The sequence below is a fragment of the Rhizobium sp. BK379 genome, assembly GCF_014193955.1.
Taxonomy (GTDB): domain Bacteria; phylum Pseudomonadota; class Alphaproteobacteria; order Rhizobiales; family Rhizobiaceae; genus Rhizobium.
Window position 1 is genome coordinate 1 of sequence record NZ_JACIAD010000012.1, and the last position, 56,485, is coordinate 56,485.

The 56,485-nt window shown below is 61.1% G+C and carries 47 protein-coding genes and 1 pseudogene; 16 read left to right on the forward strand and 32 right to left on the reverse strand.

What is annotated here, in order from left to right:
- Positions 1-214: 214 nt before the first annotated feature.
- Positions 215-988: a DeoR/GlpR family DNA-binding transcription regulator gene (locus FHT93_RS34350; RefSeq protein WP_112547463.1), complete on the reverse strand. Its 774-nt coding sequence runs from the start codon at positions 986-988 to the stop codon at positions 215-217.
- Positions 989-1,231: 243 nt separating this feature from the next.
- Between FHT93_RS34350 and ftsZ the strand changes: the two genes are divergently transcribed.
- On the forward strand, positions 1,232-2,254 hold the full coding sequence (gene ftsZ / locus FHT93_RS34355; RefSeq protein ID WP_029868774.1) for a cell division protein FtsZ: 1,023 nt from the start codon (positions 1,232-1,234) through the stop codon (positions 2,252-2,254).
- A gap of 131 nt (positions 2,255-2,385) precedes the next feature.
- Here ftsZ and FHT93_RS34360 read toward each other — a convergent pair whose 3' ends face one another.
- From FHT93_RS34360 to FHT93_RS34405, 10 genes are all read right to left on the reverse strand, one after another.
- Positions 2,386-4,005 carry a GMC family oxidoreductase gene (locus FHT93_RS34360; RefSeq protein WP_183851347.1) on the reverse strand — a complete coding sequence of 540 codons (1,620 nt, stop codon included), beginning with the start codon at positions 4,003-4,005 and terminating at the stop codon, positions 2,386-2,388.
- Entirely contained in the window at positions 4,002-5,531 is a 1,530-nt protein-coding gene (locus tag FHT93_RS34365; protein ID WP_183851348.1) for an FGGY-family carbohydrate kinase, read from the reverse strand. The genes FHT93_RS34360 and FHT93_RS34365 overlap by 4 nt, the downstream gene beginning before the upstream one ends.
- Positions 5,532-5,563: 32 nt before the next feature.
- On the reverse strand, positions 5,564-6,382 hold the full coding sequence (locus FHT93_RS34370) for a class I fructose-bisphosphate aldolase (RefSeq protein WP_113016284.1): 819 nt from the start codon (positions 6,380-6,382) through the stop codon (positions 5,564-5,566).
- A gap of 8 nt (positions 6,383-6,390) precedes the next feature.
- Positions 6,391-8,127: a glycerol-3-phosphate dehydrogenase/oxidase gene (locus FHT93_RS34375; RefSeq protein WP_183851349.1), complete on the reverse strand. Its 1,737-nt coding sequence runs from the start codon at positions 8,125-8,127 to the stop codon at positions 6,391-6,393.
- Between the two features lie 11 nt (positions 8,128-8,138).
- A complete protein-coding gene (locus tag FHT93_RS34380) occupies positions 8,139-9,134 on the reverse strand; it encodes an aldo/keto reductase (protein WP_029868769.1) in 996 nt (331 codons plus the stop codon).
- Positions 9,131-10,135, reverse strand: coding sequence for a sugar-binding transcriptional regulator (locus tag FHT93_RS34385; RefSeq protein ID WP_029868768.1), 1,005 nt, complete (start codon positions 10,133-10,135; stop codon positions 9,131-9,133). Before FHT93_RS34385 ends, FHT93_RS34380 begins: the two co-directional genes overlap by 4 nt.
- Before the next feature lies 1 nt (position 10,136).
- Positions 10,137-11,126 (reverse strand): ABC transporter permease, encoded by a 990-nt coding sequence (locus FHT93_RS34390; protein ID WP_112972294.1) that lies wholly within the window; start codon positions 11,124-11,126, stop codon positions 10,137-10,139.
- A gap of 28 nt (positions 11,127-11,154) precedes the next feature.
- Entirely contained in the window at positions 11,155-12,699 is a 1,545-nt protein-coding gene (locus FHT93_RS34395) for a sugar ABC transporter ATP-binding protein (RefSeq protein WP_183851350.1), read from the reverse strand.
- A gap of 67 nt (positions 12,700-12,766) precedes the next feature.
- The gene (locus FHT93_RS34400; RefSeq protein WP_029869183.1) at positions 12,767-13,798 is read right to left on the reverse strand and encodes a substrate-binding domain-containing protein; all 1,032 of its coding nucleotides are present in this window, start codon (positions 13,796-13,798) and stop codon (positions 12,767-12,769) included.
- Positions 13,799-14,042: 244 nt separating this feature from the next.
- The gene (locus tag FHT93_RS34405) at positions 14,043-15,266 is read right to left on the reverse strand and encodes an NAD(P)/FAD-dependent oxidoreductase (protein ID WP_113016279.1); all 1,224 of its coding nucleotides are present in this window, start codon (positions 15,264-15,266) and stop codon (positions 14,043-14,045) included.
- A 103-nt stretch (positions 15,267-15,369) separates the two neighbouring features.
- Between FHT93_RS34405 and FHT93_RS34410 the strand changes: the two genes are divergently transcribed.
- Positions 15,370-16,911: a cation:proton antiporter gene (locus FHT93_RS34410; protein WP_113016278.1), complete on the forward strand. Its 1,542-nt coding sequence runs from the start codon at positions 15,370-15,372 to the stop codon at positions 16,909-16,911.
- A gap of 25 nt (positions 16,912-16,936) precedes the next feature.
- Here FHT93_RS34410 and FHT93_RS34415 read toward each other — a convergent pair whose 3' ends face one another.
- Positions 16,937-17,665, reverse strand: a complete 729-nt coding sequence (locus FHT93_RS34415) for a transporter substrate-binding domain-containing protein (RefSeq protein WP_246781791.1) — start codon at positions 17,663-17,665, stop codon at positions 16,937-16,939.
- Between the two features lie 326 nt (positions 17,666-17,991).
- On the opposite strand from FHT93_RS34415, the gene FHT93_RS34420 reads away from it, so the two are divergent.
- Positions 17,992-20,229 (forward strand): EAL domain-containing protein, encoded by a 2,238-nt coding sequence (locus FHT93_RS34420; protein WP_348649817.1) that lies wholly within the window; start codon positions 17,992-17,994, stop codon positions 20,227-20,229.
- A gap of 30 nt (positions 20,230-20,259) precedes the next feature.
- On the opposite strand, the gene fhuB is transcribed toward FHT93_RS34420, so the two are convergent.
- The 3 genes from fhuB to FHT93_RS34435 are packed head-to-tail and all read right to left on the reverse strand — an operon-like array spanning position 20,260 to position 25,264.
- Positions 20,260-22,227: a Fe(3+)-hydroxamate ABC transporter permease FhuB gene (fhuB, locus tag FHT93_RS34425; protein WP_183851351.1), complete on the reverse strand. Its 1,968-nt coding sequence runs from the start codon at positions 22,225-22,227 to the stop codon at positions 20,260-20,262.
- Entirely contained in the window at positions 22,224-23,129 is a 906-nt protein-coding gene (locus tag FHT93_RS34430; RefSeq protein ID WP_183851352.1) for an iron-siderophore ABC transporter substrate-binding protein, read from the reverse strand. Before FHT93_RS34430 ends, fhuB begins: the two co-directional genes overlap by 4 nt.
- The gene (locus FHT93_RS34435; protein WP_183851353.1) at positions 23,123-25,264 is read right to left on the reverse strand and encodes a TonB-dependent siderophore receptor; all 2,142 of its coding nucleotides are present in this window, start codon (positions 25,262-25,264) and stop codon (positions 23,123-23,125) included. Before FHT93_RS34435 ends, FHT93_RS34430 begins: the two co-directional genes overlap by 7 nt.
- A gap of 145 nt (positions 25,265-25,409) precedes the next feature.
- Here FHT93_RS34435 and FHT93_RS34440 point away from each other — a divergent pair, with 145 nt between their 5' ends.
- Positions 25,410-26,330 carry a LysR substrate-binding domain-containing protein gene (locus tag FHT93_RS34440; RefSeq protein ID WP_183851354.1) on the forward strand — a complete coding sequence of 307 codons (921 nt, stop codon included), beginning with the start codon at positions 25,410-25,412 and terminating at the stop codon, positions 26,328-26,330.
- Between the two features lie 14 nt (positions 26,331-26,344).
- Here FHT93_RS34440 and FHT93_RS34445 read toward each other — a convergent pair whose 3' ends face one another.
- Positions 26,345-27,079, reverse strand: a complete 735-nt coding sequence (locus tag FHT93_RS34445; RefSeq protein ID WP_183851355.1) for a hypothetical protein — start codon at positions 27,077-27,079, stop codon at positions 26,345-26,347.
- 476 nt (positions 27,080-27,555) lie between these two features.
- Here FHT93_RS34445 and FHT93_RS34450 point away from each other — a divergent pair, with 476 nt between their 5' ends.
- From FHT93_RS34450 to FHT93_RS34470, 5 genes are read left to right on the forward strand one after another with little or no spacing between them, the layout of a single operon-like run.
- Positions 27,556-28,392: a metallophosphoesterase gene (locus FHT93_RS34450; protein WP_183851356.1), complete on the forward strand. Its 837-nt coding sequence runs from the start codon at positions 27,556-27,558 to the stop codon at positions 28,390-28,392.
- On the forward strand, positions 28,389-29,552 hold the full coding sequence (locus FHT93_RS34455; protein ID WP_183851357.1) for an ABC transporter ATP-binding protein: 1,164 nt from the start codon (positions 28,389-28,391) through the stop codon (positions 29,550-29,552). Before FHT93_RS34450 ends, FHT93_RS34455 begins: the two co-directional genes overlap by 4 nt.
- The gene (locus tag FHT93_RS34460; protein ID WP_183851358.1) at positions 29,545-30,471 is read left to right on the forward strand and encodes a sugar ABC transporter permease; all 927 of its coding nucleotides are present in this window, start codon (positions 29,545-29,547) and stop codon (positions 30,469-30,471) included. The genes FHT93_RS34455 and FHT93_RS34460 overlap by 8 nt, the downstream gene beginning before the upstream one ends.
- Positions 30,468-31,307: a carbohydrate ABC transporter permease gene (locus tag FHT93_RS34465; protein ID WP_183851359.1), complete on the forward strand. Its 840-nt coding sequence runs from the start codon at positions 30,468-30,470 to the stop codon at positions 31,305-31,307. Before FHT93_RS34460 ends, FHT93_RS34465 begins: the two co-directional genes overlap by 4 nt.
- Positions 31,308-31,332: 25 nt before the next feature.
- Positions 31,333-32,598 (forward strand): ABC transporter substrate-binding protein, encoded by a 1,266-nt coding sequence (locus tag FHT93_RS34470; protein WP_112547485.1) that lies wholly within the window; start codon positions 31,333-31,335, stop codon positions 32,596-32,598.
- A 21-nt stretch (positions 32,599-32,619) separates the two neighbouring features.
- Here FHT93_RS34470 and FHT93_RS34475 read toward each other — a convergent pair whose 3' ends face one another.
- A complete protein-coding gene (locus FHT93_RS34475; RefSeq protein WP_112547486.1) occupies positions 32,620-33,663 on the reverse strand; it encodes a substrate-binding domain-containing protein in 1,044 nt (347 codons plus the stop codon).
- An 82-nt stretch (positions 33,664-33,745) separates the two neighbouring features.
- Positions 33,746-34,663, reverse strand: coding sequence for a sterol desaturase family protein (locus FHT93_RS34480; protein ID WP_183851360.1), 918 nt, complete (start codon positions 34,661-34,663; stop codon positions 33,746-33,748).
- 408 nt (positions 34,664-35,071) lie between these two features.
- Here FHT93_RS34480 and FHT93_RS34485 point away from each other — a divergent pair, with 408 nt between their 5' ends.
- The 3 genes from FHT93_RS34485 (at position 35,072) to FHT93_RS34495 (ending at position 37,494) form a co-directional block, all read left to right on the forward strand.
- Positions 35,072-35,809, forward strand: a complete 738-nt coding sequence (locus FHT93_RS34485) for a dienelactone hydrolase family protein (protein WP_113016267.1) — start codon at positions 35,072-35,074, stop codon at positions 35,807-35,809.
- 248 nt (positions 35,810-36,057) lie between these two features.
- Positions 36,058-36,408, forward strand: coding sequence for a hypothetical protein (locus FHT93_RS34490; protein ID WP_112547489.1), 351 nt, complete (start codon positions 36,058-36,060; stop codon positions 36,406-36,408).
- Between the two features lie 120 nt (positions 36,409-36,528).
- A complete protein-coding gene (locus FHT93_RS34495; RefSeq protein WP_246715537.1) occupies positions 36,529-37,494 on the forward strand; it encodes a L,D-transpeptidase in 966 nt (321 codons plus the stop codon).
- Between the two features lie 117 nt (positions 37,495-37,611).
- Here FHT93_RS34495 and FHT93_RS34500 read toward each other — a convergent pair whose 3' ends face one another.
- The gene (locus FHT93_RS34500; RefSeq protein WP_183851361.1) at positions 37,612-38,229 is read right to left on the reverse strand and encodes a TetR/AcrR family transcriptional regulator; all 618 of its coding nucleotides are present in this window, start codon (positions 38,227-38,229) and stop codon (positions 37,612-37,614) included.
- 119 nt (positions 38,230-38,348) lie between these two features.
- Between FHT93_RS34500 and FHT93_RS34505 the strand changes: the two are divergent.
- Positions 38,349-39,092, forward strand: a pseudogene (locus FHT93_RS34505) (SDR family oxidoreductase).
- Positions 39,093-39,131: 39 nt separating this feature from the next.
- Here FHT93_RS34505 and FHT93_RS34510 read toward each other — a convergent pair.
- From FHT93_RS34510 to FHT93_RS34540, 7 genes are all read right to left on the reverse strand, one after another.
- A complete protein-coding gene (locus tag FHT93_RS34510; protein WP_113016287.1) occupies positions 39,132-41,075 on the reverse strand; it encodes a nucleoside-diphosphate sugar epimerase/dehydratase in 1,944 nt (647 codons plus the stop codon).
- Between the two features lie 164 nt (positions 41,076-41,239).
- Positions 41,240-41,800 carry a sugar transferase gene (locus FHT93_RS34515; protein ID WP_112972275.1) on the reverse strand — a complete coding sequence of 187 codons (561 nt, stop codon included), beginning with the start codon at positions 41,798-41,800 and terminating at the stop codon, positions 41,240-41,242.
- A 372-nt stretch (positions 41,801-42,172) separates the two neighbouring features.
- On the reverse strand, positions 42,173-43,384 hold the full coding sequence (gene repC / locus FHT93_RS34520) for a plasmid replication protein RepC (RefSeq protein WP_183851362.1): 1,212 nt from the start codon (positions 43,382-43,384) through the stop codon (positions 42,173-42,175).
- A gap of 207 nt (positions 43,385-43,591) precedes the next feature.
- On the reverse strand, positions 43,592-44,584 hold the full coding sequence (repB, locus tag FHT93_RS34525) for a plasmid partitioning protein RepB (RefSeq protein WP_183851363.1): 993 nt from the start codon (positions 44,582-44,584) through the stop codon (positions 43,592-43,594).
- Positions 44,585-44,777: 193 nt separating this feature from the next.
- Positions 44,778-45,998: a plasmid partitioning protein RepA gene (gene repA / locus FHT93_RS34530; RefSeq protein ID WP_112547497.1), complete on the reverse strand. Its 1,221-nt coding sequence runs from the start codon at positions 45,996-45,998 to the stop codon at positions 44,778-44,780.
- A 727-nt stretch (positions 45,999-46,725) separates the two neighbouring features.
- On the reverse strand, positions 46,726-48,003 hold the full coding sequence (locus FHT93_RS34535; protein WP_112547498.1) for an L-fuconate dehydratase: 1,278 nt from the start codon (positions 48,001-48,003) through the stop codon (positions 46,726-46,728).
- A gap of 60 nt (positions 48,004-48,063) precedes the next feature.
- A complete protein-coding gene (locus FHT93_RS34540; RefSeq protein ID WP_113016262.1) occupies positions 48,064-48,798 on the reverse strand; it encodes an SDR family oxidoreductase in 735 nt (244 codons plus the stop codon).
- A gap of 368 nt (positions 48,799-49,166) precedes the next feature.
- Here FHT93_RS34540 and FHT93_RS34545 point away from each other — a divergent pair, with 368 nt between their 5' ends.
- The 3 genes from FHT93_RS34545 to FHT93_RS34555 all read left to right on the forward strand — a co-directional run bounded on the left by FHT93_RS34545 (position 49,167) and on the right by FHT93_RS34555 (position 51,482).
- Positions 49,167-49,952 (forward strand): IclR family transcriptional regulator, encoded by a 786-nt coding sequence (locus FHT93_RS34545; RefSeq protein ID WP_183851364.1) that lies wholly within the window; start codon positions 49,167-49,169, stop codon positions 49,950-49,952.
- A 77-nt stretch (positions 49,953-50,029) separates the two neighbouring features.
- Entirely contained in the window at positions 50,030-50,854 is an 825-nt protein-coding gene (locus FHT93_RS34550) for an amidohydrolase (RefSeq protein ID WP_183851365.1), read from the forward strand.
- Between the two features lie 220 nt (positions 50,855-51,074).
- Positions 51,075-51,482: a helix-turn-helix transcriptional regulator gene (locus FHT93_RS34555; protein WP_112547502.1), complete on the forward strand. Its 408-nt coding sequence runs from the start codon at positions 51,075-51,077 to the stop codon at positions 51,480-51,482.
- A 46-nt stretch (positions 51,483-51,528) separates the two neighbouring features.
- On the opposite strand, the gene FHT93_RS34560 is transcribed toward FHT93_RS34555, so the two are convergent.
- The 6 genes from FHT93_RS34560 to FHT93_RS34585 all read right to left on the reverse strand — a co-directional run.
- Positions 51,529-51,795, reverse strand: coding sequence for a hypothetical protein (locus tag FHT93_RS34560; protein WP_112547503.1), 267 nt, complete (start codon positions 51,793-51,795; stop codon positions 51,529-51,531).
- Positions 51,796-51,853: 58 nt separating this feature from the next.
- Entirely contained in the window at positions 51,854-52,600 is a 747-nt protein-coding gene (locus FHT93_RS34565; protein WP_183851366.1) for a TfuA-like protein, read from the reverse strand.
- Positions 52,597-53,859: a YcaO-like family protein gene (locus FHT93_RS34570; RefSeq protein ID WP_183851367.1), complete on the reverse strand. Its 1,263-nt coding sequence runs from the start codon at positions 53,857-53,859 to the stop codon at positions 52,597-52,599. Before FHT93_RS34570 ends, FHT93_RS34565 begins: the two co-directional genes overlap by 4 nt.
- A gap of 13 nt (positions 53,860-53,872) precedes the next feature.
- The gene (locus FHT93_RS34575) at positions 53,873-54,016 is read right to left on the reverse strand and encodes a hypothetical protein (protein WP_183851368.1); all 144 of its coding nucleotides are present in this window, start codon (positions 54,014-54,016) and stop codon (positions 53,873-53,875) included.
- Positions 54,017-54,118: 102 nt separating this feature from the next.
- Positions 54,119-56,074: a BTAD domain-containing putative transcriptional regulator gene (locus FHT93_RS34580; protein ID WP_112972268.1), complete on the reverse strand. Its 1,956-nt coding sequence runs from the start codon at positions 56,072-56,074 to the stop codon at positions 54,119-54,121.
- A 204-nt stretch (positions 56,075-56,278) separates the two neighbouring features.
- The coding region (locus FHT93_RS34585; RefSeq protein WP_281413621.1) for a glycerol-3-phosphate dehydrogenase C-terminal domain-containing protein at positions 56,279-56,485 on the reverse strand (207 nt) is incomplete at its 5' end.

The following is a 56,485-nucleotide window of genomic DNA, read 5'->3' on the forward strand; positions in this document are numbered from 1 at the left end:
TCCGCAAGCGCCACCGTATAACCACGACCCACGGCATCGCGCGCTATCCCGCAGCCGTTGATCCCGCCACCAATGACGAAAATATCGTGGATTCGGCCCATATTCCCCCCGTTCGAGCCAAGACAGCGCAACAGTTCCCCCAACCGTTGCGAAAGTGAGGGTGATTAAATCGAAAATTTTCCGAATGTCAAACGAATGTTATTGGCCGTAAAAATCAGCGGTTAGCTTTCGCTGCTTCGATCAGCACGACACCGCTCTGCTGACAGATATTGCGGATGGAGGGCGAATCGCATTGGTCGGTAATGAAGGTATGGACCTGCGAAATCTGGCCGATCCGGACAGGCGCAGTGCGCTCGAACTTGGTTGAATCAGCAACCAGGATAACGTGTCGCGCATTGGCGATGATAGCCTGCGCCACCTTCACCTCACGGAAATCGTAGTCGAGAAGCGCGCCATCCGGATCGATCGCCGACGCTCCGATCACGGCATAATCGACCTTGAACTGGCGGATGAAGTCGACCGCCGCCTCGCCGACGATGCCGCCGTCGGACTGGCGCACCACGCCGCCGGCGATCACCACCTCGATATTGTCGATCAGTCGCAATCTATTGGCAACATTGATGTTATTGGTGATCACCATCAATTCGTGATGATCCGAGAGCGCTTCTCCGACAGCTTCCGTGGTCGTGCCGATATTGATAAAAAGCGAACTGTTGTTGGGAATGAGATCAGCGGCAGCCACACCGATCGCCTGTTTCTCCATCGCGGCGATCTGGCGCCGTGCATCGTAGCGGACATTTTCCGTCCCGCGCGGAAAGGTTGCGCCTCCGTGAATGCGGGTCAGGAGCTGTGCATCGCAGAGATCGTTCAGATCCTTGCGGATCGTCTGCGGTGTCACGGCAAACTGCGCCGCCAGATCATCGACCAGCACCCTGCCCGACGATCTCGCAAGTGCGATGATCTTCTCCTGGCGATCCGACAGAAACATGCGCCCTCCCTTCGTTTCGCTTTCATCTTTAGCGAAACTTCGCCTCAAGGCAAAGCGATCGATACTGGTGCGATCCTCCGGATCAATCCCACCGTTCGGTACTTTCGAACATCAACGAGTGCTGAAATCCCTTTGGATATTGCAAAGCCCGCCCCGCCTCTGCCTTGTTGCGCGCTTAACGTATTATGCGATTCGCTATCCGCGACGGGGCGGAGCATGCACGAGGGACAAAAGGAGAGTTCGATGACAGACGCCAAGAGCGGCATTACGGGACTACGGCCGCAGATCACGGTGATTGGCGTCGGCGGAGGCGGCGGAAACGCGATCAATAACATGATCGCCGAAAAACTGGCGGGCGTCGATTTCATCGCCGCAAATACCGATGCCCAGGTGCTGGCGACCTCCAAGGCGACGCGCCGCATCCAGCTCGGCGCGCATGTCACCGAAGGTCTCGGCGCCGGCTCCCTGCCGGAAGTCGGCCGCGCGGCTGCCGAAGAATCGCTCGACGAGATCATGGATCACCTGAGCGGATCGCATATGTGCTTCGTCACGGCCGGCATGGGCGGCGGCACCGGCACGGGTGCGGCACCGGTCATTGCGCATGCCGCCCGTGCGGCCGGCATCCTGACGGTCGGCGTCGTCACCAAGCCCTTCACCTTCGAGGGCAATCGCCGCATGAAGATGGCCGAAGCCGGCATCGAGGCGCTGCGCCAGGCAGCCGACACCGTCATCGTCATTCCCAACCAGAACCTCTTCCGCATCGCGGACGCCAAGACCACCTTCGCCGATGCCTTCATGACCGCGGACCGCGTGCTTTATGCCGGCGTGGGCTGCATCACCGATCTCATCGTCAAGGAAGGCCTGATCAATCTCGACTTCGCCGATGTGAAGTCGGTCATGCGCGGCATGGGCCGGGCCATGATGGGCACGGGCGAGGCTGAAGGCGAAGCACGGGCGATGAAGGCGGCGGAAGCTGCAATCGCCAACCCACTGCTCGACGATATCTCGATGAAGGGCGCCAAGGGTGTGCTGATCTCGATATCAGGCGGTTCCGACATGACCCTCTTCGAGGTCGACGAGGCCGCAAGCCGCATTCGCGATGAAGTCCAGGACGACGCCGAAATCGTCGTCGGCGCAATCTTCGACCGCGGCCTCGACGGCAAGTTCCGCGTCTCCGTCGTTGCGACCGGACTCGAAGGCGCCGGCCCCGTCGCAGCCGTGCCGAACTTGGCCGCAGGGCAGGTCTCGAACCGCACGCTGCAGTAGATCGATAAGATCGCCTGACCGCCACGCAGATCCTCGCAGCGGTGACGAACAACTGAGAGAGATAGGATTGACCGCCACCGGTGCGGCATCCTGGCTCTCTCAGCACCAACGTGATGAAGTTCTAAGCGCCGTTAGCGCAGAATCATGTCGGACGCCTTCTCGGCAATCATGATCACCGGGGAGTTGGTGTTACCGGAGACGATCGTCGGCATGACCGAAGCGTCGACAATGCGCAAAGCGCCCACGCCATGCACTCTCAACTGTTCGTCGACGACAGCCATGCTGTCACGCCCCATCTTGCAGGTTCCAACCGGGTGGAAGATCGTGGTGGCAATGTCTCCCGCGCGGCTGATCAATTCATCATCGCTTTGAAATTTCTTGCCTGGAAGCATCTCCTGCGGCCGGAACTTCGAGATGGCGCTCGTCTGCATGAGACTGCGGGCGTGGCGGATGGATTTTGCAGCAAGGATGCGATCTTTGCTGGTCGAGAGGTAGTTGGGCTTGATCTCGGGAGCTGCGGACGCATCCGACCCGGCAATGTGGACCGTCCCCCGGCTCTCCGGTCTCAGGTTGCAGACCGATACAGTGACCGCGGGATAGCTGTGCAACGGTTCGCCGAGCCTGTCGGTGCTGAGCGGCTGCACATGATATTCGAGATCGGCGGTCGCGACTGCCGGGTCGCTCCTTGCGAAAATACCGAGCTGACTTGGCGCCATCGAGAGCGGGCCGGAGCGGCGTAGCGCATATTGCAAGCCCATGCCCGCACGGGCGAAAAGATTGTGGTAGAGCTGGTTCAACGTCTTTGCCCCCTCGATCCGGAAAACCGTCCGGATCTGAAGGTGGTCCTGCAGGTTCTCGCCGACGCCGTGAAGCGCGTGAGCCACGTCGATATTGACGGCGGACAACAAATCCGGGCGGCCAATCCCGGAAAGTTCCAGGATTTTCGGCGAGTTGATGGCACCGGCCGAAAGGATGACTTCACGACCGGCATGCGCGACATGAATCTGCCCGTTCAAACGGAAGCGGACTCCGGTTACGCGACGTCCGCCGAGCAGCAGCCGCTCCGTTTCCGCTCCGGTCAGCACGCGAAGGTTGGGGCGCCGCATTGCGGGGCGCAGAAAGGCCTTGGTGGTATTCCAGCGAACGCCGCCGCGCTGATTGACCTCGAAATAGCCCGATCCCTCGTTGTCACCGCCGTTGAAATCATCGGTCTTGGGAATGCCGAGCTCCTCGGCTGCGTCGCGAAAGGCATCCAGGATCGGCCAGGAAAGTCGCTGCCGTTCCACGCGCCATTCGCCGCCTGCCCCGTGCATGGCAGAATTGCCGCGGTAGTTATCCTCGGATTTGAGGAAATAGGGAAGCACGTCATCCCATCCCCAACCTTCGTTGCCCGCCTGACGCCAGCCATCATAGTCGGCGGCCTGCCCCCGCATGTAGATCATGCCATTGATCGACGAACAGCCGCCAAGCACCTTGCCGCGCGGATAAGGAAGCGACCGGCCATTCAACCCCGCCTCGGCGGCGGTGCGCATCATCCAGTCGGTACGCGGATTTCCCATGCAGAAGAGATATCCGATCGGCACATGCACCCAGTGATAACGATCGCTGCCGCCGGCCTCGAGCAAGAGGACGCGGTTGGCCGGATTTGCCGACAGCCGATTGGCAAGAACGCATCCAGCCGAGCCTGCCCCCACGATGATGAAGTCGTAAGAGCCCGCGTCGGCAACCGCTTCCGTTGAAGGCCCGCTCACACCGCTGCTCCTGCAACATCGGCTTTCGCCGACACGAGCCGGCGCCAGATCGGAGCCATTGCCTCGGCGATATCGCGATAGAGGCCATAGCGGCGCGCGTAATGGTCTTCCAGGCGTTTGTCAGGGATGTAGTTGCGTTCCATGCGAACCATCGAGGCCGCGCCGGCCTCGAACGACGGAAAGACGCCGGCGCCGGTTCCCGCCGCGATCGCGGCCCCGAGCGCGCCCGTTTCTCGCGAGCGGGCGATCGAAACCGGCACGCCCAGAACATCGGCGAATATCTGCGGCCAGATCAGGCTTCGCGAGCCTCCACCGGAAAGGACGGCTTCGTCGAATGTTGCCCCGGCACTGCGCATAGTCTCGACGTGTTGACGATGGCCGAAAGCGACGCCTTCAAGGACCGCTCGCACCAGATGGCCCCTCGTGTGCCAGCCAGCAACGCCATAGAAGCCGGCGCGGGCATTGCCATCCTGCTGCGCGCCATACAGGAACGGATGATAGAGCGGATCGTCAGCGCCGGGCTCGACGGCAGCGGCGAGCGCCGCGCAATGATCGAAAGGCGAGCGCCCGTCGGGCGAGGCGTCGGGGAAAAGCTCCCGCACCAGCCATTCGAGGTTCGCAGCCGATGTGGCGCTGGACTCGATCGCCATGTATCGCTCCCGGTCGAATGTGGACGACATGAAGACTGGCCCGGCCAGTTGCGGCGCATCGATAATCACCTGATTGATGCTCCAGGTCCCGGCGATGATCGAGGCAGCACCCGTCCGGGTCACGCCGGATCCGATCGCCGAAGCGACGACATCGAACAGGCCGCCGACCACAGGTGTACCGACGGCAAGGCCCGTCTGCGCGGCCGCCGCCGCCGTGACATGACCTGCGATATCCGAGCTCTCGAGCAATCCTGGCAGCATCGCCAGGCAATCGCCGAGGCCATAGGCATCCATCAAGGTCTCGCTGTAGCGGCGGTTGGCAACGTCAAGCAGGCCGCAGCCCGTCATGTCGGACACCTCGCTGACGCGGGCATCCGTCAGGCGGTTGACGATAAAGTCCTTGCAGAGGAATACCGTGCCGATCCTGCCGAAGATCTCCGGCCGGTGGCGTTTCAGCCAGGCAAGCAGCGTCGGCGTCTGCGATGGCCAAGGGCGCTGCCGACCGATCGGATAGGTGCGATCGCCGATGCCCTGTATCTGCCATTCCTCGACCAGAGCCGCAGCGCGCGTGTCGAGCGACTGGATGCCGAGCAATGGTTCACCCTCGCGATCAAGCGCGTAGAGACCGTTGCCGTGTCCTGCGCAGCCGATCGCGATAATCTCCTCGGGCCGGATGCGGGCCTGCTCGATGCAGCTGCTGATGACCTGACGTGCATTCGTCCACAATTCGTCCAGGCCACGCTCGACATGGCCGGGGCATGGCATGCGGCTGTGCCCCTCGGCTGACGCGGCAGCGACCTCGTTGCCCTGCCGGTCAAAGATCACCGCCTTGATCACGGTGTTGCCGGCATCAAGCCCCAACAGATAATTTCCCATGCAGAACTCCTCCCCAGGTTCAGCAACTATTTTCAATCGCGCTCGTAGAGCGCAAAGGCTTCCTCGCCAGTAGCGTCGCCATGCACGATGGCCATCAGCCCGCGCACGACTGCCCCTGGATTGGCGTGCTGATAGATGTTGCGCCCGTAGACCATGCCGACCGCCCCCTGCCGCATCAAGGCCGCAGACTTGTCGAACACGGTCCGAAGATCCTCCTTGCCGCCGCCGCGCACCAGAACCGGGCAACGCGCCGCCTCCACGACCCTGTGGAAATCTTCTGCATTGGTTGTCGGATCGGCCTTGACGATATCGGCGCCCATTTCGCGCGCAAGCCGCGTCAGGGTGACGATCTTGTCGGCATCGCCATCGACCATGTATCCGCCCTTTTCCGAGACCGGCTGCATGACCAGAGGTTCGATCATCAGCGGCATTCCGTACTTGTCGCAATCGGCGCGGACACGTGCGATGTTCTGCACGCATTGGCGAAAGAGATCCGGCTCGTCAGGCAGCATGAAGAGATTGACGACGACGCAGGCCGCGTCCATCTCGAGCGCACCAATCAGCGGTTCGGCCTCGTTCTGCAGCACCGCCCACATGTCACGGTGTCGAATCCTGTTATAAGGGTTGCCCATGTCGATCCGCATTACCAGCGCCGGCTTGTTCTTGCCGGCGACATTCTGGAGCAGATCGGCCTGGCCATAGTTCATCTGGATGGCGTCCGGGCCAGCGGCCGTCAGCGCCTCAACGACCGATTTCATGTCCTCAAGGCCGCTCAGGAACGACGGCTCGTTGCAGACACCGTGATCGATCGCGACGTCGAGGCAGCGGCCATGACCGAAGAGCCGGTTCATCCGGACTTTCATGTTGTTTCGCATTTCTTGCTCCTTTGTTCGTTCCGTGCGGAAAGGCTGAGTTCGTCGACGCCGTGGCGGTCGCGCAAAAGGGTGAGGAAGCGGCTGCGCTCCGCAGCCCGCAGAGCTGGCGTCCACGCCTTCTCCGCTGCCAGAAGATCGAGGACGGCATCCGTCATCTCAAGCGACAGCGTGCCGGTTATCGCGAGCGTCGTGCGCCGGAGCAGGACGTCATCGAGATGCTCGACGGCTTCGTTCCTGATGAGGAAGAGGAGCTCGCGCTCCGAATAGGCCGCCTGCGGCAGGGGTGCATCAGGCGCAGCCACGATGAAGGCCGCGATCGCTTCGGCTTCCGTCCCGTAGCGGGAGAAGAGTTCTCCCATGCGATCGCCGGAAATGCCTTTTTCCCTGGCTGTCCTGGCAATCCATTCTGCGCGATCCGGTGGGAATCGCCTGCCACCACCAATTGGCCGCTCGGCCGTTGTTACGCGACGTGTCTTGCCGAGACGTTCCAGAGCGAGATCGGCCGCAAGTTCGCCGAACGAGCGAAAGGTCGTCCATTTGCCGCCGATCATGCAGAGCACCGCTGGTCCACCGTCGGAAGTTTCCACGATGGTACAGAAATGGTCGCGCGGGATGCGGCCGGTGAAGCTGTCCTTGCTCGTCGGCAGCGGGCGCACGCCCGAGAACTGAAAACTGATTTCCTCCGCCCGGATCTTGATGCCAGGCAGCACGAAGCCAAGCGATTGCAGGATATAGTCTCGCTCGTCGGCTTCGCAGCGCACGGTTTCGGGATCATCGACGCGAATATCGGTCGAGCCGACCAGCACCTTGCCGAGGTAGGGAAACAGGATGCAGATCCTTCCATCCTCGTTCTCGTAGTAGATCATGTGACCCGCCAGGGCGTCGTAGAGTTCGGCGTTGTCGATGATGAGGTGAGATCCCTTGGTGCCACCCATCAGGGTTGCAGGGCGTGCATCCGGCGAGAAAAGAGTGTCGTTGGTAATGTCGATCCATCCGCCAGTTGCGTTGATGATGAGTGTGGGGTCGACCTCCGCTGAGCGGCCGCTGACAAGGTCGCGAACGACAAACTGCCCGGGACCCGCTGCACGAATGTCGGCGTAGTTCAGCGCTCCTGCGCCAGCGCCGGCAAGAAGGGCGTCATCGAGCAGCTCGATGCCCAAACGTTCGGGGTGACTGACCCACGCATCATAGTAGGTCGCAGAACTTTTGATTTCCGGGTTGAGCGCCGGCCACTTCGCAAGCGTAGTGCGTCGGCCGCGAAACTGGTGACGCGGCATCATTGCCCGTTTGCGCGTGAGGAAATCATAGATGCTGAGCCCCATCTTGATTGCCACCGCGCCGCGACGGCTGGGGCGACGGGTCAGCCCCAGGAATCGGACGATGCCGTTGCCCAGCCCCGAAAAGGCATCGAAGACAGGGACCGTCGTCGGCAAGGGGGCGACATAGTGCGGAGCGTTTCGCAACAACCGGTCGCGCTCGACAAGCGATTCCTGCACCAGCTTGAATTCGCCGTTCTCAAGGTAGCGAAGTCCGCCATGCACCATCCGTGACAGCGCCGCACTCGCTCCGGAGCAATAATCATGCTTCTCGACGAGAAGGACGTTGAGCCCCTGCAGCGCCAGCTCCCGGAAGACGCTGATGCCGTTGATACCGCCGCCGATGACGCACACGTCCACCTTCGGGCTTCGTCGAAGCCCGTCCAATATCTCTTCGCGATTCATGATGCGATCCGTTACCTGTCCATAGCCGTCAGTTTCGTCGCAATGGCCGCATCGATGGCCGAGTGATCGTCCGGGTCAAGGCGGATCGTGCCAGCCCGTGCATTGTCGAGCGCCTGCGCAGGGTTGCGTGCGCCGCAAAGGGCGAATGTCACGCCGGGCTGCGCAAGCGTCCAGGCGATGACGATTTGTGCAACGCTTGCTCCGTGCTTCCCGGCGACCGGCCCGATGGCTGCGGCGAAGGCCATCGCCTTCTCGCGATTGGAAATGGAAAAGCGCGGATTGTCTCGTCGCTGATCGTCACCGGAAAAGGCCCGATCCGGACCGACTGTCCCGGACAAGAGGCCAAGTGCAAGCGAAGAATAGCTGAGCGTCGAAATGCCGTTCGGCCGCGTAAGCGGCAAGAGATCGGCCTCGATTTCCCGGTCTACCATGCTGAAGCGCTCCTGGATGGCATCCAGGCCGCCGGCGGAAATATAGGTTTCAAGTTCGGCAGCACTGACGTTGCTGGCACCGATCGCACGGATCTTGCCCGCGGCCTTCAGCTCTTCCAGCGCGCGCATCGTCTCCTCGATGGGGGTCGTCGGATCCTGCCAGTGGGTGATGTAGAGATCGATATGATCGGTACCAAGGCGCCGCAGGCTCTCCTCGACTTCATAAAGGATTGCGTCGCGGCCGAGGTAGCGGTGGACCGGCTTGCGATCCTGATCGAAGAAATGTTTGCCCTTGTCCGTGTGCCACACGAGCCCACACTTGGTCGCGATGACGGCCTTGTCGCGGCGGCCTTTCAACGCCTTGCCGACGATCTCCTCGGATCGGCCAAGTCCGTAGGCGGGTGCCGTGTCGATCAGCGTCACGCCGGCGTCGAGTGAAGCCTGGATTGCTGCGATCGATTCCGCCTCGTCCGTGCCTCCCCACATCCAGCCACCGATCGCCCAGGTTCCAAGCCCGACCGCGGAGGCGACCACACCCGACCTGCCGATTTCACGCATCAACTGTTGCCCGCTCATGCGTGCTGTCCCTTGCCTGCGGCCAACGCGAGAATGCGTGCGCCGGTTGCCTCGTCGGTAACGAGCGTATCGAGATGATGACCCCGCATGACGCTCAAGATCGGCCCTGCCTTGTTTGGTCCGCTGGCCACGCCAATCTTCATCGGGATCGACGCGAACTCGGGAAGGGTCAGCGATACCAATGAACGATTGAGGCTGTAGTCACACACGCCGCCATGATCATCGAGCAGATGCGCGAGCAGCTCGCATGAGGCGCGGGAGCGCTCGATCGCAGCCCGGTCGGTGCTGGAGGACGGATGCAGGTCGTAATAGCTTGAATCATCCGACAAGATCGAACCGATGCCGACGACGGCGACCTTGGCCTCACGCGCCCGTTTGAAGACATCGGCAACCGAGCGCATGTTCATCAGCATCCCCCGTTCGGCGGCGCTGTCGGCAAAGAGGGGGGCATGGATCTGGAACGAGCGGCCTCCAAGCCGGTCGGCCATCATCGTCGAGACGTGGTTCACATCGGTGTAGTGCTTGCCCTGGACGCATCCCGTTGCCGGTATAACCTCGACGTCGAAGCGCCGCGGCGGCTGCAGGCCGGCAACGACGGCGCTGACGCCCTTGCCGCCGGTGATGCAGATGGTGTCGCCATCGGTGATCTCCTCGATGAGCAGCCGCGCCGCCGCCTCGCCAACGGCCTGCAATGCCGTTTGCGGATTGTCGGACACGGTCGGCACGACAATCGCCCGGCTGATTCCGCCAAGCGCCAGAAGCTGTTCTTCCATATCGACCAGCGGCTCGACCGGCGATTTGATCTTGATTTCCACGAGGCCGAGCTGGCGACCGCGCTTGATCAGACGGTTGACGGTGGCGTGAGAGATGCCGAGCTGATCGGCGATCTGCGCCTGCGTCAAACCTTCCAGGAAATGCAGGACAAGAGCCTGGTGCATCTGGCGTGCGATGACGATTTCTTCGCGTGGCGCGGAGACGATCTTGGGTTTGGCAATCGGCATGTCAGGCAGCCTTCCGCTTGTGCAAGAAATGATCGATGGAAACGGCAGCCAGGAGAATGCAGCCTTTTATCATATCCTGCCAGTAGACCGAGACATTCAAGAGGATCAGCGAACTGCTGACCACCGACAGAAGCGCGATACCGAGGATGGCGCCAAGGATGGTGCCGGAACCGCCGCTGAGCGAGGCGCCGCCGATCACGGCAGCGGCAATGATGTTGAGTTCCATGCCCACGCCGAAGGTCGGGGTCGCCGCGCCGAAACGCGACATGTAGATGACACCGGCAACGCCCGACAGAGTGCTGCAGAGGACGGTCACCCAAAATTTCACCTGGTTCGTCCTGATCCCCGAATAAAGCGCCGCCTTCTCATTGCTGCCGGTGTAGAAGACCTTGCGGAACGCTGTCGCCCTGCGCAGCAGGAAATCAAAAACCGCCACGATCGCGACGAAGATCAGAATGACGTAGGGAACGCCGTGGAACGTGCCCTGCCCGACCGCCTTGAATGACGGCGGCAACGTAAACAGCGAGAGCGGCGTTCCCTTGGTGATGATCAGGCAGACGCCCCGCACGATGACCATTGCGGCAAGCGACGTGATGAAATGGTTGAGCCCGATCACTGTCACAAAGAAGCCCATGGCACAACCAATCAAGGCGCTGGCGAGAATACCCACCAGAGACGCGCTCCACGGATCCATCCCCATCAGAAACAGCGAGCCGGACAAGACCATCGAGAAGCAGACAACCGAGCCGACCGAAAGATCGATGCCGCCGACGATCAGAAGGATCGTCATGCCGACGACCACGATGCCCTCCACCGAGAACGACATCAGCATCGCGCGGAAATTGCCCATCGTCAGGAAGTGCGGAGAGGCAAAGCTCATGAGGATGCAGAGCGCGAGAATGATCGCAATCAATCCCGCTTCGCGCATCGTTCCCAGCCTCTTCCAGGAAGAGACGCGTTGTCTTGTCGCCGCCAATGCGTGATCTGTCATTGCCTGGTCTCCCGTCCCAGTTTTCTCGTCAGACGGCATGCTCTGATGCCTTCGATATGTTGTGTTGACTTGCGCCAATGCCGGATGCGAGCCGCATGACGGCCTGTTCGGTCATCGCCTCGCCCTCGACTTCTCCCGCAACCCTGCCTTCGCGAATGACGATCGCCCGATCGCAGAGACCGAGAAGCTCCGGCAGCTCGGATGTGATGACGACAATGCCGACCCCGGACCGCGCAAGCTCGCGCAGCAAACGGTGAATTTCAGATTTTGCGCCAACGTCGATACCGCGCGTCGGCTCGTCCATCAGGATCACTTTCGGATCGACCGCCAGCTGTTTCGCGATGGCGACTTTCTGCTGGTTGCCCCCGGAGAGCGATGAGACGGGCATGTCGATACCGCCCATGCGAATACCAAGACGGCGCGCCAGATCCTTTGCCCGATCGGCCTCTGCCCTCGTGTTCAAGAGTCCAAACGGTCCCGTCAGCGACTTGAGATCGAGGGCAGCGATGTTCTGGGCGATCGACAGATCGAGAAAGACACCCGAGCCTTTGCGATCCTCGGACAGATAGACAACGCCCGCTTTCACCGCCTCGGCATAGGACGAGACGCTAAGCACGTCGCCCCAAAGTCGAACGTCGCCTTGCCTGGTCGGGCGAAGGCCGCAGATACCCTCTGCGATCTCGGTTCGCCCCGAGCCAATGAGGCCGCCGATCCCGAGAATTTCTCCCTTGCGCAATTCAAAGCTGACATTTTCAAAGCGAGTCCCGTCGCCGAGATTGCGGACGGAAAGAATGGTTTGCTCGCTTTGCTCCGCCACCGGTTGCTTTTCGGGGTAGAGCTGCGTGATCTCACGCCCAACCATGCGGCGCACGACTTCGTCGGGCGTCAGGTCGCAGATCCGCTCGGTGGAGACATAGCGTCCATCGCGAAAAACCGTGACCCGATCGCAGAGGCTGAAGATCTCTGCCATGCGATGGCTGATATAGATGATCGAAATGCCGTGAGTCTTCAGATCGTTGATGATGCCGAACAGGACCTGCGCCTCCGCCTCCGTCAGAGCCGCGGTGGGCTCGTCGAGGATGAGGACACGGCAGTCGAGCGTCAGCGCCTTGGCGATCTCGACCAGCTGCTGGCTGGAAATCGGCAGATCGCCAACCTTCTGGCGAACGTCGATCGGAGCAAGGCGGTTCATTACCGCCTGAGCGTCGCGTTCCAGCCTGGCGAAATTCATTAAGGGCGACCGCCGGCGGTTCGTCGCCACCATGAACATGTTTTCGGCAACGGTGGCATCCGGGCAAAGCGCGATTTCCTGGTGTACCAGTCCGATGCCGAGCGACTGCGCAACGGCGGGAGAGGCGATTTTCACGGGCACGCCATCAACGACAATTTCTCCCTCATTCGGCTGCAGCACACCCGCAATGATGTTCATCAACGTCGACTTACCAGCACCGTTTTCGCCGCAGAGGGCATGAACCTCTCCCTTTTGAAGGTGGAAGCTCACATCTGTCAGCGCCTTGATCGTGCCAAAACGCTTGGTGACGTTGCGTATTTCCAGGGCCGGCGTCTGCGCCATGATAACTCTCCCTCTCCCCGCTTTGCGGCCGCTGTCGGCTCCTGACCCCGACAGCGGCCGGCAAGGCTTACTCCTCGATGCCTTTCGTACCCCGGCGCTGGAGGTACTTGTCCCAGTAGAAGTCATCGGCATTTGCGGCCGTCACGATCGAGAGACCGTTATCGACGACGGGGATGCTCATCGGGTTGAAACCCGAACGCTTGGCGTCGTTCATCGGGTCGATCAGTTCCGGATGCTTGGCAAGCCACAGCAGCATGAAGCCCATGTAGCCCTGCATGCCCTGGTTGGGATTGATCGAGCCGAAGACTTCCCCGGCCTTGATCATGTCGAGGATGTTGGCATTGACGTCGGCGCACATGACGAGGATCTTGCCGCCGCTTTCCTTGTTTGCCTGGGCCGCGCCGATCGCCGAATTCGCCTCCGGCATGAACACTGCATTGAGGTTCGGGTGAGCCTGTACCAGGCTCATCAGACCCTGATAGGCCTTGTTCGGATCCTGGTTCGATGCCGCCCGGCCAACGAGCTTCATGTCCGGGTACTTCTCTTCCATTCGCGCGATGAAGGCTGCGATGCGCTTGTCGTGGTTGTCCTGACCCGGATTTTCCAGAACCGCATATTCACCCTTGCCCCCGAGCTTCTTGGCAATTGCGTCGGCGGCATAAATGCCCTCGCGGGTATTGTCGGAAGTAATGAAGGATATGCGCTTCGACAGCGGTGAATCCGCCGCAAAGGTGACAACGGCCGTACCCTGATCGATCGCGCGATTGATCGGCTCGATGAAAGGATCCGAGTTCATCGGGTGAACGAGGATGCCGGCCGGGTTCTGGGCAAGAGCCTGGTCGAACGTTGCGATCTGCTTGTTGACGTCATATTCCGGGGTGCCGGTATAGGCCGTCTCGCAGCCGAGCTGCTGTCCGGCCTGCTTGAACATTTCATAGACCGGGAACCAATATTCAACGCCCGACACCATGACGTTCATGACGTATTTTTCGCCGGGTTTGCAGCGAAACGGGTTTTCGGTTTCGGCCGCTGACGCAGCCGTGCTCAGTGTCGCGGCAGCCAGAACGGCCATCGCTGTTGTGCCTAGAAAATTGCGCAAAGTTCCTCCTCGAGGCCGAAGCCCCTCCCAAATGCCGATGGCGCAATCAGCGCCTTGTTCGTGAAACCGGATTTCCTCCTCGAACGCCGGTAAAGCGAGATAACTCTGGCGCCAAAAGAATGTCAATATAATTCATCACGTGAAATATATTTCACATCAAGGGCACGACGCAGACGCCGTGGTCCACCACGATGGCCTGTAAAGCAGCGATCAGCCGATTTGGAATCCTGACTGTCGACCCGGCCTAGCCAGCGTTGCCGATCACTTCGTCGGCAGCCCGCAGTCCGCTCTCCCATGCCCCGTGCGCGGTCGAGAAATCGGATTGATGCGTCGCTTCGCCGGCAAAGAACAGCCGGTCGGCGACGGGCTTCGCCAGGATGGCTCGCGCACCCGCATGGCCCGGCAGCGCATGGCTGTATGAGCCTCGAACCCAATCCGTGTGGCACCAGGACGAAGCTGTCAGGGGCCGCAGATGGCGGCGGATGTTGTTTCCGAGCAATGATGACAGCTGCTCGAGCGCAAAGGTAAAGGCGTCGAGCAAGCCAGCCTGTTCGATGACGACGGCGCCCTTGCCGCCGAAGAAGCCTTCGACGACGGGGCGGCCGAGCGGCCGGATATAATAGCTGCCGGTCTGGTCGTTTCGGGCATCGCCAAGCAGATGGGTTTCCGGTTCGAGACCGTGATTGCCATGGAGTTCCATGAAGAGCTTGTCGGCAAGGCCGAGCGGCAATTGTGCTGCGGCATGCAGATGCTCATCGGCCTCAGGGTCGAAGACGATAGTGCCGCGGGCAAGTACATTGGTCGAAACCGTGACGATCACAGCATTGGCACTGACCGGACCGCGATCGGTTTCAAGTCGGACACCCCCATTCGTCAGCGCAACATGGCGCACCGGTGTCGACAGACGCAGCGTCACATCGGGAACGGCAGCGGCGATAAGGCTTCCATAGCCTTCGTGCACCCGCCAGTTGGCGTCGGTTGCGGCATTGTCATAAGCGAGGAAATCGGCAACCGACAGCCGCTCCAGCGGCGCGCCGTTCAGATAACCTGACAGCGACTGGCAATAGGCGTTCCATTCGCCGCCGGGTTCCAGCGCGTCCGATGCCCTGTCGCTTGCCGGCGGATTGGCCCGCAGCTGCTCTTCAAGCGCGCCCCAGGCGGCAGCGGCGGCCTTGCGTTCCTCCGGAGGGAAACCGAGATCGCGCCACTGGTTCTGCCAGGCCGTCGGCCCCCGCTCGATCGTGAAGCCGGCCTCACTGCCGATCGCGACAAGCGGATTGCGTTCGGCCGAATGCAGCCAACCGCAGCCCATATCGAGCGACATGCCGGAAAGTTCGACGGTCCAGGCACGACCGCCGACACGGTTGCTGGCTTCGAGAATAATGACCGAACGGCCGGCACCGGCGAGCTTTCGCGCCGCTGCAATGCCCGCCGCGCCGGCACCGATAACAGCCACATCGTAGTCCATCGTCACGGCTCGCCTCGCCTTTTGTCATCACCTTGATAGGCTTCAGCTTTACATGGGAGCCGCACCCGCTTCAATGCGACGGAAAGCCTGCTACTATGCCGACATGACCTTCTTCGAAACCCTCGTCGCCCTGCTCGCTGTCGCCATCCTGCTCCTGCAGATCACCCGGCGCATGCATCTGCCCTATCCGGGTATTCTGGCTGCCGCCGGCGTCGGCGTGGCGATGCTGCCCGGCGCGCCTGTCATCCCGATCGATCCGCCGACGGCGCTTGCCCTGTTCATCGCGCCCGTCCTCGTCGATTCCGCCTATGACTTCCCGATGGGGGCTGCGCGGCGCATGCTGCTGCCGCTGATCTTCTATGCCGTCATCGCCGTGCTGGTGACAACAGGCGTGGTGGTGTCGATCAGCATGCTGACCGTCGGCTTGCCGATCGCGGTGGCGGTCACACTTGGCGCCATCGTTGCACCGCCTGATGCTGCTGCGGCGACCGCCGTGCTTTCCAACCTGCCGGTGGACCGCCGCGTGGATGCTCTGCTGAAGGGTGAAAGCCTCTTCAACGATGCAACGGCGCTATTGTTGTTCGGAGCCGCACTCACGGTCCAGGCGCGCGGCGGGCTCGATGGCGCGACTGCCCTCCAGATCGGCTTTGCAGCACCCGGCGGCATTTTGCTCGGCATCGCCTTTGGCTTTTTCGTCTCGCGGCTCCGGCCGATTACCGAAAACACCGTCGGCGGCACCCTGCTGCAGTTCGTCTATGCCTTTTCGACCTGGCTGATCGCCGAGCATCTGCATCTCTCGGCCGTACTGGCAACGGTTGCGAGCGCCATGACCATCGCCACACTGTCGACGGTCGACGATTCCCCACGCATGAGAGTGCATTCCTTCGCCGTCTGGACGACGGTCGTCTTCCTGCTGAACGTCGTCGCCTTCCTGCTCATGGGGCTGCAGGCACGCAGCATCGTCGAATCCATGTCGGCCGAGGCGCTCGAGCGGGCGCTCGGCTTTGCCGGAATCGTCGTTGTCGGCGTCATCCTGGCGCGCCTGGCGATGGCCTTCCTGCTGCATGCGTTCGTCACCTTGCGTCACCGTCGCGGCGGTGTTCTGGCGCCCTTCAGGCACGGGGAGACCTTCCTGGTCGGCTGGTCGGGCATGCGCGGCCTCGTCACGCTTGCCACCGCCTTCGCGCTGCCCGCCGATTTTCCGGACCGCGATCTCGTGGTGCTGACAGCCTTTGCGGTGGTGCTGGCAACGCTCGTCATCCAGGGGGCGACGCTCGCACCGATGATCCATTTCCTGAAACTCGGGCGGCAACGCCAAGTCCATGACGAACTGGAAGCAGCAAGGCGCTCGCTCGCCGAGGCGGCATTCCAGCGGCTGGAAAAGGAAGGTGGCGTCGAGGCCGAGGCGATCAGGACGATCTGCAAGGACCACTTGACGGTGCCCTCGGACCTTGACGGAGCCTCGCCGCTCGAGCGGCGCCGCAAACTGACAATCGCCGCCGTGATCGCTCAGCGCCAGCGCCTGGAGGAACTGCGCGACAAGGACAGGATCGGCGCGACGCAATATCTCGAACTGCAGGAAGATCTCGACTGGAAGCAGCTCTCGGTCGGCTCCGACGAGGATCGGCGCATTACCGAGAGCTAGGTCACCAGAAACGGGCTAGGCGCCTTCAGCGGATGCTGAACGGGAAATATTTCGCGTTGATCGTATCGTAGGTGTCGTTGGCCTGGATCTCTTCGAGCGCAGCATTGAGCCTGTCCAGCAGCGGCTTGTCGGTCGGGCGCACGGCGATACCTGCTCCGTCGCCGAAATATTCGGTATTCTTGATATCGTCGCCCTTGAATTCGCAGCAGCTGCCAGCCTTGGTGTTTGCGAGCCAGTCATAGACCGCGAGCTTGTCTTCCAGGATGATATCGACCTTGTCGTCAGCAAGACCCTTGTAGAGATCCGGCGAGGCCTGGAATACGGTCGTGGCGATACCGCCGTAGAACTTCTTGGCGTAGGACTCCTGGGAGGTCGCTGCCGTCACGCCGAGCCGTAGCTTCTTCAGATCTTCGGGTGACGTGCCGGCAATGTCGAACTTCTTGCGCGCGATGAAGACCGTCGGGCTGTCATAATATTTCTGCGTGAAGGCGACCTTTTCTCGCCGCTCCGCGCTCATCGACATCGACGAAATGATTGCGTCATACTTGTTGTCGAGCAGGTTCGGGATCATCGCAGTCCATTCCTGGATGACGAATTCGCACTTCAATTTCGCGGCCTCGCAGAGGGCCTTGGCGATATCCACGTCGAAGCCCTGAAGCTGGTTATTGGAATCGACATAGTTGAACGGCGGAAACGCGCCCTCGACAGCTATGCGGATACTGTCGCTTTCGGCAGCCCGGACGGCCGCGGGCATAAAAATGCCGACCGAAACAACGGCCGCACAAACAAATGCGAAGAACTTCGAACGGTAGAGAGATCCCAATCGCAACATATCAATCACCTTGACGTAGAGCCCGATCGCCAAGCTTGCATCGGCAAGCGTTGCGCAATGAGCAGCCAATCACAAAACGATTAAAAAGCTCACCATTTTGGGCCATTAATTTTGATGCTGCTTGAAAAGCTTTTTGTAAACAATCGAGGTCAGTATTGGCGCGCTCGGGAGAAGACTGCGTGCCTGCTGATCCGTCTTTAAGATTATTCACTCATAGAAAGGCCTGGACATCGTCCGGGTCGATACTGGTGCTGCTTGCGATCAGCGGCCTGGCAATTCTTGGGCTGGTGTTCCTGGCTGCCATCTGGGCCGGGAGGGAAAGCGACGCCGCCGCTCTCGATCGGCAGCGCCAGCTCGTCAACAGCCGGCTTCTGGATCAGGTCCAGCGGGTATCGCAGGACATCCAGCTGATGGGCGCCGGTTACGCCTCGCTGCTGGTGTCGGATTCGGCAACGACCGGCGGCAAGAGCGGCGCGACATCGGCCGGGGCGTTCGGGAAGATCGCGACGACGGTATTCGGCTACAATGCAGCATTCCTGGTGACCCCGGCAGGCGAGCTCGCCCTGCAGTCCGATACCGAAACGAAACGTCGCTTCAAATGGGTGCGGCCGCTGCTTCAGCCGATGATCCAGGATCTTGAAGCAAGGCAACACGGTGCGCCGCAGGGACCGAGTTCGGATCCGGAACCCAGCCGGGTGGAGCTGATGCGTCTCGAGGGCCGGCCTTCGGTCGCCGGCGTCGTTTCGGTCACGGGCTCTTCGAAAGTGGATCCGCAGCAAGCAAATGATGCCAACAGGCTCTACCTCGTGGCCTTCCGCTTCCTCGACGGCGCCACGCTCGATACGCTGAGCCGGGAACAGGGGCTGGCAGGCGCGCGCTATGCCCGCACTGCGGATCAGGAGCAGAATGAGGTCGCCTTCGAAATCGAGGCGACGACGACGGGCGAACCGATCGGCTTCATCATCTGGAGGCCGGACCTGCCGGGCACACGCGTCATCGGCCGGCTCGTTCCCGTGCTTTCCGTTGCCGGTCTCGTCATCGCTGGCCTGTTCTTCGCCTTGATGGGCCGGTTGCGCGGCAGCCTCAGGGAACTCAGCGCCAGCGAACTTCATGCCCGGCATCTTTCGCTGCATGACGTGCTGACGGGCCTGCCGAACCGGGCGCTCTTTGCGGCCCGTTTCGAGCAATGCCTCGCGGCCATGAAATCACCTGGCGAGCATGCCGTCCTTGCCCTTGTCGATCTCGACAAATTCAAAGAGGTGAACGACATCCACGGGCATGCCGCCGGAGACGAGCTGCTGCGCGGCGCCGTCGACAGGATGAATGCCCTGATCGAAACGGGCGACACGCTTGCAAGGCTCGGCGGCGATGAATTCGCCCTGCTTCTTCCCCATGTCAGGGAGGGTGACGACAGCTACATCCTGCTTTGCAACACCATCATCGAGGCCCTGAGCAGGCCGTTCCAGCTGCGCGGCGGCGACGTTGTCGTCCGCATCGGATGCTCGATCGGCACCGCAGCCTTTCATGATGCGGCTGAGGCGACCAGCGAGATATTGCGGCGTGCGGACGTCGCCCTTTATGAAGCCAAGACCAGCGGGCGCGGGCGCCTGATCGAATATGAACCCTCCCTGGATCATCGGGTCGAGGCACGGGAAAATCTCAAGAACGATCTTCGCCTGGTGCTGGAGGGTCCGACGCACCTCTCCGACAGCGCAGAAATTGTACGTCCGAGTGATCCCGGCCATCTCGAGGTCTTCTTCCAGGGTGTGCATCGTGCCGACGCGCATGGAAGACTTTCGGGGGCGGAAGCGCTCGTGCGGTGGCGCCATCCCACCCTTGGACTGTTGTCGCCGGACAAGTTCATCCCGATCGCCGAGGAAGCCGGCATGATCGACCAGCTTGGCGGATGGGTGCTGAGGAACGCCGCGAAGGCAGCGGCAAGCTGGCCAACCGATATGTCGGTCGCCGTCAACGTCTCCCCCTCGCAGATCCGGCATCGCGACTTCGACCGCTACGTGCTGTCGATCCTTTCGGAAACGGGCCTGTCACCATCGCGCCTCGAACTGGAACTGACGGAAGCCGCCCTCTTCAACATCGACGAGGGCGCGCAAGGCACACTCGGCAGGCTTCGATCCCAGGGCATCCGAATTGCGCTCGACGATTTCGGCACCGGCTTCTCGTCGCTCAGCCACCTCATCCAGTTCAATATCGACCGGATCAAGATCGACCGGTCCTTCGTACGGTTGCTGGGAACGCAGGCCGAGGGCGCCGCCATCGTTTCGGCGATCCTGGGCCTCAGCCGCACGCTTGGAAAAGCGACGACGGCGGAAGGTGTCGAGACCGAAGGGCAGCGGGATTTTCTCGTCGCTGCAGGCTGCAACGACCTGCAGGGCTTCCTGTTCTCCCGCCCTGTGCCGCTGGCTGACTTCGTCTCGTCATTGCCATCCACTGAAGCCATGCGGCCACAGTCGGCTGCCACACCCTGAACGGCTGATCGTCTTTCATAAGGGGCCGCGTCACGGCCTCTTGCCGATCATCCAGACAAGGTAAGGCGCACCGGCGAAGGCCGCAAAAAGGCCGAGCGGCAACTCGTAGGGGAAGGTTACGGTGCGGGCGCCGAGATCGGCGATCACCATCAGCACAGCGCCAATCACAGCTGAGGCGATAAGGCGGCTGCCTGGCTTTTCGAAGCCGGCGCGGTGGGCGATGTGGGGAGCCATCAGGCCGACAAAACTCAAGGGGCCGACAAGCAGAGAGGCCGCAGCGGTCGCAATGCCTGCCGTCAGCACCATCATCATGCGGGCGCCGACCAACGGCAGGCCGAGGGCCAAGGCGGTGGGTGCTCCAAGCGGCAGGATTGTCAGCCACCGCGTGAAGATCAGGCCGATGATGAGGATCAGGACAGTAAGGGCGGCGAGGAACGTAGCAACGTCGGGCGTCGCCGCCGCAGCCGAGCCGCCAAGCCAGGCAAGAATCTGCCAGGCGCGCTGATCACCAACGGCAAGAAGAGCGCTGAGGATCGCCGAGCTGAAAGCGCTGACGGAAATACCTGCGAGCAGCAACCGCTCCGGCGGAAGATGCCGGTGGGCGGCAAAGAGCGCCACGAGCGCGAGCACGATGACTGCGCCACCGCCGGCCCCGAGGAAGAGTTCGAACGCGCCGGCACTGGCGGAGAAACTCAAGGCCACGGCATAACCGACGCCGGCACCGCCGCTGACACCCAGCACCTCCGGGCTTGCCATCGGATTGCCGGTGAGGCGCTGCAAGATGGTACCAGCCATGGCAAGCAGGCCGCCGGCGGCAGCCGACGCAACCAGTCGCGGCCAGCGGGCGGGAAAGAGCTCCCAGAAGAGATCGCCGCCAAGCAACATCCAACCGTCAGGCAGGCGAGCAATGCAGAGGGCCGCCCAGACGAGCGGCGGCAAGAGGCAAAGGATGAAGAGGAGCCGCGACAACGGCGCGCGGGAAACAACGATGCTGTCGGGCGGCTGCGGCGGCTCGACGGCGCGCACCTGCGGCAGCAGCCAGATGAGCAGCGGGCCGCCGATCAGTGCGGTCACCGATCCCGTCGGGAAGGTCTCGCCGGCCGAGGCGGCAACGAGCTGGACGACGCCATCGCAAAACCAGAGCAAGAGGCCGCCAGCGACAGGCGACAGAAGCAGGATGCTGCGTGTCGTGCGGATACCCGCCAGGCGCACCAGTGCCGGGGCGGCAAGACCGACAAAGCTGACGAGGCCGACGGCAGCGGCAACGCCGGCGCTCAACGCCACGGCAAGGCTGGCAACGGCTATGCGCGTGCCGGCGAGCGCGACACCCAGCGAGCGGGCACCGCTGTCGCCGAGGCCGAGCACGGTCAGCGGACGCAGCAGCAGGAGGGTGACGGCGATGCCGAGCAGCAGCTCCAGACCAAGTGTTATCGTCGTCGACCAGTCCTGCTGGCTGAGCGAGCCACCGTTCCAGGCCACCAGCGACATCAGATATTCACCCTGCGAGAGCGTCATTGCCGCCGACAGCGCGCTGCAGGTAATGCCGACGAGAAGACCGGAGACCGCCATCGTGATGGGCTCGAAGCTGCGACGCCAACCGAGCAGGAAGACGAGAGCCATGGCCGCAGCGGCACCGGCAAGCGCGACGAAGGCGCGGTAGCCATCAAGCACTTCAGGATAGAAGAGCGTCGCTGCGACGATTGCAAGCTGCGCGCCCGAGGAGACGCCGAGCGTCGAGGGATCGGCGATCGGGTTGCGCAGCAGGCGCTGCAAGAGGGCGCCGGCAAGCCCGAGAGCGGCACCGGCCAGTATCGCGACCGCCCCGCGCGGCAGAACGGCATAGGCGAAAATGATCTGCTGCGTCGTCATCCGCCCGGCATCGAAAGGCAGGGACGGCCAGTCGGCCAGGGGCAGATGGTTCAGCGCTGACCACAGGAAGAGGCCGGCAGAGGCAGCAAGGGCCAGAAGTGCTGCTGCGAGTGCGGTGGGTCTCGTCACGGCATTTCCCCCGACGAGAGCATCGCCGCCTGGAAGAGCCGCGTGAAGCGGGCTGCGGCGATGATGCCGCCATAGGGATTGATATTGCCGAGCATCAGCACGCGGCCAGAGCGCACTGGCTGCAGCGATTGCCAGATCATGCTCTCCTTCAGGCCGTTGCGGGCCTCGACCGGGATATCGGAAATGATGACGATGCGGGCTTCGGGGTCGGTCGCGAGATTTTCGATCGGCACCGGCGCGGCAAACGTATAGCGCGAGCGGTCCGTCCAGGCATTCGGCAGGCCGAGACGGCCGAGGATATCGCCGAACATGCTGTCTGCGCCGAAGACGCGCACATGCCTGGCATCGCCGATGTTGACGAGATAGGTCGGCCGGGACGCAAATGCCTGCAGGCTGAGGCGCGTCTCCTCGACGAGTGCTGCCTGTTGCTCCACCACCGCACGTGCTCGCTCCTCGAGGCCGAGTTCGCTGGCGAGCGCGGAGACGGCATCGATTGCCTTCTGATAGGGCGGCTCTCCCCTATTGTAGAATGGCAGCGACAAGACAGGCGCGATCGCCCGGAAGCTTGCCTCGAACCTCACATAGAAGGGCGAAATCAGGATGAGGTCCGGGCGCAGCAGGCGCAGGAGTTCGAGGTTCGGCGATCCGCGCAGGCCGAGATCGGCAACCGAGGGATCGAGCACGGGTTCGACCGCATCCTTGCGGAACTGCACGAGTTCGGTCGCGGCGACCGGCATGACGCCGAGCGCGACCAGTGTCTCCAGCATAGCCCAGTCGATCGCCGCGATGCGCTTCGGTGTTTCCGCAAGGGCCTTTCCCGGAACGGCGAAGGCCGCCAGCAGGGTAAGCGCCCGCCGACGGCTGATGCCTCGTCCGTTTTCGTCTCGAATTTCACTCACCATTGAAAGGTCAGCTTGCCCATCACCGTTCTGCCATCGCCATAGGTGCAGCCGAAAGAGCTGCAGCTTGCAACATAGTCCTTGTCGGCAAGGTTCTTGAAGTTCAGCGAGGCGGTCACATTGTCCTTCTTGTAATGCACTGCTGCATCGAAGAGGGTCACGGCGTCAAGATCGAGCGTGTTCTTGATATCGCCGTAGCGCTGGCCGACATAACGCACGCCGCCGCCGAGACCGAAGCCTTCGAGCGCCGTATCCTCGGGGAAGGTGTAGTCGAGCCAGAGGCTTGCGGCATGCTCGGGCACATTGTCCGGGCGCTTGCCATCGTCGATACCGCCGACGATTTCGGCCTGCATGTAGGTGTAGGCGGCGCGCAGGTCGAGGCCGTCTGTGAGACTGGCAACGCCTTCCAGTTCGATACCCTTGACATCGACTTCCCCGATCTGACCGGTTCTCGTCGTGCCATCCGGCAAAGCGTAAGTCGTCAGGACGTTCTCCTGCTTCAGGTCGTAGGCGGCGATGGTGAAGAAGCCGTTCCAGCCCTCCGGCTGATATTTGATACCCACTTCCACCTGCTCGCCCGTCGTCGGCTGGAGAATGCCGCTCGTTGCGGAAACCGGCACCGGCTCGAAGGAGGTAGCGTAGCTGATATAGGGGGCGATGCCGTTGTCGAAGACATAGCTGAGACCGGCCCGACCGGTCAGCTTGTGATCGTCCTGATCGAGAGGACGTGAAATGCCCGTCAGCCGGTTCGTCGATGTCCCCTCAGTGCTTGCCCAGTCCTGCCGAAGGGCTGCCGTTGCGCGCCAGTTCTCATAGGCGAGCTCGTCCTGCACATAGAGGCCGACCTGCGTCATCTGAGAATCGACATAGGTGCTGAGTGTCGGGGCGATCAGCCTGACCGAGCCATAGGCTGGATTGAAGGCATCGAGCGGGCTCGCACGCCAGAACTGCGTGCCGACATTATTGCTGTAATAGCGATAGTCGAGCCCGAAGAGCATCTTGTGCTGGACGTCCCCGGTATCGAATTCGGCAAGCAGGTTGTTGTCGACGTTGAACGTGTTGAGCAGCTCGTCCTGGATCGTGGCGTTGCGATTGATCGTTCGCCCGCCGGTAAGGCCTAATGTCGACATGCCGAGCGCCTTATAATTCCAATCGAAATTCTGATAGCGGAGGTTCTGGCGGAAGGTCCAGGTATCATTCAGCCGATGCTCGAACTCATAACCGAGATTGGTGAGCGTCCGTGAGGACGTATCGAAGCTCTTGTCGCCGACGAAGAAATCCCGCGACAGGCGGTTGGTATCGGTCGCATTCAGCGTGAGCTGCGTCGGCAGGCTGGATGGCGTGCTCGGATTGTCGTGCTGGATGCCGGTCAGGATCGTCAGCCTGGTATCGTCGTCGGGCTGCCAGGTGAGCGCAGGCGCAATGAAATAGCGGTCATTGTCCAGTTCTTCGACCTGCGCCGACGCCGTCCTTGCGAGCCCCGTGAGGCGATAGGCGAAATCGGAATTGCCGGGAATGATATCGCCGAAGTCGAAATAGGTGCCGTAGGTATCATAGCTGCCGGCCTGCACGCCCACTTCGCCGAAACGTTCGAAGACCGGCCGCTTGCTGATGAGATTGATCATGCCGCCGGGATTGCCCTGGCCATACATGACGGAAGCCGGGCCACGCAGCACTTCGATTCGCTCGAGCTGATAGGGGTCGACCGCAGGCGCACCTGCCGTGCGCATCATCCGCAGCCCGTTCAGGAACTGCGCCTGGCGGCTGTCGAAACCGCGAATACGCGGTGAATCAAAGCGCGGATCGGCGCCGTAGGGTTCGCCGACGACGCCGGGTACATAGTCGAGCGCCTGGCCGACTGTTTCGGCATCCTGCGACTTCAGCTGGTCGGCCGTCAGTACCGATATGGATTGCTGGGTTTCAAGAAGCGGCGTGCCGGTCTTGGTGGCCGTCGCACTCGTCCTGGCAACGAAGCCCCTTACCGGCGCTGTCGGGTCCTCGTCCTTGCCGCTGATCACGATCGGGGCAAGCGTCGTCGGACCGGCATCCTGCGCGGCCGCCGGAAACAGCGGCGCCAGAAGCGCGCTTGCCAGCGCTGTGGTGGAAGCAAATTTGAGGAGATGAAGAGAACCGGTCATTGGGGACTCGTTATATGTCGTAAAACTGGATTTTTCTAATCATGTTATTTTTCGGAGGTCCAATAAACGCGGCTCGAATTTTTCATAAGTCTGGATTATGAAATGCGCCCGATCTCATAGATTTGAATTCTTCCAGGAGAACATGATGGCGCTAAACGACCCCGGCTTCGAACTCCGGCACCTGCGATACTTCGTGAGCCTGGTCGAAGAGCGGAATTTCGAACGTGCGGCTGCCAGGCTCGGCATCGCCCAGCCGGGTCTCAGCCAGCAGATCAGGAGCCTTGAAAAGATTGTCGGCACACCGCTGCTCGATCGCAGCCGACGAGGCGTGCAGCTGACGCATTCGGGCGAGACCTTGTTTCAGGAGGCTAGGAAAGTGCTCGCCCAGACGGAAGCGACGGTTGCCGCCATCAACCGCGCCGGGCGCGGCGAAAGCGGACGCATCTCGATCGGCTATGTGGCGTCGGCCGCCTATTCCGGTGCCGTCGTCGGCTCTATCAGGGATTTCAAGCGCGACTATCCCTATGTCGAGGTCGAACTGCAGGAAATGGAACTGCGCCAGCAGTTGCAGCGCATCGCCGACGGGCTGCTCGATTTCGGCTATATCCGCGCGCCGGCCCCGATCCCATCAGGTGTTTCCGTACAGGTCGTGCTGCGCGAACCGCTGGTCGCCATGATCCCCGACGGCCATGAATTCGCAGAGCGCCCGATCGATACGCTGGCTCGATTGACGCAGGAGACGTTCATCACTCCGCGCCAGCCGCCGGACGTCGGCTTTCACCGCAACACGCTACAGGCCTGCCGTGAGGCCGGCTTCGAACCATCAGTCGATGCGGTGGCGCACGACTTCACCGAAATCGCCGCCCTCGTCGGCATCGGCATGGGCATAGCGCTGGTGCCGCAATCGATGAGCCGCGTGGAACTGCCTGACATCTACTACAGGCCGCTCGGCAGCGTCGCTGTCACCTCGGACGTGGCGATCGCCTATCGCAGGGGCGAAGGCGCTCCGGCGGTCAAAGCCTTTATCGCCCGACATCGCGAGCACCAACCATCGCCTGGTAACTGATCGCCGGAATGCGATCATACAGGCTTCGGGTTCGGCGGCGCTGAGCGTCTATCCGCACGTCTTTGGCTGAAGACGAGGTATGCCAGGGCGCAGACGAAGATCGCAAGCAGCACCCATAGCTCACCGACATAGGTGATCCAGTGCTCCCCGATCCTGAGGCTCAGAACGCGGTCCATCAGAAACATCAGATCGATCGCGGAGGCCGACGGCAAGCCCACGATCCAGCCGAACGATGCGACGATCGGGATGCAGATGACCCCGGCGATCATCGCCGATACAAACGCGCTGATGCCTGCAAGCCGCCAGGGAATGGTCAGCGCACCGTCGCGGTTCTCGTCCTCGCCCTTCCAGATAGAAAGGAAGATGATGAAGGCGAAGAACAAGAGCATCGTTACGGGAGCCCTGAAGGACAATATGCCGAGGGAAAAGCCGACGGCCCAGAAATTGAAGCCGGCAAGAAGAACATCACGGGCCGCAAGCAACCACAGCAACCCGGCAAGCGTCCACAAGACACTCAAACCGGCATGCGCGCATCGCCTTGCGATCAATATCAGCATCGCGATAGCGTAGACGAACACGAGGAGGATACGGCCAAACAGGCCGAACATCAGAGCGACGGCGCCGCAGGTATCGGCAGCGCAGGCTGTCATCTTCACGGCCGCAAAGAGGATAAGCGGAAAACCGATCGTAACGGCAATCCACAGGGCGGTGAACACACTGCTATATATTGCGAAGTTCTTGCGGGTCATGATCTCTCCGTCGTCAGGAGAAATTTGCCAGACAGCTCTTAAGGACGCGAGAAGCCGATCGGTAAAATGCTGGTGGCTCCCCCATATCAGTTCGGCCGAGATTGTCGAACTTCTGCAGCATGAACAATCGAACATGGCCCTCTCCACATTGCGCCGTTCGCCGCTTGTCGGTTGCGGTCCTTGCGCCATTGGTGCAGCCAATAAGAATTGGCCGCGGCCAACTCCGTTTTCTGTTCTCCATCAATGCTTTCATTGATCAGTCCTTTGCGCGTGGATTTATCCCCACCAGGGCGGTTAGGACTGACGGATTGCCAATCTGGCTTCGGCTGCAACCGGCTCCATGACAATTGCACGACATAAATGGAACAAGGGTGGAAACGCTTGTAACCCGCCTGACATTGGCGGGCTCTAAAGAGGCGGCAAGAGTATTTGCCTGCCGCCGGAAAGGTGCCGCGGGCCTATCGGAGAGCGCCGGCATGAAAATCGTCCAGATCACCGACACGCATTTCAGCCCGTCGATACCGCATTTCAACGGCAACTGGGAGCCACTTGCGGACTTCATCAACGGCAGCGGCGCCGATCTCGTCATCCATACCGGCGACCTCGCCGTCGATGGCGCCGACAAGGACGGGGACCTCACCTTCTGCATGGATCTGATGCGGCAGGTGAAGATCCCGATGCTGATCGTTCCCGGCAATCATGATGTCGGCCATCTTCCGGGTTCGCTCCAGCCCGTCAATGCGACAAGGCTTGCCCGCTGGCGCAGCCTCGTAGGCCCCGATTACTGGCTCGAGGATGCCGGCAACTGGCGCCTGATCGGCCTCGACAGCCTGCTGATGGGCATGGAAAACGACGAGCAGGAAACGCAGTTTGAATGGCTGGAGAGAGCGCTTGCCACACGCGCCGGACGGCGCGTTGCAATGTTTGCCCACAAGCCGCTCTTTGTCGACACATCTGATGAAGGCGACACCGGCTACTGGAGCATCCGCCCGGCACAGCGCCAGAGGCTCTATGATCTGATCGCTGCCCATGACGTCGCGCTTTATGCCAGCGGCCACCTGCACTGGGCCTGGAAAGGCCGCTTCAACGACACCTCACTCGTCTGGGGTCCAGCGTCCTCCTTCATCATCGGCACGATGGAGCGCGAGATGCCGGGCGAGAAGCTCATCGGCGCCGTGCTTCACGATCTCGGCGATGATGTCACGAGCGAGATTGTCGCCGTATCAGGCATGAAGGCGCATGTGCTCGATGACGTGGTCGCCGAAGTCTATCCGCACGAGGCCCACAAGGTGCAGAGGGAGCCGGCGCAATGAGCGCGCTCTCCCTTTCTGCCATCAGGAAATCCTATGGCGATAACGCCATCCTGAAGAATATCAGCCTCGACGTCGAGCCAGGCGAATTCATCGCCCTCGTCGGCCCCTCGGGCTGCGGCAAGAGTACGCTTCTGCGCATCCTTGCCGGCCTCGATCATGCCGATAGCGGCGAGATCGTCATCGGCGGGCGGGAAATGTCCGACGTGGCGGCGGCCGACCGCAACATCGCCATGGTCTTCCAGTCCTACGCGCTCTATCCGCACCTGACGGCCGGCCAGAACATCGCCGTGCCGCTTGCCATGCGGCGGTTGAGCCGTGTGCAGCGCCTGCCTTTCCTCGGCCCGGTCATGCCCGGCTACCGCGCCATTCGCTCCGGCATTTCCAAGGACGTGCGGGAGACGGCAAAGGCCCTGAAGATCGATCATCTCCTGGAACGCAAGCCCGGCCAGATGTCGGGCGGCCAGCGGCAGCGCGTGGCGCTCGCCCGCGCCATGGTGCGCCATCCGAGCGTCTTCCTCATGGACGAGCCGCTGTCCAACCTTGACGCCAACCTGCGCGTCCACGCGCGCGGCGAGATCGTGGAGCTGCATCGCCGCGCCGGCGTGCCGACCGTCTATGTCACCCACGACCAGGCCGAGGCGCTCTCCATGGCCGACCGGGTTGCCGTGATGATCGGCGGCGAGCTGCTGCAGCTTGCGGCACCGCAGGTCATCTATGACGATCCCGCCCATATCGAAGTCGCCCGTTTCGTCGGCCAGCCGCGCATCAATCTCCTGCCGGCGCGCGCCGAGCACGGAACAGTCGCCTTCGGCGATATCCGACTGACGCTGGAAGAGACCAATCCTGCCGGTTCCGAGGTAACGGTCGGCATCCGCCCGGAATTCGTCCGCCTTGCCGCCGAGGGCGAGACCTCGCTTCCCGCCCGCATCGAGCGCCTGGAATTCCTGGGGTCGGAGGTGATCCTGTTCTGCCGGCTGAATGCGATCGGCGAGACCGTGCTTGCCAAGCTTGCGCCGGCCGATGCCGCAGGCCTTGCCGCCGGCATGGCGGTTTCCCTCGCCTTCCAGCCCGACAAGGCCATGGTCTTTGCAGCCGATGGTCGTCGTCTGCGCACCAACGCCCTTCCTGCCGATACCGCCAGGGAGAAGGCTCATGGCTAGTATCGCTGCCGGCGAGATCCGCCCGGTCGCATCGGCGGCAAAGCATGAGCGGCGCGAGGCGCAGACCGCATGGTTGCTGGCTGCGCCTGCAATTGTCCTCATCGTGCTCTTCGTGCTGTTGCCGATCGTCGCCGTGCTCGTCCTCGGCTTTACCGATTTCGAGCTTGGCGCCGGCAAGTTCCGCTTCGTCGGCTTCGAGAATTATGCAGAGCTGTTCACGGACCGCACCTTCCGCAAGTCGCTGTGGAACACGACAGTCTATACGGCGATCGTAGCACCCGTTTCGATCCTGCTTGGCCTCGGTGTCGCTATGCTGATCGAGAGCGAGGGCTGGGGAAAGAGCTTCTTCCGCACCGCCTATTTCCTGCCCGTCGTCTCGCTGATCGTCGCCATGGCGACCGTCTGGCAATATCTCTTCCACCCGACCGTCGGCCCGCTCAATGCGCTGATCGGCCTTGCCGGCCTGCCGAAGCCGAACTGGCTCGGCTCCTCGGCAACGGCACTTTACAGCCTCTCTATCATCGGCGTCTGGCAGACGGTCGGTTTCAACATGGTACTGTTCCTGGCAGGCCTCACCGCGATCCCGCGCGAGCTTTATGCCGCCGCCGAGATCGACGGCGCCAAGTCCCCGCTCGACCGTTTCATGCTCGTCACCTGGCCGATGCTCGGGCCGACGGCGCTCTTCGTCACGACGATCAGCGTCATCAATGCGGTCAAGACCTTCGAGACGGTGAAGACGCTGACGGATGGCGGCCCGAACCACGCTTCCGAAGTGCTGCTCTTCACCATCTATCAGGAGGGCTTCGTCTACATGAAGGTCGGTTATGCCTCGGCCATGACGGTCGTCTTCCTCGCCATCCTCGTGGTCATGATGTTCCTGCAATACCGCTTCCTCGACCGGCGGGTGCACTATTCATGAAGACGCGCTCCCGTTTCACCCTCGGCCGGCTGATCCGCCTTGCCTTGCTTCTCCTCGGCGCGATCGTCTTCCTCGCGCCCTATATCTTCATGATGTCGGCGGCCGGCAAATCGCAGGACGATATCTTCACCGCCGCGCTCTCGCTGATCCCGACACATTTCTTCTACATGCAGAACTTTTCCAAGGCGCTCGACAAGGTGGCGATGGGCACGCTCTTGTGGAACGGCTTCGTCGTCTGCGCGCTGATCTTCGTCTTCCAGGTGCTGGTCGCCATCCCCTGCGCCTATGCCATGGCGAAGCTGAAGTTCCGCGCCGCCCGGCTGATGATGGTGCTGGTGCTGCTCGGCCTCTTGGTGCCGATCCATGCGACGGCCCTGCCGCTTTATGTCGCCTTCGACAGCCTGTCGCTGCTCAACGGCTATACGGCGCTCGTCGCCCCCTTCACCATCTCGGTCTTTGCGATCTTCCTGTTCCTGCAGTTCTTCCGCGCCATGCCCGACGACCTGATCCATGCCGCCCGCCTCGACGGCATGTCGGAGCTCGGCATCGTCTCGCGCGTCATCGTCCCGAATGCCTGGCCGGCGGTGACGGCCTTTGCGATCTTCTCGGTCGTCGCCCATTGGAACGACCTCTACTGGCCGCTGATCGTCATCTCGAAGCCCGGTTATGCCACGCCGCCGCTCGGCCTGATGAACTTCCGCGCTGCGGAAGCCGGCGACGATTACGGCGCGCTGATGGCGGCCACCATCATCATCACCATTCCCCTCGTTGCGGCCTTCCTGTTTGCACAGAAACGCTTCGTCGAGGGCATCACCATGACCGGTCTCAAAGGCTGACCGGCTGAACCCAGGAGAACGAGCGATGAAGCATTTCACCCAGTTCCTCGCAGCAGCGGCTCTGTCCGTGGCGGCAGCCCTGCCGGCCCACGCTGAAACGACGCTGACGATCCATTACCCGATGCCGGGCTTCTTCAAGGACGTGATGGACACGATCTCGAAGAAGTTCATGGAAGAAAACCCCGATATCAAGATCCAGTTCGCCGCGCCTTCGGCGACCTATGAAGACGGCATCCAGCTGATCCTGCGCCAGGCCGGCACGTCCGAAATGCCCGACGTCACCTTCATCGGCCTGAACCGCCTGCGCATGCTGAACGAGCGCAATGTCGCCGTCGACATGACGCCGCTGGTCCAGAAGGAAGGCAACATGGCCGAGCAGGGCTTCTCGGACACGATCCTGAAGCTCGCCCAGGTCAAGGGCAAGCAGGTTGGCCTCGCTTTCGCCACCTCCAATCCGATCATGTATTACAATGCCGATCTCGTGAAGGCAGCCGGCGGCAACCCCGACACCCCGCCGAAGACCTGGGACGAAGTCATCGCGCTCGCCGGCAAGATCAAGGCGCTCGGCAACGGCGTCGACGGCATGGACTTCCGCTGGCAGGGCGACGACTGGATGTTTTCGGCCCTCCTCTTCGGCGCTGGCGGCAAGATGCTGAGCGACGACGAACAGAAGGTCACCTTCAACGGTCCCGAGGGCCAGAAGGCTGTCGAACTGATCAGCCGCTTCGTCAAGGAAGGCGGCATGCCTGTTTTCACCAAGGCAGCGGGCGAACAGGCCTTTGCAGCCGGCAAGGTCGGCTTCGAATTCCAGACGACGGGCGCGCTCGTCAACACGATCAAGAATGTCGGCGCCAAGTTCGACCTGCGCACCGCCCAGATCCCGCTGATCGACCCTGAAAAGGGCCACCTGCCGACCGGCGGCAACGCCGTCGTCATCCTCGCCAAGGATCCGGCCAAGCAGGAAGCAGCCTGGAAGTTCGCCAAGTTCGCCGCCGGTCCCTATGGCGCCTCGGTCGTCGTTCCCGGCACCGGCTACGTGCCGAACAACGAGCTTGCCGCCAAGTCGGCCGAATATCTCGGCGACTTCTACAAGAAGAACCCGCTCTTCCAAGCCGGCCTCAGCCAGATGCCGCGCATGATCCCCTGGTATGCCTTCCCCGGCACCAACGGCGTCAAGGTCACCCAGACGATCGTCGACAACCTGTCGCGCATCGTCGATGGCTCGGCTGAGCCGAAGGAAGCCCTCGACGACGCAGCTTCCGACGTCGAAGGCATGCTGCCGCGCAGCTGATTTTTGCAATGGGTCGCGGGCTCAAGCGGCCCGCGGTCTCGATCCGGAACCGTCGCAACCCATGAGGGGTGCGGCGGTTTCTTCTTTCTGGAGGTTCCGCACCGTGCCGCCGGGGCGCAAGGCATGCGACAATTCCAGGTGTCTCAACGGCGCGTTATTCTCGACGATATCGAGCAGCAGCGATGCCGCCGTCGCGCCCATGCTGAGATCCGGCATTTCGATCGAGGTCAAAGTCGGATTGATGAGCTTGCCGATAGCGATGCCATCGAAGCCGGCAACCGAGATATCCTCGGGCACCCGCAGGCCCTCGCGATTGACCGCGCCGATGACGCCGAGCGCGATCAGGTCGTTTGAGCCGATAATGGCGGTCGGCGCGAATGCCCGCAGGGCCTGGCCGAGATCCATCTGGTCGTAACCGCTGACGAAGGGCACCTCTATGGCCTCGAGCGGGGAGACACCGGCCGCCGCCATCGTCTGCAGATATCCGCGATAGCGCAGGAGCGCGCGGTCAGACGCCTTGAAGCTGCCCGAGACATAGAGGATGCGCCTGTGCCCCATGGAGAGAAGATGTTCGGTCAATCGGCAGCCGGCCGCATAATTGTTGACGGTGACGGCAGCCGGATATCGGGCCGTCGGGGAGCTGCCGAGCAGCACCGTTGGCGGCAGGTCCTGCGCCAGCGCCGGGCTCGTCTCGCCGTTGCAAACCGTCAGGATCAACCCGGTCGGCCGCTCGCCGAGCAACCCTGCCACGGCATCGGCCTCCTGATCGGGATCGTAATTCGATTGCGCAATGAGGACGCTGTGGCCGGCGACCAGCATGCGGTTCTGGATGCCTGAGAGCGACGAGGCAAAGACCGGATTGGTGACGCTCGGCACCAGCACGCCGATAACAGGACGGCGGCCGCTGCGGGCCGAAGGCGCGGCCGCCCGATAACCGACTTCTGCCGCCGCACGGCGTACGCGAAGGGCGGCGGCCCGGCTGACGGGACCGCTGAGGTTCAGCACCCGGCTTGCCGTCGCCATGGAACATCCTGCTCTTAGCGCAACCTGTTTCAACGTCGTCATCGCCGTCCTGTCCGTTTCCGTCGAGGTTTGCAGGCTCTTACGGGCCGATTGTCATGAAATGATGACGGACCAGGGCCGGGTTTCAACCCCGCTTGGGCTTAAGGCCGAGGATTTGCCGCACGCCGTCCTTGGTGAAGGGCTGCGTCAGTTGGCTGACAAAGCCGGGAGCGATCTGGCCCTTGATGCCGATATCGGTCGAGGATGGGCGATCGGGATTGAAATAGGTGCCGAACAGCTGGTCGAACAGCACGACATTCTCGCCGTAATTGGTATTGCCTTCGCGCAGATCCTTCGAATGGTGCCAGCGGTGCAGCCGGGGCGTCGAGAAGACGAAATCGAAAAGGCCGGTCCGCATGTCGACGTTGCAATGGGTCAGGATGCCGATGAAGGCCGTGACCGCGCCGAGCCACCAGAAGACCTGCAGCGGGGCTCCGAGCAGGTAGAGCGGGATCTGGCTCAGTGCGATCTTGAACAGGGAATCGATGACGTGGAAACGGCCGGTATTGATGACCCAGAGGCGGGTGACACTGTGGTGCAGGGCATGGAAACGCCAGAAGAACAGCCGCTCATGGGCGATGCGGTGCGCCCAGTATAGACCGAACTCGGCAATGACGACGGCGAGGGTCGCCTGGAAGAGCATCGGCCAGGATGACGGCCAGAGACTGAACTGCATGGCGGCAAGCGGCTGCAGCAGGCTGGCGGCGAGCATCGGAAAGATCGCCGCCGCAAGTGCTGCCAGTTGCACCAGCCCCTTGGTCAGAACCGTATGGGCGATATCGTTGGCCGTTTCGCCATCCGCCTGCAGCCAGCGCTGCTCGTAGGGAATGGTGCGTTCGAGCAGGAAGAGAAGCAGGACTTCTCCCGCATAGACCGCCGCAAAGCCAAGCATCGGCCGGTCGCCGGCGAAGGCAAAATAGGCGCCCGTCAGGCCGGAGAAAAACACCAACGGCCAGGATAGGTAGGCAAGAATATATCTTCCGGCTGCGGCTGCTTTCGCCATCGATGTCATATCCCCTCAAGAGCTCGCCGGGTTTCGAGCCAATCGCACAATCCTGCCCGGATAGCCGGCGACTGTCGCAGCCCGGACCGATCCGGGAACGCCCTCGACCCGGTCCCCCGCCACTCATGCCATCGATCCGGACAATCGGCAATCGCCTGGGACCGTCGTCGCGCTGAACGATGCCGCCAAAGTGTGGATGGACGATTGCAGGGGCATTGCAGCGATCCGGCGATTTCGACTGACCGCACGGCAGTCGCCGGAAGGCGCGGGATCCGCGCAACGAAAATCCCTGCCCGTGTATCGGCAGGTTTCAATCCACGCATTCGTGTCTTGAGACTGGTGCCGGCCTTTGCCAGATTGGCGGCAGCGGCTTGCGGGCTGCTTCTATAAAATCAAAGGAATTGGCCCATGAAACGCGATATTGAAATCACAACGGCTGACGGCATTGCCAGGGCGTCAGTTTTCCGTCCCGAAGGCAGCGAGGGCAAGCTCCTGCCTGGTGTTCTCTACTATATGGACGCGCTCGGGCCGCGCGAGGCCATCGATATCATGGGCGAACGCCTGGCGAATGCCGGTTATGTCGTACTTGCTCCCGATCTCTTCTACCGTTTCGGCTCCTACGGCCCCTTCGACGGCTCCTCCTTCGGTAATGAGACCGCGCGTGCCGAGATCATGAAGATGATCCGCGAGACGACGCAGGAGATGACGAGGCGCGACAGCGCAGCCTTCCTCGACGCGCTGGAGGCCGAAGGCGTTTCCGGTCCGGTCGGTGCCGTCGGTTATTGCATGGGCGGCGGCCGGGCGCTGACGGCAGCGGCCACTTATGCCGACAGGATCGCGGCTGCCGCAAGCTTCCACGGCGGCAATCTCGCAAGCGAGGCGCCTGACAGCCCGCATCGCCTTGCCAGTGGCATCAAGGCACGCGTCTATGTCGGCGTTGCCGGCGTCGATGGCAGCTTCCCGCCTGAACAATCCGCGCGGCTTGCCGAGGCGCTCCGCACCGGCGGCGTCGACCACATCATCGAGAATTATATCGGCATGTCGCATGGCTGGACGGTTCCCGATCGCGGCGAGACCTACAGCGAAAAGGGCTCCGAGCGACACTGGAAGCGCCTGCTCGAACTTTTTTCGGAAACGCTCGGCTGATATCGGCGAACGCGACCCACCCGGTCTCGGGCGGGTCCTTGATCATTGCGACATGCCATTGAGTATCCAGGCTTTGCTGGCGTGAAACCGTGATCATGCGCACCGTTATACACAGGCGGGAAGGCGACATTAACCCATTGGGCTTGCACGGCAAATTATCTCGCCGCGTGGCGACAGCGTCCTTGGCCATCAGTTTGCCATGATGCGCCCTACCCTCGCACGCGTTTGCCCCAACGAGAATTGGATTGATGATCAACTTCACGAAATCTGCCATCGGCATTCTGCTTGCCCTTGGCACCGCAGCCTCCACCTCGAGCATCGCGTCGGCGCAGTATTACGACGGTTATGACAGAGGCCCGCCACCGCGCTACGAGTCTGACAGGGATTGGGGCCGGCCTCATTCGCCGCCCGGTTGGGGTCGTCCGCCGCGCGGTGGCTGCGATCCCCGATGGGCAGAGGACAAGGCGCGTGATTTCGGCTTCCGCCGCGCTCGCGTCGTCGACGTCACGCCACGGCGCGTGATCGTTCAGGGCTGGACGCGTCGAGGTCCCGACGAGATCAGCTTTGCCAACGTTCGCGGCTGCCCGGCGCTGCGATAACGGCTTCCGGCCGATATGAGATGCCCTCGGTCGTAAGACCTGACCGAGGGCATCTCATGTTACTACAGACACTCAAGGAACTTTTTTGTCCGCCGTCGTTTAAACAGCATGATAAAATCCATGCTCCTATTCGGCTTCATATCGCTTTCAATCTTCGGTGTCGGCAACGCCCAGCAATTTGCGGCCGAGACCATCAATAACGCGTCGATTGATGACATCTCCCCAGCCCCGCCGAGCGCACGATCGCCGTCGCCGGATCCGGCCGTCATCCATCTTCAGGTTCTGCTTGATCGAGCCGGTTCGTCGCCCGGGGTGATCGACGGCTTCTACGGCGACAACGTCGTGAAAGCGATTGCCGGCTTCGAGATCATGCAGCGACTTCCCGTCGACGGGAAACCAGACCCGCAGATGCTCGCCCGGCTCCAGGACGACCGGAAGGTGATCGGACCCTACGTGATCGCACAGGATGATGCCGCCGATCTCGTCGAAGACATTCCGAAAGATTATGCCAAACAAGCCAGGATGACACATCTCGGCTACACGAGCGTCGCCGAGCGGCTGTCCGAGCGCTTCCACATGGATATCGACCTGCTCAAAACACTGAACCCCGGCGCTCAGTTCGTCCCGGGCGAAACAGTCTCGGTCGCAGTCATTGGTGCGCCGAGAACGGGGAAGGTCAAGCGTATCGAGGCTCACAGGAAAAGCGGTGAGGTGCTGGCCTTTGCCGGCGATGGATCCGTTCTTGCAGTCTACCCGGCGACGATCGGCAGCGACGACAACCCTTCACCCGCGGGCCGGCACAAGATAAACGGCGTCGCCCGTGAGCCCAAATATACCTATAATCCCAAAGTGAATTTTCAGCAGGGTCATAACAGGAAGCTCCTGCAATTGCCGAGTGGCCCCAACAATCCGGTCGGGACGGTCTGGATCGACCTCTCCGAGCCGACCTACGGCATCCACGGATCGCCGGAGCCATCCTTGATCGACAAGGCCGGTTCGCACGGTTGTGTGCGGCTGACGAATTGGGATGTCGAGGAACTTGCCGGCATGGTGAAGCCCGGCGTCATCGTCGATTTCGTCGACTGAGCGGTCTTCTGACCGAACGGGAGGCACGGATCCATGCACCTTTCGACGGGATCCCTGAGCTGCGGATGTCGGCCCGCTGCTATCCCGCGCGGTGACGCGACGATTGGATGCAGCAGTTCAGCCGCGGCGATGATCGCGGATCATGCCTTCAAGAGCTGGATTTCCGCTGCGAGCGACAGCCATCAGCGCCGCCTCCCCGCCGCCGTCACGGGCAAGCAGTGACATGCCGTTCTGCAGCGTCGCGAAGAAGACGGCAACGGCCTCGCAGTCGAAGGTGTCGTTCAATTCCCCCTCACTGACGGCGCGCTCGAATCTTTTCATGAGCTGGCTCATATTTTCCGCACGGCGCTGCCTGAGATCCGCGCCGATTGCCTCGATTTCGCTCGCAGCCGGATTGGAACCGAGCACGATCATGCAACCGGCCGGCTGATCGGAGCGGCTATAGGCGCGGGCGGTATTGACGAGGAAGCCTTCGATCGCTGCGGCAATCGTCTGCCCATCTTCGAGCGCTTTCCAGATCTCGTTGTTGACCGTCGCCTGATAGAGATCGAGCGCTTCGGTAAACAGTGCTTCCTTTGAGCCGAAGGCGGCATAAAGGCTCGGAGGTGCGATTCCCATGGTCTGGGTGAGATCGCTCATCGAGGTCTCTTCAAAACCCTTTTGCCAGAACAGATGCATGGCGCGCGACAGCGCCTGCTGCCGGTCGAAGCTTCTCGGGCGTCCGCGTTCGTTCATCTCAGGGTTGCCTCGCGCAATCGGGATTCTAATTCTGTATCGCTCAATACATAAATCGCTTGACGAAAGGATACAATCGCAGCATGAATTATGTATCAATCATTACAGAAAGGAATATCATGTCTATCCTTGACGGAAAGGTGGCTCTCGTGACCGGCGGCAGCCGCGGTATCGGCGCTGCAATCGCCAGACGGCTCGCGGCCGATGGCGCCAAGGTCGCACTGACCTATGTGAATGGAGACGAAGCGGCCGCCAATGTCGTCAAGGCGATAGAGGCCTAGGGCGGAACGGCGCTTGCCCTCAGGGCCGATGCGTCCGACGCAGCCGATGTCGAGGCAGCTATTGCGACAGTTGCGCAAACCTTCGGCCGCATCGATATCCTCGTCAACAATGCCGGAATTTTCCACGCGGGGCCGATAGAAACGCTGTCGCTCAGCGATTTCGATGCGACGTTCTCGATCAATGTCCGCTCGGCTTTCGTCGCGCCCAGGGCAGCCCTTGCTGTCATGCCGGATGGCGGTCGCATCATTTCGATCGGCAGCAATCTTGCAGTACGCGCCACCTCTCCGGGACTCAGCCTCTATACGGCGAGCAAAGCGGCGATCGCAGGCCTGTCGCAGGCGCTCGCCCGTGAACTCGGCCCACGCCGCATCACGGTCAATGCCGTGCATCCCGGCTCGACGAATACGGACATGAACCCGGCAGACGGCCCGCATGCGCGTGCGCAGAAGGGTCTGATGTCCAATCCGGCGGGCTTTGCCGATCCCGGCGAGATCGCCGATGTCGTCGCCTATCTCGCTTCACCAGCTGCCCGCTCGGTCACGGGTGCGGCCTGGACGATAGACAACGGGGCGAATGCCTGAAGCTGGAAGAGAAGAGGCCCGGCACAAACCGGGCTTCGATCATGCCGCCGTATTGGCCTCGGCTGCGCTGAGCGCAAGATCGGTCACCTCGCCGGTCGAGGCATAACCGGAGACGAGTTCGGCGAGCATCAGCCGGGCGGCAGGTATGTCGTTACGATCGAGAGCCGCATCGAGAACCTTCAGACGTTTGGAAAGCTCCGGCCAGAAGAGAAAATCCTCGCGCGCCTTCATGATGCGCGGATGCTGCGTCGTTTCGGGATTATCGCCGATCAGCAGTTCCTCGTAGAGCTTCTCGCCGGGCCTGAGACCCGTGACCGAAAGCTCGATATCGCCTTCGGGATTATCGTCGCTGCGCACCGTCAGACCCGAAAGATCGATCATCCGGCGCGCCAGATCGGCAATGCGCACCGGCTCACCCATATCGAGCAGAAAAACATCACCGCCGTCGGCCATGGCGCCGGCCTGTATGACGAGCTGCGATGCCTCCGAGATCGTCATGAAGTAGCGGGTGATATCAGGATGGGTCAGCGTCACCGGCCCGCCATCTTTGATCTGCTGGCGAAACAGCGGCACGACGGACCCTGAGGAACCCAGCACATTGCCGAAGCGCACCATGGAGAAATTGGTGTGCGTGGCGGACTGCCTTTCGGCCGACAGCGCCTGCAGCACCATTTCGGCAAGCCGCTTGCTGGCGCCCATCACATTGGTCGGGCGGACCGCCTTGTCGGTGCTGATCAGCACGAAATTCGATACGCCGTATTTCTCCGCTGCCTGTGCGGTGATCAGCGTGCCCATGACATTGTTCTTGATGCCTTCGACGGCATTTTGCTCGACAAGCGGCACGTGCTTGTAAGCGGCGGCATGATAGAGCGCCTGCGGACACCAGCTCATGATGATGTGCTCCATGCGGTCGCGGTCGCGCACCGAACAGAGGATCGGGACGATCTGCACCTTCTGCTGGTCGTACAGTTCCGAAAGCTTCTGCAGCTCGCCATGGATCGCATAAAGGGCGTATTCGTTCTGCTCGACGAGGATGAGATGCGTCGGGCCACTGCGCAGGATCTGACGGCAGAGCTCGCTGCCGATAGAGCCGCCCGCGCCCGTCACCATCACCACCTTGCCGAGCGTTGCCTTGTCAAGCAGCTCCTGGCGTGGCGCCACGGCCTCGCGTCCGAGCAGGTCCTCGATTTCGAGTTCGCGAATGTCGGAAACGGCGATGCGGCCCTGCGCAAGTGCGGTCAGATCCGGCAGCGTGCGAACATTCACCCGCGCCTTGCGGATCTGTTCGAGGATCTCGTTGCGGCGTTGGCGCGAGGCCGAGGGCAGAGCCAGAAGCACGTTATGGATATTAAGTGTCTGGACGAGCTCTTGCAGATCCGAGGGATCATAGATCGGCAGGCCGCCCATGATGCCGTTTCTGAGCTTCGGATCGTCATCGAGATAACCGACGACATTGAGCTCGGCATTGTTGGTCAGTGCGGCGGCAAGCTGGCGGCCGGAACTGCCAGCACCATAAATCAAGACCTTGGCGAGCGTATTCTTGTGCAGGATGCGCTGATAGGTATCGCCCAGCCAATAGCGGATGCCGAGGCGCGACAGCCCGATTGCGATCAGCAACAGGAGCGGCTGCAGGATGCCGACCGTGCGTGGAATGCCGGGAACGCTGAGCGCGGTGAAGATGCTCGCGAAGGCGACGCCATAGATCGCGATCGCCTTCAGCACCGCCAGAAATGCAGCAATGCCGGCATAACGGAAGATCGCCCGATACATGCCCATGACGATGAAGATCGGCAGCGCCAGGCATAGCGAAACGAGAACCGCAAGCCATTGTACGCCGGTCAGCACTGTCCATTCATTCAGGCGGAAACAATAGGCAAGCCAGATGGTCAGAATACAGAAGCTGGAATCGACGATCAGCGCAAGAATACGCTTTGCCGGACGCGGCATTGCCAGGAGCGGCCCCACCAGTGCCTGCATCGACATCCAGGACTGGCTGGTCTTTGATCCGTCGTTTGAAGGATCACCATGCATGTTTATACTGCCCATTCATCTTCCAGCCTGACTTCTTCTTGTCCTTTTCGATCTCAAGTGCAACCGAATAATCGGTGGTCGCGCACGCAATCTGTTTATAACCTTAGGTCGTAGCCTCAATGCGTTATGCCCTTGCTGCCCAATACCTTGCCGACGGTCATTGCCAGGATGCGCATGTCCATGAAGAAGGAGCGGCGCTGCAGATAATCAACATCGAACTTTACCTTTTCGGGGATCGGCAGTTCGTCACGGCCATTGACCTGCGCCCAGCCCGTCAGCCCCGGCAGCAGCGCATCGACACCTTCTGCCGTGCGCAACGCGATTAGGTCGTCCTGGTTATAGAGCGCCGGACGCGGGCCGACGAAGCTCATGTCGCCCTTCAGGATACACCAGAGCTGCGGCAGTTCGTCGAGGCTCGACTTGCGCAGGAATCCTCCGATCGGCGTCAGATAGCGGGAGGGGTCGTCGAGCAGATGCGTGGCGACCGTCGGCGTATCGATCCGCATGCTGCGGAATTTCGGCATCCGGAAGATCTCGTTGCGGCGCCCCACACGGTTCGACCAGTAAAGTGCCGGTCCCGCAGATGTCATGCGTACGCAAAGCGCCACGACCGCGATCGGAATGATCAGGATCAGGGACGCCACCATCGCCAGGAAAAGATCGACTGCCCGCTTCAAGTCCGTCCTCGCTCTTTGCACACTGTTCCGGCCTCCAACTGCCCGCCTTGCCCTATCGTCTCCAGCCAATTCACGTCAACGATCCTTTCCGGCCTCAGAACGCTTTACTCGTTGTTTCTCAGGTATTTGCGGCAATCACGTCGCCGCCTACCGAAACGCTTCTTAATCTAAGCTATTGATACGAAATGTCTTTCATCTCATTGCGGAAGCTAATTCAGCAATCATTTCCGATACCTGTTTGCCCTCCGAAGAACGACGTGTCCTACAGCCAGTCCAGTGATAGTGCCTAAAATACGTATTGCAGTCTTATCGAGATCATCTCCATGCCAATGAGCGGTCCACGGTGGACATCGACCGGTTACTCGAAAGCATTCAAGCCCTCCGTGCAACCGGACTATTCTGCCGTACCAGCGCCATCAGCATTGGGCCAAGCGAGAACTCCCCTCGTGCTCCCTTGCGGGTGAGGTCACGCAGATAGCCGCCTGGCGAGTTGATATGGTTTGCTCGTTCCAGCATGCAGGCAATAACGACAGCGGCATTTTCTCGGCCGAGGCTTTCGCAAGCCGCCTGATAGGTCTCTGACGTGATGCCCAGCATAGACCGTACGGTGACGGCAGCGGTCACGAAATCTCGCCAGCCCCTGATCGATCCTCCCTGGGCGTAATCGCTGATTTGCGGGCAAGCCTGCAGAATGAGGGCAAGAGGAAATATTTTCTGTGGGCCGTTTGGCTGAACCATCCCGGTCGTAACCCGCAGTGTTTCCGCTTGCGCCGTCGGTAAGGATTCTAATTCAAGAGAGTCTATATCTGAATTCTGTATGTGCGGTTCGTTTTGGACCACACTGGCGCTCACTTTTTTGAAATTATCGAAGTTCGTCAACAGATTGACGATGTCAGTGCGAAGGGTTTCGAGATTCAGGCGAATACTGTCGAGATCGGAAGCCGATGCGTTGCGGGGAAGGTATGCGAGGTGATGTGCATAGGCAGCCTCGATGTCGTCCCAATTGCCGGGAACGCAGTCCTCGATTGCGGCATCAATCAGTTTGCGGACATCGCGGCGGCAGATCGTCAGCCGCTCGCGCGCGCGTCGGAGTGCCATCCGGTCGGCTTCGATCCTTTGAGCCATGGCAGCCAGTTCTTCGCTGCGGGCAAGAAGCGGCGCCAGGCTGAAGCCATAGGCATCCTCAAGTTCACCGGATGTTTTCCGGCGGGCAAAACGTTTCCCATTGGCGCTGTCCTTACGGATGATCAGCCCGGCGTCGACAAGAGCCGCTAGATGCCGACGCAGCGTGGTGACTGCAATGCCGTGTGCCCGCACGATCAGCTGTCGGTTGGATGGAAAGACGACCATGCTCGCCTCACCGGAGAGATGGTTCTCGGGATAGAAGGAGAGAAGTGCATTCAGCACAGCGAGTGTGCGGTCGGAAATGTCGAGCAGCGGACGTGCTTCGCAGACGTCGCGAAACACCTTCCACTTGTCGACGGACTTATCTGGTTTAATTGATTCGGCCTGAAGCTGACCTCTCATCAAGGCAAGCGACATTGGCCGCCGCCCGAAAGGCGTCGTCACAAATCCCGTATCCATCGTGGTTCACCTTATACAAAGGCAAATCATCAGCGCCCGCCAAAACGGCGTTCAAAAACCTTGACAGCGATTCCGGGAAGTGCGATTCTCTAGGTGCTAAACGAGAGAAGAGGGCTTCCGGATGTTTTGTTCGGGGGCCTTTTTCTTTGCCTATTGGCTCCTTTTCCTAACAGTCAAATCCTTGTCAGCGGCTTAGCCTGCCAACAGTTATCGTTGTGACCTGACGGCGCCGAACTCTTCGAAGAGCTCATCCAGCCGGGTTGTGAGATAATCGGCGAATTCAGGCACCATGCGCTCATCGAACGTGATGCGCGTCTTGTTGCTAGAGCGCTCGATTTGCGCTGCCCTCTGTCCTTGCCGCGTTTTCCAGATATCGCCCGCCGCCTTCTTCTGATCGCGCGCTGCCGTTTTCGACAACACACGTTGCAGACGCTGATCGCTGTCGAGATCGGCAAAGGCGTCGTCCTCGATGATCGACTCGACCTTCTTCGGTGACGAAGAGACGGCCTCGACGAGAGCGAGCCATCGGGCACGACCTGCCTTTGGTGCCGGCCCGATTGCCAGGATCACGGTCTGCGGTACGCCGCGGGCGACCGAGATATAACGGCTGAGATCGGCCTTGTCGGTCGAAAGCGCCGCCATGATGACATCTCGGGGGTAGCCAGCCTCTTCCAGACGATGGGCGAACAGCGCCTTCTCGATGAAGGAGAGATCCTGGCGATCGAGATTTTCCTTACCCTGAGCAATGACCAGTTCGGTATCGCTCAAGCTTTGAACGATCGCCTTGACCTTAAGGCCGAGCTTAGCAGCAGCCCGCAGTCGGCGACGGCCGTAGGCAATCTGGTAGCGTCCTTCCGTTTCAGGGTCAGGACGGACCAGGATCGGCACTTTCTGACCATGTTCGGAAATGCTTGTCACCAACGCATCGAAGTCGGCATCGCGCTCGACCGGGATACGATCGCTGATCGAGGAATTGGAAATATCCGAGGGATCGATTTCAAGAACGGAAAATCCCGACGAAATCTGTGCCTGGAGACGGCCGGCGGCACGCGCCGCCTCCGTCATTTCCTGAAGCGATGCACCCATGGCCGAGACGGCACCGGTGCGCACTCGGTCCGGGTTCTTCTCGATGCCGGCCGAAGGCGCCGGTGTCTCGGCCTTGCGCATGAAGATCGAATTGACGGTATCGCGCCGGCTCATCAATTCTCTCCTTTCCAGTCAAATCCGGGCAGGCCGGAAAGACGCAGTTGGGAGCTCCCAACGTGCTCATCGGCTACCGACAGATGGAGGAAATTTTGCGAGATGCTCACAGTGGGGCAGCCATTGTTGGGAGCTCCCAACAGGTCGTGATTGCCAGTGAAGCCTGAGGAGTTGATATCGATCGCGGGAAACGTCATGTGCGCCCCCATGCCTGCCGGATCAGCGTCTCGACTTCTCCGTTGACGGCATCGAGGGCTTCCATCGCGCGGTCATAGGTCGAGCGTGTCAGGTTCTCGCGGCCGATCTCATAGAGAGTCTGCTTGGTAAGACCGGCGTCGGAGACGGCTGCCGATTTCACCATCGCATTGATCATCACGTGATCGTCGAACAGATTGCGCAGAAGAGCCGCGACCTTCGTCTGCGGCGCATCCTGTGGTTCGTAGCGGGTGAGCAGATAACGAATGAAATCATAATTGAGCTCGCCGCCGGCTTCGCGCACGACGGAGAGAAGGTCATGCGTCATCAGCAGGAACTGGCTCATGGAAGCCACGTCCAGCATCTGCGGATGTACGGTGACGATCATCGAGGTTGCGGCGCAAAGGCCGCTCAGCGTCAGGTATCCGAGCTGCGGCGGGCAGTCGAGGACCACGACATCATAGTTCTCGCCAACATCGTCGAGCGCCTTGGCGACGCGCATGAAGAAGACGCCTTCGCCATCCCGGGAGCCGCGCATCAGCGCGCGTGGCGTCGTATGCTCGAACTCCATGAGTTCGAGATTGCCCGGGATCAGATCCAGGCCATCGAAATAGGTATTGCGCACCACCTCAGAGAGGGGACGCCGCTCCTCGTCGTAGCGGATTGCCGCATAGAGTGTCTCGTTGGAACGGACATCCGTCTCCGGCATGACGCCGAGCATGGCCGACATGCTGGCCTGCGGGTCGAGGTCGAGGGCGAGCACGCGGTAGCCTTGCAGCGCTAGATATTGCGCAAGATGGACCGAGGTCGTGGTCTTGCCCGATCCGCCCTTGAAGTTGGTGACTGCGATGACCTGAAGATGTTCGTTCTCCCTGCGGCGCGGCAGGAAGTCATGCGCCTCACGTCCACGGGCGGAGGCGGCAAGCAGGGCGCGCAGTTCATTGAGCTGACGCAAGGAATAGAGGCGCCTGCCATTGCTGCCGACATCGGGCTGCGGGCCTTCGCCGGCAAGCGTCATCTTCCGCAGGGTCGAATCCGAAACGCCGATCAGCTTGGCCGCCTCGCCGGAGGTAAAGCGGCGCAGTGTCTTGCTCGCAGTCGGCGGAAACAGGGCTTCGCTGATCGCCTGCAACTGCGAACTGATCGTCGACGCATGGGCGCCGATCGTCTCATCGACGCTACGTTGAAGGGTCCGAGAAGTCCTTTGTGGCTTGCTCACGCTCTAATCTTTCATCACGGAAAAACACCAGAAACGGCTGTTTATCCGTGACGATTACCGATCGCAGCGATTCTGGCAAGGTACTCCGGCAGAACAAGGCTTCAGCGGCGGCGGTCACGATCACGAGTTTACGACAGAAGGATTACAATTTCCCCTGATATCTCCATCAGTTAACAGAAATCCGATTCGCCTTGCAAAGCTGTGCCGTCCTCACATCATTTTTGTGATCGATGCGGCAAAGCCGATGTTTTGATCCGGCAGACGGTCCCTGGCGCATCCCATTGAGAAGAATCAGCTATTACCGATTCCTAATCTTTGCCGGCAAAGGATCTGATGACGAAAGGGCAAGGGCCTTATTGCCGCAATCCTCTGTGGCGTCGACGAAGGCGAAGGGCGCCTGTGTTTCGAACTCCCGAAGACGAGATCACGCCTGTCGGGAACGCGGATCTGATCGAAAGGCTGTCTGACACCTTTGTCGATGGTTGGGCGTGCCAAAATCGAACAGGGGTGTGGCGGAATCAATCTGCGTATTTGATTCCGTTTCGATCAAAGATGTGAGAAAAAACAGCGCGTTAGGAACACGCGAAATACCCTGCGGAAGCATCCGAAATGGGCTCTTTCAAGCCCATCCTCGTAGATCAATCTTATAAAGGATCCGGGACGTTTCCGCAATGACCGGCATGCTCAATCCCCAGCGGACAGCCGAGAAGACGTGATGCCGCCCGCCTTAGCCGCTGAATGTGTAGCCGGCAATCGAGGCCGGCTTCATCTCGATTGAGAAGCCGGGCCGGGTCGGCGGCATATAGGCCGCATCCTTGATGATGCAGGGATCGAGAAAATGTTCATGCAGATGGTCGACATATTCGATGACGCGGCCATCCTTGGTGCCTGACACCGCCACATAATCGATCATGGACAAGTGTTGCACATATTCGCAGAGCCCGACACCGCCGGCGTGCGGCCAGACCGGCAGGCCGAATTTGGCGGCGACCAGCAGCACGGCCAGCACCTCGTTCAACCCGCCCATGCGGCAGGAATCGATCTGCACGATGTCGATCGCACCCTCGGCGATGAACTGCTTGAACATGATACGGTTCTGGCACATCTCGCCGGTCGCGACCTTCACCGGGGAAATGCCCTGGCGGATCTTGCGATGGCCGGCGACATCGTCGGGGCTTGTCGGCTCTTCGATGAAGAAGGGCTTGGCGAAGGAAAGCTGCTTGACCCAGTCAATCGCCTGGCCGACCTCCCAAACCTGGTTGGCGTCGATCATCAGGTAACGGTCCGGACCGATCACCTCGCGGGCAATCCTCAAGCGGCGGATATCGTCCTCCAGATCGCGGCCGACCTTCATCTTGATATGGTTGAAGCCGGCATCGATCGCCTCCTGGCAGAGCCGGCGCAGCTTCTCGTCCTCGTAGCCGAGCCAGCCGGCCGAGGTCGTGTAGCAGGCATAACCTTCTTTCTCGAGCGTCGCGATACGCGCAGCCTTGCCGGGCTCGGCTTGTCTGAGGATGGCGATGGCCTCGTCGCGCGTCAGCACGTCGGTGAGGTACCGGTAATCGACGATATCGGCGATCTCCTCCGCCGGCATTTCGGCAACGAGGCGCCAGACCGGTTTGCCGGCCTCCTTGGCAAGCAGATCCCAGACGGCGTTGACGATTGCGCCGGTTGCCAGATGGATCGCGCCCTTTTCAGGACCGATCCATCGAAGCTGGCTGTCGCTGGTCAGATGCCGCCAATATTTGCCGGGATGGGCCAGCACATCCGAAAGCTCGGTGCCGACGACCAGATGCCGCATCGCCTCGATCGCCGCGCAGCAGATATCGTTGCCGCGGCCGATGGTGAAAGTCAGGCCGTGGCCGGCAAGGCCGTGCTTGTCGGTTTCGAGGATCACATAGGCAGCGGAATAATCCGGATCCGGGTTCATCGCATCGGAACCATCGAGGCTTTGCGAGGTGGGAAAGCGAAGGTCGAAAACACGGAGGTCGGTGATGCGGGTCATGATATTCTTCCCTTTGGGGGCCAGCATCCTTCGTTCGAAAGATGCTGGCCATGCGAAAGCTCAGATCGTCCAGCCGCCGTCGATGGCGTAGGCCTGGCCGGAAGTATAGGTCGCACCGGCGAGATAAACGGCAAGACCGGCGATTTCCTCCGGCGTGCCGAGGCGGCCCATCGGCTGGCGGGCGATGAAGGCGGCGCGCGCAGTGTCGTAGTCGCCTTGAGCGCGCATGCGGTCCTGCAGCGAGGGGCTTTCCACCGTGCCGGGGCAGATGCAGTTGCACCGGATGCCTTGCGTCACGTAGTCGGCGGCGACCGATTTGGTCAGCCCGATCACGGCGGCCTTGGTCACGCCATAGGCGAAGCGGTTCGGCACGCCCTTGATGCTCGAGGCGACCGAGGACATGTTGATGATGGAACCGTCCTTGCGTTCCAGCATGCCCGGCAGCACGGCACGGATGGTGCGGATCATCGCCTTGACGTTGAGATCGAAAGCAAATTCCAGATCGGTATCCGGCATCTCCAGCACCGAGCCGTTATGGACGACGCCTGCGCAGTTGAAGAGCACGTCGACAGCGCCGATCCCTGCCACCAGCGTCTTGACCGCATCCTCGTCGAGCACGTTCAGCTTATGGGTGGAGATATTGTTCTCTGCCGCCAGGGTCGCGAGTGCGTCGGTATTGATGTCGGTCGCATGCACCTTGGCGCCGGTTGCGGCAAAGGCAAGCGCCGTCGCGCGGCCGATGCCCTGACCGGCTGCGGTGATGAGAACGGTCTTGCCGGAAAGATTGCTTGTCATGTCATGGCCTCTCTGGGGATTTTCCCGCACTGGCGGTGATACTTGAAGTCGATCTCAAAAGGATTGGTCGGGAGAAAGGCCGCGCCCGGTTGCGCGCGCGCTCAGGCGACGCCGCATCACGCCGACGATCACGATATCCATGCGCTGCATGGCCTCCTCCCTCTCCCGTTATCTTATTTTTGTCTCGCCTTGGCGAGCCTTTCCGGGAACTGCGATCGTCCGGCGTAAGACCCACCCCGAACAACATCCTCACCCTTGATTTGTCTGTTTATAGACAAACAGACGATTGCCTCGTGGTCAAGCGCGAACTTTCTCTTTTCCGTCCGCCCGTCTGCGTATATGCAGAATGATATTCACAGGAGGGAAGAATGGAGACCGAAGAGTCAGATCGCTATCGCGCTCCGGCGCTCGACAAGGGTCTTGATATTCTCGAACTTCTGGCCGGCGTCGACAGCGGCCTGACGCAGGCGGAAATCGCCAAGCGGCTGGAGCGCAGCCCGAATGAATTCTACCGCATGCTCGACCGTCTCGTGAAGCGTGGTTACGTGACGCGGCTCGATGGTGACCGCTATTCTCTCACCCTGAAACTCTTCGGCCTGGCGCAGCTGCATGCGCCGGTGCGACGGCTCGCCTCCTATGCGACGCCGCTGATGCGCGATCTCGCCCAGCGCTCGCGCCAGGCGAACCATCTTGCGGTCTTCGACCGGGGTGCTGCCGTCGTCATCGCGCAGCAGGAGGCGCCGGACTATTGGGGCCTGTCGATCCGCGTCGGTTCCCACATCAGTCTCTTCGACACAGGGTCCGGCCATGTGCTGCTTGCCTTCCGCAGCGACGAAGAACGCGAGATGATGATTTCGGAACATGTGCGCAGCCGCAAAGACGCCGATCTCGGCGCGGAGTTTTACGAGCGGCTGAACCAGATCCGCGAGCGCGGCTATGAGATGATGGCAAGTGCCCAGACGGCCGGTGTCTATAATCTCTCTGCACCGATCCTGGGGCCGGACGGGCGCGGCATTGCAGCGCTGACCTGCCCCTATATCGCGCTGGTGAACGCGCCGGCTGCACCCGACATCACTCAGGCGATCGGCATGGTGCAGAAGACGGCCGCTGAACTCTCGGTGCTCGCCGGCGCAACGATTGCCGTGCAGGCTTAAGGCCAGCCGAATTTCTATTTGAACAATCCATTCACCAGGGATACGTTGCTGCCAACCACTCTCTGGAGGAGAAGAGCGTGTTCATCGATACACATCTGCACGTCATCGACCGGTCGGCGCTGCATTATCCCTGGCTCGCGAACGTGCCTGCTCTCGACCGCGATTTTCTCTATGAGACCTATGCGCCCGAGGCCAAGCGCTGCGGGATCACCAAGGTTCTGCACATGGAGGTGGATGTCGATCCGGTCATCATGCAGGCCGAAACCGACTATGTCAGCCGCCTCGGCGACCTCGTGGCCGGCGCGATCGTCTCCTGCCGGCCGGAAGAAGATGGTTTTGCCGCCTATCTGGAGCGACAGAAGGCCGATCCCTTCGTCAAGGGCTTCCGGCGTGTGCTGCATGTGGTGCCAGACGATGTCTCGGAAGCTTCACTCTTCCGCGAGAATGTCAGAAGGCTCTCGGGCACCGGGCTGACTTTCGACCTCTGCACGCTGCCGCATCAGGTCGGCAAGGTGGCGGCGCTCACCGATGCTGCGCCCGACGTCCAGTTCGTGCTCGACCATTGCGGCAATCCGGACATCAAGTCGAACGCCTTCGAGCCCTGGAGCCGGGGTATAATCGAAATCGCCCGCCGGCCAAATGTCGTCGCCAAGATTTCCGGCATCGTCACAAATGCCGATCCGGCGACCTGGACGGCGGAAAACCTGCGGCCCTATATCGAGCACGTCATATCAAGCTTCGGCTGGGATCGTGTGGTCTGGGGCAGCGACTGGCCGGTCTGCACGCTGGCAAACGGCCTTTCCACCTGGGTTGCGGCCACCCAGGCGGTATTGTCAGGCACTGCGGAAACGGAGCGTTCGAGGCTCCTGCACGGCAATGCGCAGCGGCTGTGGACGCTCTGAATTTCATCCACGGCACGCCCTTCCAGAGTTCAATTCTGCCGGATTCTCGTATGAAGTGATCTGTCGCGACGTGCAATCCGTAGTGGCTCTCGGATGGCGCGATGTTTTGGCCCAACCTAAACTACATCCAAACAATTGCTAGGTTGAACTAACTCGGCTAAAAGTTGTTGTTGCGGGCCGTGTAAGTTGTCGGTCCGGTTTTCGCAGGAGGGAATATCAGATGAAAGAAGAACCGCATTCCGTGGACGTTCACGTCGGCAAGACGATCCGCATACAGCGACTGCTGAGAAAGGTTTCTCAGACGGAACTGGGCGATCGTGTTGGTGTGACCTTCCAGCAGATCCAGAAATACGAAAAGGGCTCCAACCGCGTTTCTGCCAGCATGCTCGTCGAGATCGCCGGCGCACTCAGCGTCGATGTCAGGACCTTTTTCGACGACCTGACGGCGCCTGCCGCCAACGCGAACGATAATCCCGCTCCGAGCGAAGAATTCGTCATTTCGCGTGAAGGCGTCCAGCTGAACGCTGCCTTTTTCTCGATCAAGAACGAGCAGCTTCGCAAGAAAATCCTCAAGCTCGTCCAGGCGATTGCCACGACCGAGCAAACGGACTTCGACGCTGCAGAATAGCACGTCGGACTGATTTTTTAGCGCTCTGTCGCACCCTTCATCAGGGCTAATGGCGATCGATCACGATCAGATTCTCGCCAGCGTCCTTCATTGCGATCTTGGCTTTGCTGCCGAGGAGTTTTTCGAGGTTCGCATCGAGTTCCCTATCCGGATCGATGCCGTCCCAATCGATGACGACTTGCAGCAGCGCCATGTTTGTCAGGTGCATGAGATTGCGCAGCTGAAGTTTTTCAGCTTCCTCCTTGGCTGCCGACAGCAGCCGGAAGAGTCTTGCGTATTCTCTGCCTGCACCTTGGTCCCTTTTTTCAAACATCGTTTCCGCCCTCGACAACATTCATATCCCCACGCGAGATACCTTGGGCTTGGAACCGTTATTCGAGCGTTACAGGCGGCATCTGCTGCGTGACTTCGGCTTGCAATAGCTCGAAATGCGAGGTCGCAGCAAAGCTCCAGTCACGTTTCGTTGACGCAAACTCTCCGTTTTGCAGCCATTCCAGCACGAGCCTTGCATCGGTCCGCTTGCGCTCGACGCGATTGGCGCGAATCACGGCCAGGATCTGTTCGCGCCGCGGTTTGCGGGCAAAGTGGGACTCTTCGACCACCTTGGCATAGGTGCGTTCGGAGAAATGCAGAAAACGCCCGGCAAGGAGCAGCTTCTTGCGCTCACTGACGGTAATCTCTCCCTTCGCATGCAGGCCTTCAATCGTCGGCTCGAAATCGACCCAGGGAACGGAAAGCGGCAGCCAGCCGAGCTCCTGTGGCGCATGGACGAGCGCGACCGCCTCGTCGTCGAGGAGCGCGCCGGATTCATAGTCTTCGAAGATTGAACCGATGCCGATCATGCCGAAGGCGGAGCACTCGGCAGCGCGCAACGCCCCCATGCTGGATCCGCCAGCAACGGCAACGCCATTTTCCAGCGCAAAGAGGATTTCCTTGTGCCACACGGATGGCAGATCGCCAAAATAGCCGTCGATCAGACCGATCGCCGTCGCCCCTTCATGGACCGCTTTCAGAATGTCGCCGCAGGCCGCCGGCGCGCGGAAATCGACATCAGGATGCTGCTTTCGGGCATCCGCAATCTCGCTTGCAAGGCTTGGGCCGACAAAGAGGACCTTCATGCCGCGGCCTCCCTGATGACGTTGACGGCGCGCAGGCCAAGCTGGATATATTGGCCGCTGATATCGACCTCAAGGCCCGGCACAATGACGCGCACCACCGAAACCGGAAGGGTCGGATGCGGCAACGGCACGGCGATGATCTGGGTAATGCCGGCGGCCCTTAGCCGGCCGGCAATGTGGCGGATCGTATCCTGGATCGTCGCCGGACGTTGCGGGCGTATCGGGAAGGGTTTCAGAGCGGCATCATCATTGCAGAGATCGACGACCTGGCGCATGCCGGCGCTGCGGTCGATCCGCTGGTAGATCTTCGGCGAGAAATCGTCACGGCTGCCGGCAATGGCCGTCAGCCGGCTCTGTGCCGCCTCGGTAATGGCGCGAAGGGCAGCGCGCACCGGATCGGGATGGCAGCCGCAACCGCCGCAGACCTGTGCCCACCGGGCATCGACACGATCGGACAGGTTGCCGGGAATGATGACGGCGAGAAAGGCGGGAACGCCGATATCGGTGGTCATGTCGATCAGCAAGAGGCGCATGCCAGCCTGACGGATACGATCGACCATTACGTCGATCACGGCATCGCCGAAGGCAAGCGGATCGACGCGGTTCTGTTTCAGCTGTTCGGGCGACTTGAGCTGGGTCAGCGCCCAGGCATCACGCTCGACGAGTTCGCATAGACCATGCAGCACGGCTTCCGCCGGCGTATTGCCAGAGGCGAGCCCATCGCTCGACTGTTCAAAGCCCGGCGGACGCTCGCCACGATGGTCGAGGCCTACCAGCCACCAGGGCACAAAAGCAGTGCTACCCGATAGAAGATCGAGGCCGGAGCACCAGGGGATCTGGCCATTGCCGATCTCTTCAGGCGCGCAACGCGCGACACTGTCAAGGTCGATGATCGTGGCCCGCTCGGCCCTCATGGTCTCGACGCTGGCAAGCGTCAGGTCGGCTGGGGCGATTTCGGCGATGCGGGTCTCGATCGCCTCCATAGCCGCCGAGGTCATCGCCGCTTCCTTGTCGATACCCTTGCCTTGGAAAACCGACAGCGTATGGCTGTTCGGCCTCGTGGCGAAGGCAACGGGAATATTCAGCACGTCAAGGCCTGTCAGCAGTCCGACGCGAGTGATGCCGAATTCGCGCAGATGCGGCTTGATCGCCGCAAAGGTCTGCGCCGGTGTCATCGACCGGTCGTGATAGCTGTTGACGCCTGCCGATGCTCTGTTGAGATCAGCGGCAAGCGTTTCGAGGTCGGCCAAAGCAGACATGCTGTTCAATTCCTTAGCGGAACCTCAGCGCATGCGTCAGGCTTTCAAGGCCATTTGCCGAAACGGTCAGTTCGTCCTGCTTCACGGCTGCCTTGGCAGCTGCGGAGAAACGGAGTGCGGGGGCCTGGGCTGCAGCGTTGGTTTCAACGGTCTTCATGATCTCTCTCCAAATGATTGGGCGGCTTGCCGCCGTTAACCATTCGAAAAGAACATTGCCTGCGTCATTTAAGCGTTACAGGCTTCATTAAAAGGCGTTGTATCAGGGAAGACCGGCGAGTTGCAGGCCTTTTATCAACGGATCCGTGAAGGCCGGATCGCGATCGGGGACAAAATGACGGATCTCTTCGCTGCGAAAATCAGGGAAGTTTTCCAAAACGACGCGGGCGTAGTTCTTGGCTTTTGTGGCATCGCCGGCCATGGCATGGGCCGCTGCAAGCAGGCGGGCCGTTGCCTGTTTTGCCTTCACCGGCTCCAGCGCATCGATCGCTTTTTCGTATTCTTCGCGCATGAAGTGGATGCCGCCGAGGTTCCAGTAATAGTAGTCCGGCGGCAGCGGGTTGAGCTTGAAGGCGGCGCGGCTGAGCTCGAGAGCCCGATCGAAATCGCCGTCATGGGAAAGCGCATCGGCGAAATCGGCCAGGATATCGGCATCGTTGGGATTGAGATCCTGGGCCTGCTGGAAGGAATCGAGGCTTTCTTCAAAACGGCGACGGTAGAGCGCCACGAAGCCGAGCTCACGGAAGGCCCGGCCACTGTTCGGGTCGGTTTGCCGCGCCATCCTTGCTGCGCTGTAGGCTTCGTCCAGCAGGTCCCGGTCGCGCATCCCGCGGATCAGCCATTCCATGCCGAGTGCGCGTGACATGCCGGCATGAGCTGGCGAGAAATGTTCGTAACGGCTGAGCGACGACTTGAACCATTTGCGCGCCTGGCGCAGGTGCTGCAGGTCGGTCTGAGAAATCAGCCGCTTGCCTTCGAGATAGAGGCGATAGGCGGACGCCGGTACGTCGCCAAGCGGCATCGCCAGTTCGTAGCGCTCGATCGTATCGGCAAGCGTCATGACAATGCGCCGGGTCAGCTGGCTGAAGGCCTCGCTGATCTTCTGCATCGCAAAAGGAATTTCGACCGCCCAGAGCACTTCGGAGGTCGCTGTGCGCGTCAGCCGGCAGGTCGCGTAGACATCTTCGTCTCGGCTTTGGATCGTCACATAAACGGCATAGTCGAAGGAAAGGTCGAGGGGGCCGACGGTCGGGCGCGTCGGATCGAGCGCCCGGCTCAGCATTTCGAGACTCGTGTGAGCCGCAATCACCTTGAAGCCGCGCTGCTGGCTGAGCCCGATCGTCACATCTTCGAGCAGCGCCCGGCCGACACGTTCCATCAGCGGGTCGGTGAGGATGCTTTCGGGCGGCAGGATGACGATGCGCGGCTGGCCTGTGGGGTCGATCAGCAATTCCGACACCGGACGCGGACGTTCCGCTGCCGCCGGCTGTGCTGCCGACAGGATCCCAAGTTCGCGCGCAAGGACCGTGGTGGCTTCGTCCGGCTCGATATCGAAATCGTCCTTGAGCTGGCTGCGGCATCTCAGATAGGCCTGACGTGCCGCCGGCAGGTCGTTCATACGGGCATGGGCACGCATCAGTGCCCGGCACGCGATCTCGTTTGCGGGATCGAGTTCGATCAGGCGCTTCGCAAAAGCGATCTGCTCCTCGTCCGCGCGCTCGCCCTCATTTTCCAGCAGGCGGGCAAGATGGGCCGAGCGTGCTTCGTCGATGCGCTGTCGCTCGAAGGTCAACCAGTCCTCGGCACCCTGTGTCGGAGACTTGACGCTTTCAAGCAGTTCGCCAAGCAGGATACCGCTTTGACCCGGTTCCAGCATATCCTTCTGCTTGAGGATATTGAGGTCGATCTCCCAGCCGGGCGCAAGGCCGAGATGGGTGCGCGTTGCAGTGAGCAGCGGTGGCAGCCCCTCGGGAATGCTCTGCTCGATGCGCGACAGAAGTTGGCGGAGGCTGCCGGCCCGTTTTTCGGGAAGTTCGGATTGCCAGAGCTGGCACCGGATGGTTTCGCGATCGACCAGCGGTTCCGACGACAGCGCTAACATTGCCAGCAGGAAATAGGACTTTTCGGGCAAAGGAAGCTCGGTCCCGGCGGCCAGCAATCGCGGCCTGCCGAGCAGACATAATCTGTTCGCCTTCACTTCCCCGGTTGACCCGTCCATCACGGTTCTCACCTTCAAAAGCCGGAACGCCTGGAGCGTACCGGCCGATTACCTGATGTTAGAGTGAATAGTGAGCAACTGGAAGCGCTTTTGCTTCGCTCGAGCAAGATTTTCATCGAATATTTAGGCTCCGGCCGGTGTCTGGCTCGCAACAGACTTTACGAATACTGCATATGGGCGTGAAATCCGCCCTATATCGGAACATCATCCCGCCATGCGCATCGGCGCTGCGACCATGTATTCCCCGAGTGCTGCTGCTTCCTCGGCGGAGAGATAAAGCCCCTTCTTGGTTCTCCGCCAGAGCACATCGTGGGCAGTGACGGCCCATTCATTGTCGATGAGGTAGCGGACCTCGGCCTCGTAGAGGTCGGATCCGAACAGCCGGCCGAGATCGTCGATCTTTGCGGCATT

What these genes read in the sequence shown, in the direction of transcription:
- FHT93_RS34350 (WP_112547463.1), bottom strand. Translation starts at nt 988, where the DNA reads ATGTTTCTGTCGGATCGCCAGGAGAAGATCATCGCACTTGCGAGATCG.
- ftsZ (WP_029868774.1), top strand. Translation starts at nt 1,232, where the DNA reads ATGACAGACGCCAAGAGCGGCATTACGGGACTACGGCCGCAGATCACG.
- FHT93_RS34365 (WP_183851348.1), bottom strand. Translation starts at nt 5,531, where the DNA reads ATGGGAAATTATCTGTTGGGGCTTGATGCCGGCAACACCGTGATCAAG.
- FHT93_RS34370 (WP_113016284.1), bottom strand. Translation starts at nt 6,382, where the DNA reads ATGAACCGGCTCTTCGGTCATGGCCGCTGCCTCGACGTCGCGATCGAT.
- FHT93_RS34375 (WP_183851349.1), bottom strand. Translation starts at nt 8,127, where the DNA reads ATGAATCGCGAAGAGATATTGGACGGGCTTCGACGAAGCCCGAAGGTG.
- FHT93_RS34380 (WP_029868769.1), bottom strand. Translation starts at nt 9,134, where the DNA reads ATGAGCGGGCAACAGTTGATGCGTGAAATCGGCAGGTCGGGTGTGGTC.
- FHT93_RS34385 (WP_029868768.1), bottom strand. Translation starts at nt 10,135, where the DNA reads ATGCCGATTGCCAAACCCAAGATCGTCTCCGCGCCACGCGAAGAAATC.
- FHT93_RS34390 (WP_112972294.1), bottom strand. Translation starts at nt 11,126, where the DNA reads ATGACAGATCACGCATTGGCGGCGACAAGACAACGCGTCTCTTCCTGG.
- FHT93_RS34395 (WP_183851350.1), bottom strand. Translation starts at nt 12,699, where the DNA reads ATGGCGCAGACGCCGGCCCTGGAAATACGCAACGTCACCAAGCGTTTT.
- FHT93_RS34405 (WP_113016279.1), bottom strand. Translation starts at nt 15,266, where the DNA reads ATGGACTACGATGTGGCTGTTATCGGTGCCGGCGCGGCGGGCATTGCA.
- FHT93_RS34410 (WP_113016278.1), top strand. Translation starts at nt 15,370, where the DNA reads ATGACCTTCTTCGAAACCCTCGTCGCCCTGCTCGCTGTCGCCATCCTG.
- FHT93_RS34415 (WP_246781791.1), bottom strand. Translation starts at nt 17,665, where the DNA reads ATGCCCGCGGCCGTCCGGGCTGCCGAAAGCGACAGTATCCGCATAGCT.
- FHT93_RS34430 (WP_183851352.1), bottom strand. Translation starts at nt 23,129, where the DNA reads ATGGTGAGTGAAATTCGAGACGAAAACGGACGAGGCATCAGCCGTCGG.
- FHT93_RS34435 (WP_183851353.1), bottom strand. Translation starts at nt 25,264, where the DNA reads ATGACCGGTTCTCTTCATCTCCTCAAATTTGCTTCCACCACAGCGCTG.
- FHT93_RS34440 (WP_183851354.1), top strand. Translation starts at nt 25,410, where the DNA reads ATGGCGCTAAACGACCCCGGCTTCGAACTCCGGCACCTGCGATACTTC.
- FHT93_RS34445 (WP_183851355.1), bottom strand. Translation starts at nt 27,079, where the DNA reads ATGACCCGCAAGAACTTCGCAATATATAGCAGTGTGTTCACCGCCCTG.
- FHT93_RS34450 (WP_183851356.1), top strand. Translation starts at nt 27,556, where the DNA reads ATGAAAATCGTCCAGATCACCGACACGCATTTCAGCCCGTCGATACCG.
- FHT93_RS34455 (WP_183851357.1), top strand. Translation starts at nt 28,389, where the DNA reads ATGAGCGCGCTCTCCCTTTCTGCCATCAGGAAATCCTATGGCGATAAC.
- FHT93_RS34460 (WP_183851358.1), top strand. Translation starts at nt 29,545, where the DNA reads ATGGCTAGTATCGCTGCCGGCGAGATCCGCCCGGTCGCATCGGCGGCA.
- FHT93_RS34465 (WP_183851359.1), top strand. Translation starts at nt 30,468, where the DNA reads ATGAAGACGCGCTCCCGTTTCACCCTCGGCCGGCTGATCCGCCTTGCC.
- FHT93_RS34470 (WP_112547485.1), top strand. Translation starts at nt 31,333, where the DNA reads ATGAAGCATTTCACCCAGTTCCTCGCAGCAGCGGCTCTGTCCGTGGCG.
- FHT93_RS34475 (WP_112547486.1), bottom strand. Translation starts at nt 33,663, where the DNA reads ATGACGACGTTGAAACAGGTTGCGCTAAGAGCAGGATGTTCCATGGCG.
- FHT93_RS34480 (WP_183851360.1), bottom strand. Translation starts at nt 34,663, where the DNA reads ATGGCGAAAGCAGCCGCAGCCGGAAGATATATTCTTGCCTACCTATCC.
- FHT93_RS34485 (WP_113016267.1), top strand. Translation starts at nt 35,072, where the DNA reads ATGAAACGCGATATTGAAATCACAACGGCTGACGGCATTGCCAGGGCG.
- FHT93_RS34490 (WP_112547489.1), top strand. Translation starts at nt 36,058, where the DNA reads ATGATCAACTTCACGAAATCTGCCATCGGCATTCTGCTTGCCCTTGGC.
- FHT93_RS34495 (WP_246715537.1), top strand. Translation starts at nt 36,529, where the DNA reads ATGCTCCTATTCGGCTTCATATCGCTTTCAATCTTCGGTGTCGGCAAC.
- FHT93_RS34500 (WP_183851361.1), bottom strand. Translation starts at nt 38,229, where the DNA reads ATGAACGAACGCGGACGCCCGAGAAGCTTCGACCGGCAGCAGGCGCTG.
- FHT93_RS34510 (WP_113016287.1), bottom strand. Translation starts at nt 41,075, where the DNA reads ATGTCGATGCAGGCACTGGTGGGGCCGCTCCTGGCAATGCCGCGTCCG.
- repC (WP_183851362.1), bottom strand. Translation starts at nt 43,384, where the DNA reads ATGGATACGGGATTTGTGACGACGCCTTTCGGGCGGCGGCCAATGTCG.
- repB (WP_183851363.1), bottom strand. Translation starts at nt 44,584, where the DNA reads ATGAGCCGGCGCGATACCGTCAATTCGATCTTCATGCGCAAGGCCGAG.
- FHT93_RS34535 (WP_112547498.1), bottom strand. Translation starts at nt 48,003, where the DNA reads ATGACCCGCATCACCGACCTCCGTGTTTTCGACCTTCGCTTTCCCACC.
- FHT93_RS34540 (WP_113016262.1), bottom strand. Translation starts at nt 48,798, where the DNA reads ATGACAAGCAATCTTTCCGGCAAGACCGTTCTCATCACCGCAGCCGGT.
- FHT93_RS34545 (WP_183851364.1), top strand. Translation starts at nt 49,167, where the DNA reads ATGGAGACCGAAGAGTCAGATCGCTATCGCGCTCCGGCGCTCGACAAG.
- FHT93_RS34555 (WP_112547502.1), top strand. Translation starts at nt 51,075, where the DNA reads ATGAAAGAAGAACCGCATTCCGTGGACGTTCACGTCGGCAAGACGATC.
- FHT93_RS34560 (WP_112547503.1), bottom strand. Translation starts at nt 51,795, where the DNA reads ATGTTTGAAAAAAGGGACCAAGGTGCAGGCAGAGAATACGCAAGACTC.
- FHT93_RS34565 (WP_183851366.1), bottom strand. Translation starts at nt 52,600, where the DNA reads ATGAAGGTCCTCTTTGTCGGCCCAAGCCTTGCAAGCGAGATTGCGGAT.
- FHT93_RS34570 (WP_183851367.1), bottom strand. Translation starts at nt 53,859, where the DNA reads ATGTCTGCTTTGGCCGACCTCGAAACGCTTGCCGCTGATCTCAACAGA.
- FHT93_RS34575 (WP_183851368.1), bottom strand. Translation starts at nt 54,016, where the DNA reads ATGAAGACCGTTGAAACCAACGCTGCAGCCCAGGCCCCCGCACTCCGT.
- FHT93_RS34580 (WP_112972268.1), bottom strand. Translation starts at nt 56,074, where the DNA reads ATGGACGGGTCAACCGGGGAAGTGAAGGCGAACAGATTATGTCTGCTC.